This window comes from Pseudomonas sp. WS 5071 (assembly GCF_012985765.1).
Classification (GTDB): domain Bacteria; phylum Pseudomonadota; class Gammaproteobacteria; order Pseudomonadales; family Pseudomonadaceae; genus Aquipseudomonas; species Aquipseudomonas lundensis_A.
The window spans coordinates 57,672-114,860 of sequence record NZ_JAAQWY010000015.1; the positions used below are offsets into that span (position 1 = coordinate 57,672).

At 60.5% G+C, this 57,189-nt stretch carries 53 protein-coding genes (2 of these 53 running past the window's edge); 20 read left to right on the plus strand and 33 right to left on the minus strand.

Annotated features, from left to right (window positions below; all coding sequences use genetic code 11):
* The 12 genes from HBN61_RS11300 to HBN61_RS11355 all read left to right on the plus strand — a co-directional run.
* A protein-coding gene (locus HBN61_RS11300) for a cytochrome b/b6 domain-containing protein (RefSeq protein WP_346266456.1) crosses the window boundary here: on the plus strand, positions 1–120 show its final stretch. 393 nt of this gene lie to the left of the window's left edge; 120 of the gene's 513 nt are visible here — the last part of the coding sequence; its start codon lies beyond the left edge, outside the window; it ends in the stop codon at positions 118–120.
* 174 nt (positions 121–294) lie between these two features.
* Entirely contained in the window at positions 295–711 is a 417-nt protein-coding gene (locus HBN61_RS11305) for a type II secretion system protein N (protein WP_094993685.1), read from the plus strand.
* 9 nt (positions 712–720) lie between these two features.
* Positions 721–2,607, plus strand: a complete 1,887-nt coding sequence (gene gspD / locus HBN61_RS11310) for a type II secretion system secretin GspD (RefSeq protein ID WP_170046794.1) — start codon at positions 721–723, stop codon at positions 2,605–2,607.
* Positions 2,604–4,076 (plus strand): type II secretion system ATPase GspE, encoded by a 1,473-nt coding sequence (gene gspE / locus HBN61_RS11315; protein WP_169965869.1) that lies wholly within the window; start codon positions 2,604–2,606, stop codon positions 4,074–4,076. The genes gspD and gspE overlap by 4 nt, the downstream gene beginning before the upstream one ends.
* A gap of 2 nt (positions 4,077–4,078) precedes the next feature.
* Positions 4,079–5,290, plus strand: coding sequence for a type II secretion system inner membrane protein GspF (gene gspF / locus HBN61_RS11320; RefSeq protein WP_170046795.1), 1,212 nt, complete (start codon positions 4,079–4,081; stop codon positions 5,288–5,290).
* A 3-nt stretch (positions 5,291–5,293) separates the two neighbouring features.
* Positions 5,294–5,734 carry a type II secretion system major pseudopilin GspG gene (gspG, locus tag HBN61_RS11325; protein WP_094993681.1) on the plus strand — a complete coding sequence of 147 codons (441 nt, stop codon included), beginning with the start codon at positions 5,294–5,296 and terminating at the stop codon, positions 5,732–5,734.
* A 3-nt stretch (positions 5,735–5,737) separates the two neighbouring features.
* Positions 5,738–6,220, plus strand: coding sequence for a type II secretion system minor pseudopilin GspH (gene gspH / locus HBN61_RS11330; RefSeq protein ID WP_170046796.1), 483 nt, complete (start codon positions 5,738–5,740; stop codon positions 6,218–6,220).
* Positions 6,217–6,588 carry a type II secretion system minor pseudopilin GspI gene (gene gspI, locus HBN61_RS11335; protein ID WP_169965875.1) on the plus strand — a complete coding sequence of 124 codons (372 nt, stop codon included), beginning with the start codon at positions 6,217–6,219 and terminating at the stop codon, positions 6,586–6,588. The genes gspH and gspI overlap by 4 nt, the downstream gene beginning before the upstream one ends.
* Complete coding sequence (locus HBN61_RS11340) at positions 6,578–7,141, plus strand: type II secretion system protein GspJ (protein ID WP_170046797.1); 564 nt, start codon at positions 6,578–6,580, stop codon at positions 7,139–7,141. Before gspI ends, HBN61_RS11340 begins: the two co-directional genes overlap by 11 nt.
* Positions 7,138–7,998 (plus strand): type II secretion system protein GspK, encoded by an 861-nt coding sequence (locus HBN61_RS11345; RefSeq protein ID WP_094993677.1) that lies wholly within the window; start codon positions 7,138–7,140, stop codon positions 7,996–7,998. The genes HBN61_RS11340 and HBN61_RS11345 overlap by 4 nt, the downstream gene beginning before the upstream one ends.
* Positions 7,995–9,101, plus strand: coding sequence for a type II secretion system protein GspL (gene gspL / locus HBN61_RS11350; RefSeq protein ID WP_170046798.1), 1,107 nt, complete (start codon positions 7,995–7,997; stop codon positions 9,099–9,101). The genes HBN61_RS11345 and gspL overlap by 4 nt, the downstream gene beginning before the upstream one ends.
* Positions 9,098–9,553 carry a type II secretion system protein M gene (locus HBN61_RS11355; protein ID WP_094993675.1) on the plus strand — a complete coding sequence of 152 codons (456 nt, stop codon included), beginning with the start codon at positions 9,098–9,100 and terminating at the stop codon, positions 9,551–9,553. Before gspL ends, HBN61_RS11355 begins: the two co-directional genes overlap by 4 nt.
* On the opposite strand, the gene HBN61_RS11360 is transcribed toward HBN61_RS11355, so the two are convergent.
* Positions 9,540–10,772 (minus strand): MFS transporter, encoded by a 1,233-nt coding sequence (locus tag HBN61_RS11360; protein WP_524539077.1) that lies wholly within the window; start codon positions 10,770–10,772, stop codon positions 9,540–9,542. The genes HBN61_RS11355 and HBN61_RS11360 overlap by 14 nt on opposite strands.
* Before the next feature lie 169 nt (positions 10,773–10,941).
* Between HBN61_RS11360 and HBN61_RS11365 the strand changes: the two genes are divergently transcribed.
* Positions 10,942–11,841: a LysR family transcriptional regulator gene (locus HBN61_RS11365; protein ID WP_094993673.1), complete on the plus strand. Its 900-nt coding sequence runs from the start codon at positions 10,942–10,944 to the stop codon at positions 11,839–11,841.
* A gap of 1 nt (position 11,842) precedes the next feature.
* Here HBN61_RS11365 and HBN61_RS11370 read toward each other — a convergent pair whose 3' ends face one another.
* From HBN61_RS11370 to HBN61_RS11480, 23 genes are all read right to left on the minus strand, one after another.
* Positions 11,843–12,022, minus strand: a complete 180-nt coding sequence (locus HBN61_RS11370) for a DUF6124 family protein (RefSeq protein WP_170046799.1) — start codon at positions 12,020–12,022, stop codon at positions 11,843–11,845.
* A 384-nt stretch (positions 12,023–12,406) separates the two neighbouring features.
* Positions 12,407–12,853, minus strand: coding sequence for an excinuclease (locus HBN61_RS11375; RefSeq protein ID WP_169965888.1), 447 nt, complete (start codon positions 12,851–12,853; stop codon positions 12,407–12,409).
* Positions 12,854–12,883: 30 nt separating this feature from the next.
* Positions 12,884–13,324, minus strand: coding sequence for an ApeA family protein (apeA, locus tag HBN61_RS11380; RefSeq protein ID WP_169965890.1), 441 nt, complete (start codon positions 13,322–13,324; stop codon positions 12,884–12,886).
* A gap of 19 nt (positions 13,325–13,343) precedes the next feature.
* Positions 13,344–14,570: a beta-ketoacyl-ACP synthase gene (locus tag HBN61_RS11385; RefSeq protein ID WP_169965891.1), complete on the minus strand. Its 1,227-nt coding sequence runs from the start codon at positions 14,568–14,570 to the stop codon at positions 13,344–13,346.
* A complete protein-coding gene (gene fabG / locus HBN61_RS11390) occupies positions 14,570–15,298 on the minus strand; it encodes a 3-oxoacyl-ACP reductase FabG (RefSeq protein ID WP_170046800.1) in 729 nt (242 codons plus the stop codon). Before fabG ends, HBN61_RS11385 begins: the two co-directional genes overlap by 1 nt.
* Entirely contained in the window at positions 15,291–15,758 is a 468-nt protein-coding gene (locus HBN61_RS11395; protein WP_170046801.1) for a hotdog family protein, read from the minus strand. The genes fabG and HBN61_RS11395 overlap by 8 nt, the downstream gene beginning before the upstream one ends.
* Entirely contained in the window at positions 15,755–16,942 is a 1,188-nt protein-coding gene (locus tag HBN61_RS11400) for a beta-ketoacyl-[acyl-carrier-protein] synthase family protein (RefSeq protein ID WP_169965894.1), read from the minus strand. Before HBN61_RS11400 ends, HBN61_RS11395 begins: the two co-directional genes overlap by 4 nt.
* Positions 16,939–17,403 (minus strand): DUF3261 domain-containing protein, encoded by a 465-nt coding sequence (locus tag HBN61_RS11405; RefSeq protein WP_094993726.1) that lies wholly within the window; start codon positions 17,401–17,403, stop codon positions 16,939–16,941. Before HBN61_RS11405 ends, HBN61_RS11400 begins: the two co-directional genes overlap by 4 nt.
* Before the next feature lie 59 nt (positions 17,404–17,462).
* Positions 17,463–18,191 (minus strand): class I SAM-dependent methyltransferase, encoded by a 729-nt coding sequence (locus HBN61_RS11410; RefSeq protein WP_094993666.1) that lies wholly within the window; start codon positions 18,189–18,191, stop codon positions 17,463–17,465.
* A complete protein-coding gene (locus tag HBN61_RS11415) occupies positions 18,188–19,435 on the minus strand; it encodes an NAD(P)/FAD-dependent oxidoreductase (RefSeq protein ID WP_094993665.1) in 1,248 nt (415 codons plus the stop codon). Before HBN61_RS11415 ends, HBN61_RS11410 begins: the two co-directional genes overlap by 4 nt.
* Positions 19,426–20,586 (minus strand): sodium:proton antiporter, encoded by a 1,161-nt coding sequence (locus HBN61_RS11420; protein ID WP_170046802.1) that lies wholly within the window; start codon positions 20,584–20,586, stop codon positions 19,426–19,428. The genes HBN61_RS11415 and HBN61_RS11420 overlap by 10 nt, the downstream gene beginning before the upstream one ends.
* Positions 20,583–22,895 carry an MMPL family transporter gene (locus HBN61_RS11425; RefSeq protein WP_170046803.1) on the minus strand — a complete coding sequence of 771 codons (2,313 nt, stop codon included), beginning with the start codon at positions 22,893–22,895 and terminating at the stop codon, positions 20,583–20,585. The genes HBN61_RS11420 and HBN61_RS11425 overlap by 4 nt, the downstream gene beginning before the upstream one ends.
* Positions 22,885–23,466 carry an ApeL family LolA-like protein gene (gene apeL, locus HBN61_RS11430; RefSeq protein ID WP_249275358.1) on the minus strand — a complete coding sequence of 194 codons (582 nt, stop codon included), beginning with the start codon at positions 23,464–23,466 and terminating at the stop codon, positions 22,885–22,887. Before apeL ends, HBN61_RS11425 begins: the two co-directional genes overlap by 11 nt.
* Positions 23,467–23,525: 59 nt before the next feature.
* A complete protein-coding gene (locus tag HBN61_RS11435) occupies positions 23,526–23,951 on the minus strand; it encodes an acyl-CoA thioesterase (protein WP_094993662.1) in 426 nt (141 codons plus the stop codon).
* A complete protein-coding gene (locus HBN61_RS11440) occupies positions 23,944–25,488 on the minus strand; it encodes an HAL/PAL/TAL family ammonia-lyase (RefSeq protein ID WP_170046805.1) in 1,545 nt (514 codons plus the stop codon). The genes HBN61_RS11435 and HBN61_RS11440 overlap by 8 nt, the downstream gene beginning before the upstream one ends.
* Entirely contained in the window at positions 25,469–26,407 is a 939-nt protein-coding gene (locus HBN61_RS11445; protein WP_094993660.1) for a lysophospholipid acyltransferase family protein, read from the minus strand. The genes HBN61_RS11440 and HBN61_RS11445 overlap by 20 nt, the downstream gene beginning before the upstream one ends.
* Entirely contained in the window at positions 26,404–27,138 is a 735-nt protein-coding gene (locus HBN61_RS11450; protein WP_094993659.1) for a glycosyltransferase family 2 protein, read from the minus strand. The genes HBN61_RS11445 and HBN61_RS11450 overlap by 4 nt, the downstream gene beginning before the upstream one ends.
* A 49-nt stretch (positions 27,139–27,187) precedes the next feature.
* On the minus strand, positions 27,188–28,858 hold the full coding sequence (locus HBN61_RS11455) for an acyl-CoA synthetase family protein (RefSeq protein ID WP_170046806.1): 1,671 nt from the start codon (positions 28,856–28,858) through the stop codon (positions 27,188–27,190).
* Entirely contained in the window at positions 28,855–29,400 is a 546-nt protein-coding gene (locus HBN61_RS11460) for a COG4648 family protein (protein ID WP_170046807.1), read from the minus strand. The genes HBN61_RS11455 and HBN61_RS11460 overlap by 4 nt, the downstream gene beginning before the upstream one ends.
* A complete protein-coding gene (locus HBN61_RS11465) occupies positions 29,397–29,651 on the minus strand; it encodes an acyl carrier protein (protein WP_094993656.1) in 255 nt (84 codons plus the stop codon). The genes HBN61_RS11460 and HBN61_RS11465 overlap by 4 nt, the downstream gene beginning before the upstream one ends.
* A 9-nt stretch (positions 29,652–29,660) precedes the next feature.
* Positions 29,661–29,921, minus strand: a complete 261-nt coding sequence (gene apeE, locus HBN61_RS11470) for an ApeE family acyl carrier protein (protein ID WP_047273033.1) — start codon at positions 29,919–29,921, stop codon at positions 29,661–29,663.
* Positions 29,896–30,708, minus strand: coding sequence for a lysophospholipid acyltransferase family protein (locus HBN61_RS11475; RefSeq protein ID WP_169965909.1), 813 nt, complete (start codon positions 30,706–30,708; stop codon positions 29,896–29,898). The genes apeE and HBN61_RS11475 overlap by 26 nt, the downstream gene beginning before the upstream one ends.
* Positions 30,684–31,403, minus strand: a complete 720-nt coding sequence (locus HBN61_RS11480; protein WP_094993654.1) for a beta-ketoacyl synthase chain length factor — start codon at positions 31,401–31,403, stop codon at positions 30,684–30,686. Before HBN61_RS11480 ends, HBN61_RS11475 begins: the two co-directional genes overlap by 25 nt.
* 337 nt (positions 31,404–31,740) lie before the next feature.
* Between HBN61_RS11480 and HBN61_RS11485 the strand changes: the two genes are divergently transcribed.
* Complete coding sequence (locus tag HBN61_RS11485; protein WP_094993653.1) at positions 31,741–32,514, plus strand: ParA family protein; 774 nt, start codon at positions 31,741–31,743, stop codon at positions 32,512–32,514.
* Here HBN61_RS11485 and trxC read toward each other — a convergent pair.
* From trxC to HBN61_RS11505, 4 genes are all read right to left on the minus strand, one after another.
* Complete coding sequence (gene trxC, locus HBN61_RS11490; RefSeq protein WP_094993652.1) at positions 32,511–32,951, minus strand: thioredoxin TrxC; 441 nt, start codon at positions 32,949–32,951, stop codon at positions 32,511–32,513. The two genes, HBN61_RS11485 and trxC, sit on opposite strands and share 4 nt — an antisense overlap.
* 157 nt (positions 32,952–33,108) lie before the next feature.
* Complete coding sequence (gene selO / locus HBN61_RS11495) at positions 33,109–34,572, minus strand: protein adenylyltransferase SelO (protein ID WP_094993651.1); 1,464 nt, start codon at positions 34,570–34,572, stop codon at positions 33,109–33,111.
* Positions 34,573–34,679: 107 nt separating this feature from the next.
* On the minus strand, positions 34,680–38,027 hold the full coding sequence (gene mscK, locus HBN61_RS11500) for a mechanosensitive channel MscK (protein WP_094993650.1): 3,348 nt from the start codon (positions 38,025–38,027) through the stop codon (positions 34,680–34,682).
* Positions 38,028–38,062: 35 nt separating this feature from the next.
* The gene (locus tag HBN61_RS11505) at positions 38,063–39,805 is read right to left on the minus strand and encodes a potassium/proton antiporter (RefSeq protein WP_170046808.1); all 1,743 of its coding nucleotides are present in this window, start codon (positions 39,803–39,805) and stop codon (positions 38,063–38,065) included.
* A 266-nt stretch (positions 39,806–40,071) separates the two neighbouring features.
* On the opposite strand from HBN61_RS11505, the gene HBN61_RS11510 reads away from it, so the two are divergent.
* From HBN61_RS11510 to HBN61_RS11520, 3 genes are all read left to right on the plus strand, one after another.
* Complete coding sequence (locus HBN61_RS11510; RefSeq protein WP_170046809.1) at positions 40,072–42,102, plus strand: type VI secretion system Vgr family protein; 2,031 nt, start codon at positions 40,072–40,074, stop codon at positions 42,100–42,102.
* Positions 42,089–42,973, plus strand: coding sequence for a DUF4123 domain-containing protein (locus tag HBN61_RS11515; protein WP_170046810.1), 885 nt, complete (start codon positions 42,089–42,091; stop codon positions 42,971–42,973). The genes HBN61_RS11510 and HBN61_RS11515 overlap by 14 nt, the downstream gene beginning before the upstream one ends.
* Positions 42,974–43,158: 185 nt before the next feature.
* On the plus strand, positions 43,159–43,710 hold the full coding sequence (locus HBN61_RS11520) for a hypothetical protein (RefSeq protein ID WP_170046811.1): 552 nt from the start codon (positions 43,159–43,161) through the stop codon (positions 43,708–43,710).
* A gap of 91 nt (positions 43,711–43,801) precedes the next feature.
* Here HBN61_RS11520 and putA read toward each other — a convergent pair whose 3' ends face one another.
* Positions 43,802–47,755 carry a trifunctional transcriptional regulator/proline dehydrogenase/L-glutamate gamma-semialdehyde dehydrogenase gene (gene putA, locus HBN61_RS11525; RefSeq protein WP_170046812.1) on the minus strand — a complete coding sequence of 1,318 codons (3,954 nt, stop codon included), beginning with the start codon at positions 47,753–47,755 and terminating at the stop codon, positions 43,802–43,804.
* A gap of 458 nt (positions 47,756–48,213) precedes the next feature.
* On the opposite strand from putA, the gene putP reads away from it, so the two are divergent.
* The 3 genes from putP to HBN61_RS11540 all read left to right on the plus strand — a co-directional run bounded on the left by putP (position 48,214) and on the right by HBN61_RS11540 (position 51,196).
* Positions 48,214–49,701, plus strand: coding sequence for a sodium/proline symporter PutP (gene putP / locus HBN61_RS11530; protein ID WP_094991892.1), 1,488 nt, complete (start codon positions 48,214–48,216; stop codon positions 49,699–49,701).
* A gap of 227 nt (positions 49,702–49,928) precedes the next feature.
* On the plus strand, positions 49,929–50,270 hold the full coding sequence (locus HBN61_RS11535; RefSeq protein ID WP_094991893.1) for a hypothetical protein: 342 nt from the start codon (positions 49,929–49,931) through the stop codon (positions 50,268–50,270).
* A gap of 89 nt (positions 50,271–50,359) precedes the next feature.
* A complete protein-coding gene (locus tag HBN61_RS11540) occupies positions 50,360–51,196 on the plus strand; it encodes a 23S rRNA (adenine(2030)-N(6))-methyltransferase RlmJ (RefSeq protein WP_170046813.1) in 837 nt (278 codons plus the stop codon).
* 161 nt (positions 51,197–51,357) lie between these two features.
* On the opposite strand, the gene msrA is transcribed toward HBN61_RS11540, so the two are convergent.
* From msrA to HBN61_RS11560, 4 genes are all read right to left on the minus strand, one after another.
* Positions 51,358–52,008 carry a peptide-methionine (S)-S-oxide reductase MsrA gene (msrA, locus tag HBN61_RS11545; RefSeq protein ID WP_169963649.1) on the minus strand — a complete coding sequence of 217 codons (651 nt, stop codon included), beginning with the start codon at positions 52,006–52,008 and terminating at the stop codon, positions 51,358–51,360.
* A gap of 67 nt (positions 52,009–52,075) precedes the next feature.
* On the minus strand, positions 52,076–54,769 hold the full coding sequence (locus HBN61_RS11550; protein WP_169963651.1) for a putative bifunctional diguanylate cyclase/phosphodiesterase: 2,694 nt from the start codon (positions 54,767–54,769) through the stop codon (positions 52,076–52,078).
* 183 nt (positions 54,770–54,952) lie between these two features.
* Complete coding sequence (locus HBN61_RS11555; RefSeq protein WP_170046814.1) at positions 54,953–56,341, minus strand: alkaline phosphatase D family protein; 1,389 nt, start codon at positions 56,339–56,341, stop codon at positions 54,953–54,955.
* Positions 56,342–56,533: 192 nt separating this feature from the next.
* Positions 56,534–57,189, minus strand: partial view of a lipase family protein gene (locus HBN61_RS11560; protein WP_262498754.1) — the 3' portion only. It continues 1,264 nt past the right edge of the window; only the last 656 of its 1,920 coding nucleotides appear in the window; the start codon falls outside the window, past its right edge — the gene reads right to left on this strand; its stop codon occupies positions 56,534–56,536.

Consider the following 57,189-nt stretch of genomic DNA (forward strand, 5'->3'; position numbering starts at 1 on the left):
TTTTCCTTTTCTCATACCTGGGGCTGTTACGTATTGGCGCTGCTGCTGGTCGTGCATGTCGCGGCGGTCATCAAGCATCAACTTGCTGGCAAATTGATTCTCAAGGGCATGTTTTCCTAAGCCTTTCCACGTGTCGACACATCAATGACAGCTCATACAGCATGCGGACGGTCAACGTTGGGTAGTTCAGCATTCGTTTTTACCCGTTCCTTTCGGCTGGTCCTGAGGGCTTGTCTGGTAGCGTTGCCTTTGAGTGCAGGAGGCTGGCATCTCTGGCAAGAGTGGTCGTATCGCATGTCATTACCCGACCTGATCGTTTTGAAACCTCTTGAAGCCGCCGCCCCTTTGACACCGGTTGCGTTCAGCCCGGATGCCATCGCGACGGTACTGGGCTTTGCACCACAAGGCGCAGCTGTGCGTAGCGCCGAGGCCCTGACGCTGCGCGCGAGCCTGGTTTCCAGCGAGGGACAGTCCCGTGCGCTATTGGCGGGTGCCAACGAGGCTCGTTTCTACGGGGTGGGCGAACGCTTGCCGGGCGGCAGTGTTTTACGCCGTATTGAAGTGTCCCGCGTGGTGCTTTGGCGCAATGGCCGGGAAGAAAGCCTGGTTCTCGAATCCGCCGGGCAGTACCTGCTGCCGGTCACACGTGCTGATGCCCCCAAGGCGCAGCCCGCTTCCACTTATTTGCGGCCCGTTGCCGAACAACCTTAGAGACTCACCATGAACAGGCCAGACAGGTTCGGCATCGGCCGCTTCTTACTGCGTAGCACGCTTTGCACCGCGCTTTTTTTCGCAAGCACGACGCTCGCTCAAGAGCAATCGTGGCAACTGGCGATGAAAGACGCCGAGTTACGCGATGTGGTACAGCAAATGTCCAGTGTGCTGGGCGCTACGGTTGTGCTCGACCCGCGTGTCCAGGGGCGCATTACTGTGATCTCTGATCAGCCACTCAATCGTGAAGGCGTGCGCAACTTGTTCTACGCGGTGCTGGAGGCCCAAGGCTTTGCCGTGGTCGATCAGGGTGAGCGTTTATTGATAATTCCGGCAGCTGACGCCAAAACCCGGGCCAGCACTGCCGACACCCGGCAAGCGCTGAATGAGGAATTTGTTACCCAAGTTATTGAATTGAACACCAGCGTCGCCGCCGATTTGTCCGGGTTGCTGCGGCCACTTGTGTCTAACAATGGCTATGTCGGGCCTTCGACATCAGCCAATGCGCTGATCGTCACTGACACGGCGAGCAATATCGAGCGTATTGCCCAGTTGGCCAGACAACTGGACGCCGGCGGGCAGTTCGGGCATTCGGTTATTGAGCTGCGCCATGGCCTGGCCAGCGACATTGCGGGCGTGATCGAGAAAACCCTCGACAAAAAGAACACCGGTGGCGGTCAAGTGATTGCTGACAGCAGTTCCAATCGTCTGGTGATTATCGGCACGGAGCCGGTGCGCATGCGCTTGAATACCCTGGCCCACTCGCTGGATAAGCCCGCCACAATCAAGCAAGAAAATGCACGCGTGATTCGTCTGCGTCACAGCGATGCGAAACAGCTGGCCGAGGTGTTGGCGGCTGTCGGGCAGGGCGTACAGCAAAATGCTCCGCTGGGGGGCGCGACACCCGCTGTGACTCAACGCGAAGCAATGGTGGCGGCTGATATCAGCCAGAACGCACTGGTCATCATGGCCGACCCGGCACAGGTGCGTTCGCTGGAGGCCATCGTCAAACAACTCGATCAGCCTCGCTCACAGGTCTTGATCCATGCCGCCATTGTTGAAATCTCTGGCGACATTACCAAAACCCTTGGCGTGCAATGGGGCGTGAACACCGGCGCTGGTCAAGGCGCGATCACCTTCCCGGGGACCAATATTCAAATCGGCCAACTCTCCGATAGCAACGCGCAGTTGCCTGAAGGGGCGGTCTTGCAGATCGGCAGCGATCGGTTTAATGCCTTGATTTCTGCACTGGCCAGCGATGCCAACAACAATGTGTTGTCCACCCCGAGCCTGCTTACCCTGGACAATCAGGAAGCCGAAATTCTGGTCGGGCAAAACGTACCCTTCAAGACCAGCAGCTACGTTCCGCCCAGCGAGGGTTCGCAAACCCCGGTCACCAACTTCACCCGTCAAGACATCGGCATCAGCCTCAAGATCAAGCCGCACATCAATGACGGTTCTTCATTGCGCCTGGAAGTCGAGCAAGAGAGTTCCGAGCTTGCCCCTTCGCTCGAAGGTTCCAGCGACCTGATCACCAACAAGCGGAAACTCAAGAGCACCATCCTGGCCGAGGACGGTGAAATCATCGTGATCGGCGGTCTGATTAAAGACAGCGTGCGCACCCAAGTCAGCGGCGTACCGCTCTTGCGCAGCATCCCGTATCTGGGGGCGCTGTTTCGCTGGAACAAAGACACCCAGACTAAAACCAATTTGATGGTCTTCCTGCGCCCGACCATCGTGCGCAGCAAGGAAGACATTCACGGCCTGAGCCAAAAGAGCTACGACGCGTTGCGCTCACTCAGCCAGCCTGAAGCCAAAGCCAACAACACGTTGCTGCTGCCCCGCGATCCGCAACAGCTGTTTGACGGCAACCTGTCGACGCCTGCCCAGCCATGAGCGAATCCACTCCACGTTTGCCGTTCAGTTTTGCGCGGCGTTTTGGCGTCGTACTGGAGGCGGCTAGCACCCCGGCCACACTGTTGATGCGCAGTGACACCCCGTTGAGCGTAGTGGCCGAAGTGCGGCGCAAGGTCGCCACAGCGCTGGTGCTCAAGCGGGTGTCGGACGCCGAGTTCAATACCGCGCTGGCCAGTACCTACAGCGCAGGTCAGAGCGCCGCCGAGCAAGTCGCGCTTGGCCTGGACAGTGAGCTGGACCTGATGAGCGTGGCCGAACAGGTGCCGCAAACTGCCGACTTGCTGGAGCAGGAAGGGGACGCCCCGATCATCCGTCTGATCAACGCGTTGCTGCGCGAAGCCATGCGTGAGAAAGCTTCCGACGTGCACCTCGAAACGTTTGAACATTACCTGTCGGTGCGCATGCGCATTGATGGTCAACTGCGCGAAGTGCTCAGGCCAAAGCGTGAACTGGCCAATTTACTGGTGTCGCGCATCAAAGTTATGGCCCGGCTGGACATCGCTGAAAAGCGCGTCCCGCAAGATGGCCGTATCAGTTTGCGCCTGGCCGGTCATGAAGTGGATGTACGCGTCTCGACCTTGCCTTCGTCCCACGGCGAACGGGTCGTGATGCGATTGCTCGACAAACAGGCGGGCCGACTGGACCTCCAATGCCTGGGCATGCCCGCCGATACGCTTGCCTGCTTTGAGCAGGTGCTGGCCCGTCCCCACGGGATTTTCCTGGTGACGGGGCCGACCGGCTCGGGCAAAACCACCAGCCTGTATGCCGCCCTGAGCCATCTCAATCACGCTTCGCGCAACATCCTGACCGTTGAAGACCCTGTGGAGTATCACGTGCCGGGCATTGGCCAGACGCCGGTCAACACCAAGGTCGACATGACCTTTGCTCGCGGCTTGCGGGCGATTTTGCGTCAGGACCCGGATGTGGTCATGGTCGGCGAAATCCGTGACCGGGAAACCGCCGACATTGCCGTACAGGCCTCACTGACCGGGCACCTCGTGTTATCGACCCTGCACACCAACAGCGCCATCGGGGCCGTTACCCGACTGGTCGACATGGGCGTCGATGCGTTTTTGCTGGCCTCATCGCTGGTCGGGGTGTTGGCCCAGCGTCTGCTGCGCACTTTGTGCCCCGCATGCAAGGTGCCGTACACCGCCGACCCGGCTGTGTGTACACGGCTGGGGCTTGATCCGCAGGCGGCCGTGACCCTGTATCGGGCTCATGGCTGTGACCATTGCCAACAAGGGTATCGGGGGCGTATCGGGATTTACGAGTTAGTGCGGGTGACCCCGGCGTTGGCGGGCCTGATTCATCAGGGCGCCAGCGAGGCGCAGTTAACGCGCGAAGCGCGCGGGGGCTCGCTGAGCTTGTTTCAGGATGGTCAACGGCGGGTACTCGAAGGCCTCACCAGCCTTGATGAACTGCTACGCGTCACCCAGGAAGACTGAGCATGCCTGCTTTCGACTATCACGCGCAGGATGCCAATGGCCGCACGTGCCGGGGCCAGCAGCACGCGGACAGTGCACGGCATGCGCGGCAGTGCTTGCGCGAACGTGGCTTGCGTCCGCTGCAGGTGAGCGAGGCCCGCGGCGGCCGGACGGCGGGGCGTTTCGGGCAGGCCGGTACGCGGCTGGGCGTGCCCGGTCTGGCCCTGTTGACCCGTCAATTGTCGACGCTGGTTCATGCCGGCCTGCCCCTTGAAGAGGCCTTGCTGGCCGTCGCTGCGCAAACCGACAAGCGCAAGGTCGGCAGCTTGCTGGCAGCGGTGCGCAGCCGTGTCCTGGAAGGCCATTCGCTGGCCACCGCGCTGTCGGGGTTCCCCCGTGCATTCCCCGAGCTGTTCTGCACCACCGTCGCGGCGGGTGAACGCAGCGGTCATTTGGGGCACGTGCTTGAACAATTGGCCGACTACACCGAAGCACGTCATGCCGCGCGCCAGAAGATCCAGCTGGCGCTGGTGTACCCGATGATCTTGTTGTTCGCGTCCCTGGCCATCGTCGGATTTTTGCTGGGCTATGTCGTGCCGGATGTCGTGAAAATTTTCGTCAACAGCGGCCAGGCCCTGCCCGTGCTCACCCAGGCCATGATTGCCCTGAGCACAGGCTTGCGCAGCTACGGCTGGCTATTACTGATCCTCGTGATCGTGGGGGCGGGTGCCGCACGCTGGGCCTTGCGCCAGCCCCGGCTGACCGTGCGCTGGCATGGGCTGCTGCTCAATGCGCCTGTGGTGGGCGGCGTACTGCGGGCAATGGAAGCGGCGCGCTTTGCCAGTACCTTGTCGATCTTGGGCAAAAGTGCCGTGCCGTTGGTGGATGCGCTTGAAATCTCGGCCACGGTTATCGCCAACCTGGCGATCCGCCAACGCCTGCACGAGGTCGCCCGTTCGGTGCGTGAAGGCGGGACCCTGGCCCGGGGTCTGGAACGCAGCGGGGATATCCCGCCCATGATGCTGCACCTGATCGCCAGCGGTGAACGTGCCGGTGAGCTGGACAACATGCTGGCCCGGGCCGCCGAACAACAGGAGAAAACCCTCGCCGCCCGCATCGCCCTGGTGGTGAGCCTGTTCGAGCCCATCATGCTGGTGCTCATGGGCGGCGTCGTTTTATTGATCGTCATGGCCATCTTGCTGCCCATTCTTAGCCTCAATCAACTGGTGAACTGACTGATGAAAGCCTCCTCCAAATCCACTCAACGCGGCTTCACCCTGATCGAAATCATGGTGGTCGTGGTCATCATCGGCGTGCTCGGCGCCATTGTGGTACCGCAATTCATGAGCCGCCCGGATCAAGCCAAAGTCACGGCGGCACGCACAGACATTCAGGCCATCTCCACGGCGCTGGAAATGTACCGCCTGGACACCTTCAACTACCCCTCCACCCAGCAAGGCCTCGAAGCGTTGAGCGCCCGCCCGTCCGGAACACCGCTGGCCAAAAACTGGAACCCTCAGGGTTATCTGAAAAGTCTGCCACTCGACCCTTGGGGCACGCCCTATCAATATGCCAACCCCGGCACCCATTCGGCCGGTTACGACCTCTTCTCCTTGGGCGCTGATGGCGTCGCCGGCGGCGAAGGGTTTGCAGCCGACATTGGTAACTGGAGCGAGTGAGCCATGCGGCGCGCGGCGGCAGGCTTTACCTTGATCGAAATGATGGTGGTCATTGTGTTGATCGGCGTGATGGCATCGATGGTGCACATCAGTCAGGGCGACAACACCGCACGCCTGGCGCGCCAAGAGGCTGACGTGCTGTTGAATTTGATGCACGGCCTGCGTGAAAAAGCCGTCCTTGAAGGGCTTGAGTTCGGGCTGCGGCTGGAGCCGGAGGCTTACCAGTTGATGGCGTTCACGCAGGAACAATGGCAGCCATTGCAACCCGCCGTGCAACTGCCCCAAGGGGTGCAACTGGCCTTGACCCTCGAAGGCCAGCATCACCCCCTCAACGACAGCGCCCAGTTGCCCCACGTGGTATGGCTGAGCAGCGATGAAAATACCGCCTTTGATTTGCACTTCGACAGCCCGCCGGTCCGCTGGCGCAGCATCGTCAGCGACGGTCTGAATGACGCGCGCATTGACGACAACGGCTCGCTGCCATGAAGGCGGAAAAAGGCTTCACCTTGCTGGAGATCATGGTTGCGCTTGCCATCTTTGCCACCCTGTCGGCCGCGATTATGTCGGCCAGCAGCTATGTGCTGGGGCAAAGCGCTCGGGTCGAGTCGCGCTTGTTCGCCGCCTGGTTGGCCGACAACCACCTGAGCGACTTGCAACTGCACCCGCAGCCGCTGACAGAAGGTCAAACGGTCCTCACCCTGAATTTTGCACAACGTGACTGGCGCGTGCAGCAGCGCATCGCCCGCGAGCCCGGCACAGGGCTGTGGCGGGTTGAGCTGGAGGTCAGCCCGGTTGGCAGCTCACAGGTGATGCAGTCCGTCGTGCAGTGGTTGGCGGTGAAAGATGCGCCCTAAAACGCAGGCAGGTTTCACCTTGCTCGAACTGGTCATAGCCATGGCCATTTTTACCCTGCTGGGGATTGGCTGTTGGCGCCTGTTTGATGGTGTGGTGCGTGCCGAACGCGCCAGCAATGCCCATGAACAGGCGTTGCGCAGCCTGCAACGGGCGGTGGCGTTGATCGAACGGGATGCGTTGCACGTGCACACGTCGGCCAGGCAGCCCGGCCTGACGCTGTACCCCGACCGGCTCAACCTGCGCCGTGGTAATTGGCGCAATCCGCTGGGCCAGCCGCGCAGCGAATTGCAAGACGTCAGCTACCGGCTTGAACAGGGTGTGCTGTGGCGTTACAGCCAGGGCGTGGACGTGCCCGGTGTGCAAAAACAGCAACTGTTGAGCGATGTGCGCGCTGTGCGCTGGCGCCTGTTTGATACCCAAACCGGCTGGCGCAACGCGTGGCCTACCAGCAAGACCTTTGCAAAAAAGACCCCGCAAGCCCTTGAACTTCAGTTGTCCGTGGGCCGCTTTGGGCAGGTACGCCGCGTGATGTTGCTGCCGGAGGGTGAATGAAACGCCACGCCCAGCAAGGCGTGGCCTTGATAACGGTGCTTCTGGTCATGAGCCTGGCCTTGCTGATTACGGCCGGGATGCTGCGCAGCCAGCGGTTGTCGTTGCACAGCAATGCCCAACAGATCCATCAATTGCAGTTGCGCCAGCTGGGTTTCTCCGGCGAAGCCTGGGGCCGCGAGCGCTTGCGTACGTTGTTGCCCGATCCCGCGTCGCCGGTGGCGGTCGGGCAAGCCTGGGCTCAGGGCAAGCCGGGCTTGAACGTTGAGGGGGGCCGGATCGAGGTTGAAATCGAAGACCTCAGCGGGCGCTTCAACGTCACCTCTTTGCTGACCAAGGGCCCGCCCGACGAGGCGAGCGCCCAACGCTGGCTGCGTCTGCAAAAACGGCTCAAGGTCCCGGTGATAGAGGCCACCGCTTTTCAGGGCCTGAGCCTGAATGACATCAGCCAGTTGCGTCAGGTGCCGGGTGTCGATGCCCAGTGGTTATTGCGCATGCAACCCTGGATCGCCCTGCTGGACAAAGGTGCACGGCTCAACGTCAACACCGCTTCAGCCACGCAGCTGTCCTCCCTGACGGGGATCACCCCCGGTCTGGCCCGCCGTCTGGTGGCTGAGCGGCCTGCACACGGCTATGCCAGTGTTGAAGACTTCACCTTTACCCCGGCGCTCAGAGGGCTCGGCATTCAGGCCACAGGTCTGGGCATCGACAGTCACCGGTTTCGGATCACCACCCACGTGCGTCTGGGACAAAGCCGTTTACGTCTGGAAAGTGACGTAGCGCGCAACCTCACCACCGGCCAATGGCGTCTTTTGCAGCGACGCTTTCTCGCGCCCCTACACAGCGAACCCCACGAATGAACAGCTGGCTCTACCTCTCCGCCGAGGACTTTGCACGCAGCGACGCCACCGACTTGGCTCGCGCTTGTGTTCACTTCTGGCAGGACGACACAGCCGTGTGCCGTGGCCTGCTGGAAGAAGCCGCCGCCGCTTTCCAGCACAGCGCAGTGCAACTGATCGTACCGATGGAAATGTGCAGCTGGTTGCTGACCGAGCCCTGGCCGAATAAGCGGCGGCCCGGCCTTCAGGCGCTGGCGTTTGCCGTCGAGGAACAGTTGGCTGACGACCTGGATGTGCTGCACATCGTCGTTGGCCCGATGGATGCGCAGCGCCGCTACCCCTTGTGGGTGACGCATAAACAGCGCTTCACCACGTTGCTCAATCAGTTGCAGGCGCTGGGTTTGCACATCGCCTGCGTGCGCGTGGATGCCGACATGCTGCCCCGTGAGCAGGCGTGTGCTGCGCGTTGTAATGGCCGCTGGCTCGTCGGCGGTGCGCTTGATCTCAGGCTGGCGCTCTCTGATCACGACTTCAAAGCTGTGAAAGCCGAGTTACCGGTGGACCTTATCGAACTGCCGGGCGACCCACTCAACACGCTGCTGAGTGCGTCCGGCCGCGAGGCGATCAACCTGTTGCAAGGGCCATTTCGTCCTGCCGCCCACGCGCTGCCGTGGCGCGACATCTGTGTGTCGTTGGGGCTGACGTTCGCCCTTGCGCTGGGGTTTATTCATGGCCGCAGCAGCTACCTCGAAAGCCAGGCCGCCCGCCTGTACGCGCTGAGCGAAGAGCGCTTCAAAATGTTGTACCCGGGCGAAACCGGCACCCAGGAGTTGTCCACGCAGCTCAGAGGGTTACAGCAACGGGGCGCCGCGCCAGCCGACGGCCACATGGCGCGTCTGGCCCATTTGACCGAACAGGTGATCGGCGCCAGCAGCGTCGACGTTCAGCGTCTTGAGTGGCGTGAGCATGGCGGCTGGGCCCTGACCATCACCGCCTCCAGCTTTGCCGAGCTTGAGCAGTTGCGTGAGCGGGGCGAGCAAAGCGCGCTGCCGATCACCGTGGGCAATGCCCGTCAGCAAGGCAACCGGGTGCAAGCCTTACTCACACTGGAGGACGTTTTATGAAGGCTCGTCTGCGTGATTGGGCGCGACAGTGGCAGCAACTCCCGCGCCGTGACCGGCAACTGTGTGTGGCACTGGCGGTATTCCTGTCGGGCGTGTTGGCTGTGTACGGGCTGTGGCAACCGTCGCAACAGCGCCTGCAAACGGCGCAGGCGCTCTATTACAAAAACCTCGCACTGGCCGGTGAAATACAGCGCGCACGGCCAGTCAAGCCGATGAAGGTACCCGATCAACCCCTGCCCACCCGCCTCAGTGAAAGCGCCGTGGCTGCCGGGTTGAACGTGCAACAATTTGAGATGGATACCGCGGTGCTGCGCATCACTGTCAGCGCAGAGGCGGATGTATTACTCACCTGGCTGGCGCGTATTGAGCATGAAGGCGCTGAATTCCAGAGCCTGCACCTGGAGAAACGCGACCGCCTCCTGGAAGCCCGGCTAGTGATCAAGCGGGTTTGATATTGCCCGGCAGGGCGGGCAAACGCGCCAGGTGCAGCGCCACCAGCAGTGCAACCACCAGCAGCCCGCCAATGAACAGGCCGATTCCGTTCCATCCCGCCATGTGCCAGAACACCCCGCCCAGCGTCCCGGCCACGCTCGATCCGGCGTAATAGCTGAACAGGTACAGCGACGACGCTTGCCCTTTGGCCTTGGTGGCGCGGCGGCCGATCCAGCTGCTGGCCACCGAATGCGCGCCGAAGAAGCCAAACGTGAACAGCAACATGCCGATCACGACAAACGCGATGGGCTCCAGCAAGGTCAGGGCGATCCCGGCCAGCATCAGCACAATCACGGCCCACAGCACTTTGCGACGTCCCAATTTGTCGGCCAGCGCGCCAATCTGGGCGGAGCTGTAAATACCTGACAAATACACGATGGACAGCAAGCCCACCACGGCCTGATTCATGTTGTAGGGCTCGGCCAATAAGCGATAACCGATGTAGTTGAACAGCGTCACAAAGCTGCCCATCAGCAGAAAGGCTTCGAGAAACAGCCACGGCAAACCGGCATCGCGAAAGTGCATGGTGAAACCGTCCAGCAGGCTGCGCGGGTTCATGGCCCGTGGCCGGAAATTGCGCGATTCGGGAAGGATTTTTACGAACACCAGCGCCGCTGCCATCGCCAGCCCGCCGATCACCAGCATTGCCGTGTGCCAGCTGACAAAATCGATCAGCACGCCGCTGATCAAACGCCCGCTCATGCCGCCGATGGCATTACCGCCAATGTACAAGCCCATGGCCAGCCCGATGTGCTGCGGGTGGATTTCTTCGCTCAGGTACGTCATCGCCACGGCCGCCAGCCCGCTCAGCGACAACCCCACCAATGCCCGCGTGATGAGCACGCCTTCCCACGTCGGCATCAGCGCACTCAATACGGTAAAGATCGACGCGGAAAACAGCGCAAACACCATCACCGGTTTGCGCCCGAAGGCGTCAGAAATTGGCCCGGTAATCAGCAGGCCGATCGCCAGCATCGCAGTCGCCACCGACAGGATCAGGCTGCTTTGCGCGGCGTTGATGCCGTATTCATGGGACAGCACCGGCATCATCGGTTGCACGCAATACAACAGCGCAAACGTCGCGAACCCACCCGAAAACAGCGCCAGTACCGTGCGCATAAACATCGGGGTGCCTTTTTCGATAAACACGTCATTGAGTTCAGCGACAACATCATCCAGCGCAGAAGGCCGGACTTCGTGGGCGAGAGGGGCGACAGCAGTTTTCACGGGGGACCTCAAAAAACGGGTAAAGCCGAGCGGCAATGGCAAAAGAATATAGGTGGCTAACGATTCTTTCCAATATATTATTCGACCTGTTTAATAGGTTTTACGACTTAATGGAGGGTGTATGGAACTGCGTCACTTGCGCTATTTCATCGCGGTTGCCGAAGAGCTGCACTTCGGTCGCGCTGCTCAGGTGCTGGGCATCTCGCAACCGCCGCTGAGCCAGCAAATTCAGGCGCTGGAGCAGGAACTGGGGGCCCGCCTGTTTGAGCGCACCAACCGCCGCGTTGAACTCAGTGAAGCGGGGCGGCTGTTTCTGGAGGAGGCACGTTTGGTGCTGGCACAGGTCGACAAAGCGGCCGACGTTGCGCGGCGTGCGCAACTGGGAGAACTGGGCGAACTGAAGATCGGCTTCACCTCATCGGCGCCGTTCAGTTCCAGCATTCCGCAGGCGATTTTTGCCTTCCGGCAAGCGTTCCCGGCCGTGCACCTGAACCTTAAGGAAATGAGCAGCCGCGAAGTGGCCGAAGGGTTGGTGGACGAATCCATCGAAGTGGGCATGATGCGGCCGTTGGTCTTGCCCGATTCACTGCACGCCGTGGAGTTGTTTCGCGAACCGCTGGTGGCCGTGATCCGTGCCGATCACCCGTTGGCCGATGGCAGTGAAGAGGGGTTGCACCTGGCGGCGCTGGCCGAAGAGCCGTTTGTGTTCTTCCCGCGCAGCTATGGCAGCGGGTTGTATGCGCAACTCCTGAGCCTGGCGCGGCAGGCCGGGTTCAGCCCGCATTTTTCCCAGGAAGCCGGCGAGGCCATGACCATCATCGGGCTGGTGTCGGCAGGGTTGGGTGTTTCGGTGTTACCTGCGTCGTTCCAGCACATGCGCATCAAAGGGGTAGTCTACCGGCCACTGCTGGACCCGGACGCCAACACCGCCGTGTGGCTGGTGCAGCGCAAGGGCAACCCGTCACCGATGGCCAAGGCGTTCGCAGACCTGCTGACCCGCAAAACCGTGGCCCCGGTATAAGTCACGCCAATAATTTATCCACAGCCGTTCGGGCTTGTTGAATCAGGTGCACCACCGCCAGCGCCACATCGCGGTTCAAGCCTTGCAGGTTGTCCGCCGAGGCGTACGCCGTCGCAAGCGCGCAGCGCACTAATTCGTGGGTGTGTTCGAGGTGTTGTTCGTATTCGGGGGTGTGGTTCATGCGCAGTTCCTTAAGTGATAAGAGCTGACGCCATTTGCTTGCACACAAAGAGGGTGGCAGCTGTATGCGGGTGTGCAAGACCGGAGGAACGCAAACCGGCAGGCCAAAGACCTCCCACATACAGCCGCCATAAATCGGGCTTCTGAAAGTGACATTTGCGTATTTCGAACTTGCACGTCCGGTCACCCATGGGGGATGACGAACCGGAGGCTATCGATCGAAAGAGACAGACGCAAGGCCCGTGGATTCTCTAGGAAACGTCCTGCAAAGGAAAGCGACAACCCCTCCGACCCCCCCCGCAGCCGAGGCACGAAGCGGCGATCGATTGCGCATCGATCGCACACCTGCGTACCACTTCGACGGCTACGCGCTAAAAAGCCAGGCTCAGTTCACCTTCGCCAGATCACCTTTCAACGCAACACCTGCAATCACGGCGCCCGCATGGCACTCGTAGGTTTTCGGGTCTTTGCGCTCATTACGTTTGTAGAAGCTGGCGATGTTGGTTACAGCGTTGGCGCCGACTTTTTTCGCGGCCTCATGCAGCGTGATCAGCGCTGATTGCAGGGCCCACGAACAGGCCTGTTCGTCGCTCTTGTTGAAGGCGTTGGTCTTTTTGTTGGTCACCGCGCCGGGGCTGACCACGGTCACGTTGCCGCGCGGGGTATTGCCGGCCAGGTAGAACTTGACGCTGCCGTCGATCTTGCCAGTGCTGATGGCTTCGGTCACGACCTGGTCGAAGGGCAGGTACAGCGCGGTGTCGCGGGCCTGGCTGACGGCAGGCAGGGTGCACAGCAGCAGGGTGGTGGCGGCTGCCAGAGTTTTGAATTGCATTGAAGTCTCCATGACGTCGTGATGAGTGCGTTACTGCGGTGTGGCCAAAGCCGATTCCGACAGCTTTCGGGCTGTCTGCTCGTTTTGGTGGTCTTTGAGTTCACGCAGGATGCCCTTGTCCAGCAGGCGCACCCAGCGGATGTAGTTCTTGTGAATTTTGCCGTCCTTGTAGTCCAGGCCGCTGCTGTCACGGTACTGGATGCGGTAATGGTTGGCGCTGTAGGGAATGTCGATTTCAGCGTGGTACTGGCCGCGCACCGTGATTTGCGCCTGCACCCCTTGCGGGGTGATTTTTTGCACCGTCCATTGGCGCGCCACCAACGTTTTGACGATGGCCTGTTGCACCTGTGCCCGGTCGGCCTGGATGGACACGGGCAGGGTGCGGTCCGGGGTGAGCAGGCGTTTGCTGCTGCAGGCCACGGTGCTCAAGAGGGCGAGGGCGATCAGTGTTGCGCGTAACAGATAAGTCATTCCATTGGCTCCAGCGGGTTCACGCCCAGCGACGGAAAATCAACGACGTGTTGACCCCGCCGAACGCAAAGTTGTTGTTCATCACGTAATCGTTGCGCATCGAACGGAACTCGCCGCGCAGGTAATCCAGCTCGCCACAACGCGGGTCGATGTGGTCCAGATTGAGGGTCGGGACGTAGCGGTCGCGGTTCATCATTTCGATGCTGAACCACGATTCCAGCGCGCCACAGGCGCCCAGGGTGTGGCCCAGAAAACTCTTCTGCGAACTGATGGGCATGCGCGCCCCGAACAGTTCATGGGTGGCCAGGGTTTCGGCAATGTCGCCCTGTTCGGTGGCGGTGCCATGGCCGTTGACGTAGCCGATAGCTGCGGCGTCCAGGCCTGCGTCTTCGAGCGCCAGTTCCATCGCCCGGCGCATGGTGCTGACTTCCGGGCGCGTGGTGTGCTGGCCGTCGGCGTTGCTGCCAAAGCCGACGATTTCAGCGTGGATGTGCGCACCACGCGCCAGCGCGTGTTCCAGTTCTTCGAGCACCAGCATGCCGCCGCCTTCCCCGATCACCAGCCCGTCGCGGCCATTGTCGTAGGGCCGCGGGCTGGTCTGCGGGGCGTCGTTTTTCAGGCTCGTGGCGTACAGCGCGTCGAACACCATGGCTTCGGTCGGGCACAGCTCTTCGGCGCCGCCGGCGAGCATCAGCGGCAAACGTGCGAACTTGATCGCCTCGTAGGCGTAGCCGATGCCCTGACTGCCGCTGGTGCAGGCGCTGGAGGTCGGGATCAGGCGCCCGGTGAGGCCAAAAAAGATGCTGATATTGGCCGCCGTGGTGTGCGGCATCATGCGCACGTAGCTGTTGGCGTTCAGGCCCTCGGCCACGGAGTTGAGCAGCATGTTGCCGAACGCCTTGATCTCGTCAGTGCTGCCGGTGGACGACCCGCATGCCACGCCCATGCGCCCGTCGCGAATGATGGGGTTGCCCAGTAACCCTGCGTCCTGCAACGCCTGTTCGGCCGCGCCCACGGCCAGCCGCGACACCCGGCCCATGCTGCGCAGCTGTTTGCGGGTCCAGTGTTTAGGCACCGCAAAGTCATCAATGGGGCCGGCCAGGCGGGTGTTAAGTTCGGTGAACCGGTCCCACTCGTCCATGCGCCGGATGCCGCTGCGCCCGGCCACGAAGTTGGCCTCGATGCTGGCCCAGTCGCTGCCCAGCGAGGTGATACCGGACATGCCAGTGACTACAACGCGCTTCATCAGCACAAGCCTCCGTTGACGGCCAGCACTTGGCGGGTGATGTAGCCCGCTTCGGCGGACATCAGAAAATTGACCGCCCCCGCGACTTCTTCCGGGGTGCCCATGCGTTGTGCGGGGATCATTTTCATCAATTCTTCTACGGGGACGTTTTCGTCGAGCATGGCGGTGTCGATCAACCCCGGCGCGACGCAGTTGACGGTGATCTTGCGTTTGCCCAGTTCAATGGCGAGGGCCTTGGCGGCACCGATCAGCCCGGCCTTGGAGGCGCTGTAATTGACCTGCCCGCGGTTGCCGATCAGGCCCGACACGGAGGTGATGCACACAATGCGTCCTGCTTTGCGGCGGCGGATCATGGGCATCATCACCGGGTGCAACACGTTGTAAAAACCGTCGAGGTTGGTGCGCATCACCACGTCCCAGTCGTCCTCGCTGAGGGCAGGAAACGCGCCGTCACGGGTCAACCCGGCGTTGAGCACCACGCCGTAATAGGCGCCGTGGATCTCGACGTCGGTTTCGAGCGCGGCCTTGCAGGCCGCACGGTCCGCTACATCAAATTGCAACACGCGGGCAGTGCGGCCCAAGGCTTGAACCTCTGCCATCACGGCATCAGCTTGCTGGCGGCCACTGCGGCAATGCAGCACCAGGTCGAAACCGGCGTGTGCCAGACGCAAGGCGATGGCGCGGCCGATGCCACGGCTGGAGCCAGTGACCAGAATGGACTCAGACATGACGGGTCTCCGAGGTGGATTGAGCAAGGTAATGGTCAGCCTGAGGCGGCCGGAACACGTTCAGGCGGGCGGTGGCATGGATGCCGGGGCCGGTGAGGTGACACTCGAACACGCCCATGCCGTTGTCGTCTTCCAGCGAGCGCAGCGCGTGGATATGCAGCTCGGCGCCCAGCGGGAAGTGCTCAACATTGCATTCAAATTTGCGTGTACCGAGCAAAAAGCCCAGCACGACCGGGTCGCCCAGCAGGCGTGCACGGCAACCGGCGTAGGCAGCCACGCTTTGCGCCATCAGTTCGACGCCGACCCAGGCGGGCAGGCTGCCGTCTTCACGGTTGAACAAGCCGCCCGCGCGCACGGTGAGGCGGGTGCGGATCTGTTCTTGATCAAATGCCAGCACCTGATCAATGAGGATCATGTCACCGGCGTGGGGCAGTAAGTCGGCGAGCGGCCAATCGATCATGGGGCGTCTCCGATAATCAGGCTGACGTTGTTGCCGCCGAAGGCAAACGAATTGCTCATCAGGCAGCGCTTAGTGGCACACGTCAGGGTCTGGCCGGGCGTCACCCAGCTCAGGGCTGGCAGTGCCGGGTCGGGTTGGGCGTCCCACACGTGCGGCGCCAACGCATTGTGGCGGCTCAGGCTCAGCCAGCAGAACGCGGCTTCCAGGGCACCGGCGGCACCGAGGGTATGGCCGGTCATGGGTTTGGTCGATGAGCAGGGCACGCCGTCAGGGAACACCTGCGTTACGGCATGGCTTTCCATCGCGTCATTGTGTTGGGTTGCGGTGCCGTGCAGGTTGAGGTAACCGATGTGTTGCGGCTGCAACTGCGCCCGGTTCAAGGCTGTGCGCATGGCCTGCACGGCGCCGCGCCCGGTGGGTTCGGGCGCGGAAATATGGTGCGCGTCAGAACTGGCGCCCGCGCCCAGCAGGGCGATGGCGTGGGTCTTCGCGGGTTGCTTGCTCATCACAAACAGCACAGCAGCTTCACCGATATTGATGCCGCGCCGGTTGATCGAAAACGGGTTGCAACGTTCTTGCGCCACCGCTTCCAGCGCACTGAAGCCATTGAGGGTTAGCGCGCACAAGCTGTCGACGCCGCCGCACAGCACCACGTCACACAGGTTCATGTCCAGCAGCCGCTGCGCGCTCATCAGGGCGCGGGCGCTGGAGGTGCAGGCGGTGGAAATCACGTAGGCGGGGCCGCTGACGTTCAGCCACTCGGCCAAAAAGGTCGCCGGGGCGCTGAGCTCTTGCTGCTGATAATCGTAATCGCCGGGGAAGTGCTGCGTTTGCAGGTAGTGGGCGATGCCGCGGCTGGCTTCATCGATGCCCGACGTGCTGGTGCCCAGCACAATGGCCACGCGGTCAGGGCCATAGGTGCGGATCGCTTGCCGGATGTCATCTTCAATCTGCAACGCGGCTTCGAGCAACAACTGGTTGTTGCGGCTGCTTTGCGGGTTAAGACCGCTCGGGATCGGCGCCAGCGCGCCGTGCACCGCGCCCACGGTCAGCGAGCGCCCCGGCACCCAGCCGCTTTCGCGTTGCATGCCACTGCACTCCCCGGCAAACAGGTTGCGTGCCACCTCGTCCTGACCACGACCCAGCGCGCAAATAACGCCCAATGCATTCAGGTAGGCGGTCATCGGGCGGCCTCGTCATCCAGTGGACTGATGTCGTAATACACACCGTCCCGGGTATCGATACGCAACACCTGCGGCTGCTCGTATTGAATCTGCCAGCGGTGGGTCAGCACGCGCACATTGGACATGGCGTTGGCCTGTGGATAATTACGTTTCAATTCGTGGGCGGGGGTCAGCGCAAACAACAGCGCGGCGAACAGCTCCCTGGCTTCAGGGTTGGGCGCCAGCAAGCCGTCGGCGTGCCAGCGGTTGTCCTTGAGCAACTGACGTGCCAGCGGAATCCCCAGCGGGTCCATCAATGACCAGCGCAGCCCGGCGTCTTCCTGCTGGATCACCAGCAGCCAGTCTTGACGCTGATCGGCCTGCTGGCGCTGCACATGCAACTGCATCGGCAGCGTCAGGGTCGGGGTTTGACGGGGAAGCGGCAGGGTGCTGCACCCGCTGAGCAACAGCAGCAGGCACATCCAGAGTGACAGCAACAGCCTGTTGCGACCTGAGGCCGCCACGGCAACGCAGGCATCCATCATGCCGGTGCGCCTTGCAAGGGCTTGCGCGCCACGACGTTGACAAGGGTTTCTTCGCGCTGGCCCACCGGTTTTGGGCGCCGCAGGCCCAAGCGCTCCAGCAGCCCGAAATCTTTTGAACGGCTCCACCACAGGTACGGGTACGACACGTTGCGCGCGTCAAATTCAAACCCTTGGTCGCGGATCATTTCGAGGTATTGCGCGGCACTTTTTTGCACGTGCATCGGGTGGCGGAACAGCCAGCGGATCACCCAGGTGTCGATGTAGGCTTCGGTGGACTCGGCAAACAGCAAATAACCGCCCGGCTTGAGCACCCGGTAAAACTCGGCCAGTGCGCGGTCCTGCTGCACCAAGTGGTGAAACGTCTGGTGACAGAACAGCAGGTCGACGCTGGCATCGGGCATGTCGAGTTCGGCGCAGTCACTGCCGATCAGTTCGATGTCTAGCCCCTGTCTTTTGGCTTCTTCGCGGCTCATTTCAAGGCTCAGCGGGTCGGCATCCAGACCGATCAAACGCTGGGGTGCGAAGGTTTTTTGCAGGTACTGGAACGACTTGCCCTGACCACAACCGGCGTCAAGCAACACCGGCGCAGATGGCAGCTCGTTACTGAAGAGGCTGCACAAGTCGTTGATGGCCACGCGCAACACGTGGTGCTGCCACGTGTGACTGCGCAAAAACCAAAAGCCGAAACGGGTTTCTTCAACGTAGGTGTCGCTCAGAGGTTTCATGCGGGCTCCGTGGCGCAGATATCTGACAGCATGCGCAACCGGCGCTTGGGTTCGCTGACAAAGGGGTTGCGTTCATCCCAGGCGTAGCCGGCCAGTATCGCGCTGATCATGCGGCGAATCTGGGGCGAGCTGCCGGGGTGGAAAATCACGTCCTGAAAGGTGCCGGCGTACCAGCCTTCGACATAGCAGCGGAAGGTGTCGACGCCGCGCTTGAGCGGGTCGGCAAACTCGGTTTGCCAGTCCACGGCTTCGCCTTGCAACTGGCGGTGCAACACGGCTGCGGCCATGCTCGCCGAGCGCATGGCGATGGTCACGCCCGAGGAGAACACCGGGTCGAGGAACTCGGCGGCGTTGCCCAGCAGCGCAAAACCCGGGCCGTGCAGGGTTTTGACGTTGGCCGAGTACCCGCCGATGGTGCGCGCCGGGGTGTCCCACACGGCGTTGGCCAGCACCCGTTGCAGGCTCGGGGTTTCGTCAATGAAGCTGCGCAGGCGCTCGTCGAGCTGCTCGCTGCGGCCTTCGAAAAGCTCCGCCGCCGCGACCACGCCCACCGAGCAGCGGCCATTGCTGAACGGGATGCTCCAGAACCAGATGTCGCGTCGGGTGGGGTGGGTGGTGACGAGAATTTTGTTGCGATCAAAACCTTCGCAATCGATACGGTCTTCGACGTGGGTGAACACCGCCTGACGCACCGGGAAATTGGACGGTGCTTCAAGGTCGAGCAGGCGCGGCAGCACCCGGCCATAGCCGCTGGCGTCGAGGATGAAATCGGTTTCGACCTGATAGCGGCTGCCATCCTCGCGCTCGATCTCCAGCACGGGTTTGACCGGTTCAATGTCGGTGGCAATCACGGTGTGGCCGTAGCGGATCTCAACCCCTTGCAACGCGGCCTGATCGGCCAGCAGTTTGTCGAAATCGGCACGCTGCACCTGAAACGTCGTGGGTTTGCCGTTGCTGAACGTGTCGCCAAAATCGAAGGCGCTGTACTGATCGCCCCAAGCGAACGCCGCGCCGTTTTTCACCTGGAAACCAGCGGCTTGCACGGCGTCCAGCATGCCCGCTTCTTCGATGAAATCGATGCAATGCGACAACAGGCTTTCGCCGATGGAGAAGCGCGGAAAGTGCTGGCGCTCGACGATCAACACGTCGTGGCCTTTGCGCGTGAGCAAAGCCGAGGCGATCGCGCCGGACGGCCCGGCACCAATGACCACAACCTGACGACGTTCCATTTCTACTACTGACACAAGGGCTCCTTGCCGGGGGTTACGGCAGACTTCAACGGGGTTTTATTCATACCCGCCAACGCCGGTAACAGCGTGGCGATCAGGCCCATCAGCATCAGCGCGAAATACAGCGCGGGGCTAATGAGCTGTTGTTGCAACAGCAGGTTGAGAAACACGATTTCGCTCAACCCGCGAATGTTCAGTAACAGGCTTTCACGCCAGCGGCTGGCACCGGCAAACGAGGGCGTGGCCCAACTCAGGCCCAGCCAGTTGCCCAGTACTTTGCTCACCACGGGCAACAGCAACAGGGCGCTCATTTGCAGCGGGCTGATGTTGCTCAGGGCACTGTGGACGTTGATCTGCACAATGCCGAACGTAAGAATCAGCGGGATCGCCAGCCAGGTTTGTAAACGTTCACGCCAGACAGCGTTTAACGGCATCACCAGCGGCACCTTGAGCGCAGCCATGCACAATAGATAGCCAACCCCGAAAATCAGCGCATTGAGGCGGTAATGCTCGGCCACCACCAACCCGGCAAAAAAAACCAGGCTGTAATACAACGGCTGACGAATCCGCAGGGCGCGCCCTAGCAGCGGCAGCAAGGCCCCGGCGAGCGGCAGCAGCAAACTGCCGAGGTCCAGACTGCCTTGCGCCAGCCCGAACAGGGTCCAGCACGTGAGGTCGATCAAGATTGCGCTTTGCACCAATCGCCGGGTGGCGGCGGGCGGATAACCGATGTGGCGCAGGTACAGGTACAGCACCGGGATGGCAGTAATGGCAAACACCAGACCCACGGCCAGCGAACTCAACCAGGGTTGTTCAGGCAACAGCCACACGGCGCAGGCCAGCCCGCAGGCGAAGGGCACGAGAAAGCTGGGCAGGGCGATCTTCACGCTTTGGCGGTCGAGGCGCAGGTCGATCACGTCGCTCAAAATGTGCCCCAGCAATAAGGCGAAACTCAGGCTGTACAGGCCCTTGAGCCAGGTCGGGGCGACCAGTTGCGCCCCGCTGAGGTGCCAGTGCGGTCCGATCCACAGCAGCATCAATAACGGCAAGCCGATGGATGCCAGCAGCAACTGGCTGACAATCGGGATCACACCAAACTGGCGACCCACGCGGGTTGCCAGCGCAAACAACGCCAACGCCAGCAGCCAAAACACCAGCGTCATCACGCGTTGTGCTCCTGACGTCCGGCCCACGGCGCGAGGATGAAACTGAACGCCAGCCCCAGGCTCACTGACAGGCCAAAGTTACTCACGGCAGGCGTGCTGGACACGGCCAGCAAGCCAAACGAGAGCCACGTTGTCAGCGCCGCCAGTAACGTGCCGAGCAGGCTGACGGCCGCGCCGCCGATTTGCTCGCGCATCAGAATCGCGTAATCGACGCTGATTGCTGTCACCAGCAACAGGCCGAAAAGGCTGAACAGGGTTAGGGGTTGGCCCAGCCAACCGAGGCTGGCGAGGCTGCACAGCGCGGCCAATAGGGGCAAGGCGACAATGCGCACAGCGCCGCCAAACCCGAACGGTGCGATCAGTAACAACACGATCAAGGCGCAAGACAACAGCTTGAGTTCGGCGGCGCTGAGTTGCGTGGCGGCGAACACCTTGTTCAAGTCCCCGAGGCGGTCCACCAGTTCGACGCCGGGCAAATCCTGGGCTTGTACCCGCAGCAGGATGGCATTGTTCAACCCTTGTAGGCTGACCATCGCGGCCACGCCATCAGCGTGATGCCCCAGCCACAACAAGCGCCACGGCTCGGCCAGCGGGCCGCTCAGTGCATCGTCGATACGTTGCTCGGGCAAGGCTTGCAGCTGGGCCAGTTCGTTTTGCAGTGCAGCCAGCGGCACGCCCAGTTCCAGCAACGGCTGCCAGTGTTGGGGCAACGCACTGAGCGCAGCCTTTACCTGCTGTTGCTCGCGGGGCTGGCTGACCAGTTGGTTTAATGCCAGATACCCCTGCAACTTGCCCATGCTGATCAATTGGTCGAGCCGTTCGCTGAGCGCGGTCTGGCGCTCAAGCAGTTGTTGCTCCGTGTCGGCGCGCACCAGAAAGAACTGGCTGGTGGGCTGATACCCGGTGATGCGAGCGATGGCTTGGGCTTGGGCCATTAACGACGGCGGCGCGCCGACCCATTGGCGGATGTCGTTTTTGCTGTTCAGTTGCCACAGACCGGCCGCGCAAAACATCAGCAACACGGCCAGCAGGGCCGGGGTCGGGATCTTTTTCAGCAAGGCTTCACGGGCGTTGAGCAGGGTCTGGGCGACGTTGAGGGGCCACTGCGCAGGTCGCAGTTCCACGCCTTTGAGCAAAGCAGGCAACAAGCAAACAGCGCTCAGGTAAGCACCGATCAGCCCGGCGGCAGAAAAAATGGCGATCTGGGTCAGTGCCGGAAACGGGGTAAAGGCCAGCGCCAGATAACCGATGCAACTGGTGGCCAGGCTCAGGCTCAGGCCGGGTAACGTCAGGCGCAGGGCAGGCCAGCTGCGCCAGGGTTTCAGGCTCCAGCTTTTGGACAGGTAATGCAGCGGGTAATCCACCGCCACGCCGATCAGGCTTGAGCCCAACACCAGCGTCATCACGTGCATGCTGCCGAAAAAGGCCACGCAGGCCACGGCACCGAACAGCATGCCCACCATCACCGGCACGAACGCCAGCAACACGCGCCAGCGGCGGAAGGCCAGCAGTAACAGCAGCAGGATGCCGGCGGTGGCGCCGCCGCCGACCCAGGTGATCTCACGGGTGGCTTGTTGCTGACCGCTGGCGGCGTACAGCAAACCGCTGGCCGCCAGCAGCTCGACCTGTTGTGTGGCGGCCTGCTCGCGGCTGTGCTCCAGCAAGGCGGCGACTTGCAAGGGCAGCGTCATGTCAAACGCGTTGCCTTGGGTTCGGGCGCGCACCAGCACCCAGCTTTTGTCGTCCGCATCAGCAATCAGCGCGCCGCTGCCGATGTCCAGCTGCACCGCGCCGCGCTGCGGCTGGCTGTTTTGAATACGCCCGGTCAGGCCCAGCCAATCGTCCTGGCTGGGCACCAGGCTGAACCCGGTGAAGGGGTCGAACAAGGCTTGAACCCGTTGCTGAATAAACGCGTCCGGGTGCTCGATCAACTGTTCGCGGTCGGCGGCCGAGAGCATCGCCAGCCGCCCGCGCAGCAGTTGTTCGCGCAGCGCCGGGAGATCGGCTTGCAGGTTCCATTGCACCGTTTCAAACAGCCCGCTGGCCTGCCATTGCTCACCCAACTGCTGGGCCATGCTAATGGCCTGCTGACGGTCCGCGCTGCCCACCAGCACCAGCATTTCGCTGTTCAGCGGCTCTTGCATGCGCTGTTCGGCGCGCAATTGCAGCGCGTCCGGGGCGTCACCGGGCACCAGTGCCATGAGGTTGGTCGACAAAGGCGCGCCATGGCGCCACTGCCAGCCCGCCACAGCAAGCACGGCCAGCAACAGAATCAAAAAGCCCCGTGGCAACCAGCGTTCACTGCGCAAAGTCGTGCTGCTCCGCTTCACTCAACGGTTGATCGCTGACACTGTTGAGCATTTTCAACAGCGTGCTGTCGCCTTGGGTTTCATGCAGCTCGATGCGCTGGACCAGTTTGCCGCCTTGGATGTCGATGTGGTTGAACACCTGTTTGAGCAGCAGTGAACGCGGGGTCAGGGTCAGGCTCCAGTGATCGGCTTGGCCGTGCAGTTGCAGGTCGAAATCCCGTTGCAGGCCGCTGCTGTCGCCTTGCAACACAGCGAGGAACAATCGGTTCTGTTCCGCCCCCGCGCTTTTGCCGGGGAGCATTTGCCACTGCGTGCCCTCACGCCGCGCGATGCCGAGGGCTGTGATGCGGTAATCCTGTTGCAAAGGCGATTTGAGTTGCCACAGCAGGCCGTGGTCCTTGGCCAGCACAAAGGTGCCGGTGCTGGTGAGGGGCTTGGGCAGGGCGCGCAGGTGCTTTTCCTGAATGAAGTCGCCGTGGATCACGGGGTGCCTGGCCAGTTGCTCGCTCAGCTGTTGCAGGTCGAAGGCGTGGGCCAGAGGGGTGAAGGCCAGCAATGCAGTGAACAGCATGCAGAGACGGGAGCGGCCCTTGCCCTGCGTGTGAGGGGTGATGGTGTTTAACTGCATCCTCATGGCAACACGCTCTCTACCGCATCGATAAAGCATTTTGGCGACACCAGTTGCATCTCGCGGCTGGCAATCTCGACGGCCACTTGCACAGTGCAGGCACGGGTCAAACGCTCCCCCGTGGCCAGGTCCGTGATCAGGTAGCTGATCTTCAAGCGGTTCTCCCACTCCACCAGGTTGGCACGCACGTTGATGCGCTGGCCAAACGTGGCGCCGCGCACGTAACGCAGTTGCAGGTCGATGACCGGCCACGCATAGCCCGCCTCCTGCATCCGGGTGTAGTTGTGGCCGATGTGGTCCAGCAGTGCACAGCGCGCCACTTCGAGGTATTTGACGTAATGCCCGTGCCACACCACGTGCATGGTGTCGATGTCGAAAAACGGCACCAACACTTCGGTATCAACGTGCAACACGCCTTTGCTACGCATGCAGCCTCCAGTGTTGTGCAGCGATGCGGCTTAGGCACAGGCGCAGTTCGCGTTCAAGGGCGCGGTCTTCGACCACGGGCGGGAAATCTTTGGCCAGTTCGGCGTGCATCGCTGCCAGGGCGGGTGGCAGCGGGCGAGCGTCTTCGGCGCGGCTGCGCAGCCAGACGCCCTGATTGGCCGCCAGCAAGGTGGCGGCGGCGACCTGTTCGGTCAGCTCCAGCACGCGGATCGCGTCACGGGCGGCGATGGTGCCCATGCTCACTTTGTCCTGGTTATGGCATTCGGTAGAGCGCGAGAACACGCTGGCGGGCATGGTGTTTTTCAACGCTTCGGCGGTCCAGGCGCTGGTGCCGATTTGCACGGCTTTGAACCCGTGGTTGAGCATGGCGCGTTCGGTGCTGGCCCCCGACAGGTTGCTCGGCAAGCCATGGTTGTAACGCACGTCCACCAGCAGCGCGAGCTGGCGGTCCAGTAAATCGGCAACGTTGGCGACCAGGGTCTTGAGGCTGTCCATGGCGAAGGCAATGTGCCCGCCGTAGAAATGCCCGCCGTGCAGCACGCGCTCTTCTTCAGCGTCGATGATCGGGTTGTCGTTGGCGCTGTTGAGTTCGATCTCGATAAACCCGCGCAGCCAGTTCAGGCTGTCGGCCAGCACGCCAAGTACATGGGGGGCGCAACGCAGCGAGTAACGGTCTTGCAGGCGATGCAGCGGCGCGGTCGGGGCGTCGATGGCCAAATCCTGACGAATCCACGCCGCCACTTGCATCTGCCCGGGGTGCGGCTTGGCGGCAAACAGGCGCTCGTCGAAGTGTTCCGGGTTGCCTTGCAGCGCTACCACGTTAAGCGCAGTGATGCGCGTGGCGAGTTTGAGCAGGTAATCGGCGCGGGCGTAGGCCAGGCACGCCAGCCCGGTCATGACGGCGGTGCCGTTCATCAGCGCCAGCGCTTCTTTGGGCCGCAGCACCAGCGGCGTCCAGCCCAGCTCGCGGTGCACGTCGGCCGAAAAGCGCTGCTCACCTTTGAACAGCACTTCGCGCTCGCCGGATAAGGTCGCCGCCACGTAGGACAACGGCGTCAGGTCGCCACTGGCGCCTACCGAGCCTTCTTCGGGGATCAGCGGCAGGATGTCGTGGGCGATAAAGGCCTGCAGCCGTTCCAGCAGCTCGATGCGTACCCCGGACACCCCGTGGCACAGCGACTGCAAACGCGCCGCCAGCACGGCACGGGTCGCCTGGGCATCGAGCAGTTTGCCCAATCCGCAGCCATGGAAGGTGTACAGGTGGCGCGGCAACGCTTCGACGTGCTCCAGTGGCACCGCCACCACGCACGAATCGCCGTAGCCGGTGGTCACGCCATAAATCACGCCTTCCTTGTCCAGCAGCGAGTCGAGAAAACGTGCGCCCTTGGCGATGCGCTCGCGGTATGGGGCGTCATCTTGCAGTCGGGTCGGCGCCTGACGATTGGCCAGCGCCAGCACGTCTTCAATGCGCAAAGGGGTTTGGCCGAAGGTTACTGGCTCATGCGGATGCGTCGTCATCGGTCTTCCAGAATGGGTAAAAGTTAAACCATTGGTGCGGCGCTTCGAGGCAGTAATGCCCCAGGCGCTCGGCGTAGCGGGCGGTCCAGTCTGCAATCACCTGCTCGCGGTCGCTGCGCCGCCAGTGCACGGCGTCGGCGAACGGTTCGAGGATCACGCGATAGCGGCCGGCCTGTTTCAGGCAGAACATCAGGTTGACCGGGCATTTCAACAGCCCCGCCAACAGCCACGGGCCTTGCGGAAAGGCGGCCGGATGGCCGAGGAAATTGACCTGCACGTTGCGCCCGCCATGCAGGGGCACGCGGTCGCCGGCAATGGCCAACCACTCGCCGTTTTCCAGGCGCTGGTTGAGTTGCAGCATCACCGCAGGGTTGAGTTCGCTGACCTGAATCAGCCGCAGGTGGCTGGCGCCGGCTTCGCCCAGCAGGCGGTTGAACTGCTCGGCATGCTTGGTGTGAACCAGCACATTCATGGTCACTTGCTCGCCCAGCTCTGCGAGGGCACGGCACACCTCAAGGTTGCCCAGGTGCGCGCCCACCAGCATTTGCCCGCGTTCGCCGCGGAGTTGGTCGCGCAGCCGCGCAGGGTCGACGATTTCGATGTCGTGGATGCTCAGCTTGCCGTTCCAGACATCGAGCTTGTCGAGCAAGGCGTCGGCAAAGCTCATGAATTGACCGAACACGCGGCGGCGTGTGGGGCGCAGCGATGCTTGCCCGCTCCAGTCGGCCAGACGCTGCTGGTATTGCCAGATGCTGCGCCGCGCGCGGCCGCCAAACAAAAAGAAGTACAGCACGATGGCGTACAACACCGGCGCGAGGACGCGACGGCCCAGCAGTTTGACGCCGAACGCGGTGAGCTTCATCAGCCGGAAACTGCCGCGCTCCTTGTGGTCAGCCCAATGCTGTTGTGGGTCGCTCATGCTGTGCAGCGTCTCCACAGAATGCTTGGTAACCGCAGCAACATGCCGAAAAACAGCCGGGTGTGCATGCTGGAAATCAGTGCGTTGTCGTGGAACAGACGAAAGTGCGAAAGCCCGTCCTGGGGGTAGTGCACACGGGTCGGCAGCCAGCGCATCGGCTGGTTACGCCAGGCCAGACGCACGAGAATTTCGGGGTCGAAGTCCATGCGTTTGCCCAGCTTGACCGCATTGATCAGCGCCAGGGTCGGGGTCAGCGGGTACACCCTGAAGCCGCACATCGAATCGGGGATCTGCAACGACAGGCTGTTGATCCATACCCAGACGTGGGTCAGGTAGCGCGCATACAAACGGCCTTTGGGCACGCTGGCGTCGTACTGTGGATAACCGCAAATCAGCGCGTCAGGGTTGTGCTGCGAGACGTGCAGAAACGTGGCCACATCCCGCAGGTCATGCTGGCCGTCGGCGTCCACTTGCAAGGCGTGGGTGAACCCCAGCCGCGCCGCTTCGCGCAGCCCGGCCATTACCGCACCGCCCTTGCCCTGATTGACCGCCAGGCGGATCAGGAAGACCTGTTCGCGCACCGCCAGTTGTTCAAGCACGGCGCAACAGGCCGGGCTGCTGGCGTCGTCTACCAATACGCACGGCAGACCGGCTGCGAGCAGCGCGTCGACCACCGCAGGTACGGCGGTTTCGTGGTTGTAGACCGGGATCACGGCACAGGGGTTATGCATGGGCGATGCCTTGTTAGCGGGCACGGTGTACCCAGTGAAGCCTGAAGACTTATCCACAGGCTGGTGCCAGGAGGATGCGGCCGCTGGAACACGCTGCCGTTTCGTTGCGGTAAGCGAAGTGCAGTTTCTGGCGTTCGTGGTCGAAGCGCAGGGTCAGTTCAATGGCATCGCCGGGGCGTACCAGTTGCTGGAATTTGAGCACTTCCATCCCGGCAAAGCGTGGCGGCAGGTCGAGCAGTTGCTGACCCAGCGCCAGCGCCCAATCGATTTGCACCACCCCCGGCAGCACGGGGGTTTTGGGGAAGTGACCACTGAAAAAAGCCAGGTCCGGCGGGATCGACAGGCTCAGCGTCCATTGGCCGTCGGCCTCGGTCTGGCTCAGGACGTCGGGCATTTTCGGGCGCGGTGCCAGCAACCAGGCATCGACCTGAGCCTGAGGCAGCTTGCCCTGGCTGGTGAGCGGCAAGTGGCTCAGCAAGCGCCAGCGGCGTGGCAAGGCCAGCGCTTCGCAGTGCTGGCTCAGGTGCTGGCGCAGGGTGTGGGTCAGCGTCCGGCGTCCGTGTTCGCGCAGGGCAAACAGACCGCTGGCACTGAGCACCAGCAGCGCGCCCAGCGACGCCCGGTTGTCGTTAACCACGCCCAGACGCGCTTCCGCCACCCAGTCGTGGTTGACCAGCGCCTGTTCCAGCATGGGCAAGGAAATGCGTTTTTCTTCGAGTTTGACGATGCGGTCCAGTCGGCCCAGCAGCTCAAAGCGCCCGTCAGCCTCAATGCGCGCCGCGTCGGCCGTGTGTTCGACATGGCCCGCGGGCAGGTACGCCGATGCAATGCGCAAGGCGCCGTCCTCGCCCTGACTCAGTTGCACATCGGCAAACGGCTGCCACAGGGTTTGGCCCTGGCGCCAGGCGATGCCGCCGGTTTCCGAGCTGCCGAGGATTTCGGTAGGCCACTGGCCCAGGCGTTCAAAGAGGGTGGCGGCTGCATCGGCTGGCAATGCGCCGCCTGATGAAAATACCCGGCGCACCTGGCTCAGGGCGGCCCAGTCGAGGTTGTCAGCGGTGCGTTTGAGCAAAGCCGGGCTGGCAATCCAGACGAAAGAAGGGTGCTCGCGGCTGGCGCGTTGCATGTCTTCGGGGAAGGCCAATTGACGGCGCACAAAGGGACGGCCCGCGCACAGAGGCCACAGCACGCGGAACAGCAACCCATAAATGTGTTGCGCCGCGACACTGGCGATGATGCACGCGTCGCCCAGTTCAGCCCCCCACAGCGCCTCCAGTGCCTGCACTTCATTGGCCATCTGGCGCAAACTTTTGTCGATACGCTTGGGCGCGCCGCTGGAGCCCGAGGTACATAGGCTGAGCTGGCAGGCGTCGAGGTCCAGTTGCGCCGCAGGCAGCGGGTCGGCGGACAGCCCGTGCAGATCACTGCTTTGCGTTATCCACAGGTCAACTTGAGCGTCCCAGCGTTGACGGGTTTGTGCTTGCAGGTCGGCGGGCAGTAATACGCTGACCCCGGCCCGCCATGCGCCCAGCAGCGTGACGGCCAGCTCGGCGGCGTCCTCTAGGTGCACAGCCAGGCGCTGCACACCGCGTTGTTGCAGGCCGCCGGCCAGGCGCAACGCCTGATCGCACAGCGCGGCGTGGTCCAGAGCGGGTTCAGCGGTGACGGTGCGTCTTGCCTGCCCCTTGAGCAACAAATGCTCAAGTTTTATCCAATTCATGCCCGGCCTCTTACCTGTTGTCGTATCAGCCATTCAATGGCAAACAGCAGCCCCATCAACCCGTAGGCGATCAGGCCGTTGTACAACGTCCACCAACTCAAAGGCGCCCACAGCGTCAAACTGGCGGCGACAAACCCGTTGAGCAGAAAAAACAGGCACCAGACCTTGGTCACCTGTCGCGTGTAGTAAATCGCGATGTCGGGCAGCACGGGTTCGCGCAGACGCGCCAGACGCTCGATCATCGGTGGGCCGAATTTCAGGCTCAAACCGAACAGGCTGAGCATGAACCCGCTGATCAACACCGGGTACCAGCGCAGCAGCGCCGGGCTGTTGAACAGCGCCAGCAGCGTGCAAAACACCAAGGCGACGACCGCCATCCACATGCTGGCGGGGCGACGCTCGCCGGTCAGTGCGCGGGCCAGCCACAGGCCACCGAGCAACAGCGCAAACTGCCACGGGGCGAAATGGGCCATGCCGAAATACACCGCGAAGGGGTACAGCAGTCCGGCCAACAACAGGCCAAGGCCAATCAGTCGACTCATGCGTCAGCGTGAACCAGACGGTAAACCGCCTCGACCACGTCATTGACGGTGCGCACCGACTTGAATTCGTCGGCGGCGATTTTTTTGCCGGTTTTGCGCTTGATGTGATCGATCAGGTCGACGGCGTCGATGCTGTCGATTTCCAGGTCCTGATACAGGTTGGCGTCCAGGGTGACGCGTTCGGGTTCAAGCTCAAAGAGTTCGACCAGAGCGTCGCGCAGGGTGTTGAAGATGTCGTCACGGGTTTGCATGGGTCGGTCTCAGGCTGCCTGTTTGGCCGTGACAAAAGCCGCAAGGCTGGCCACGTTGGAAAAATGATCGCGGGTGTCTTTGGCGTCGGCGTCTATTTTGATGCCGTAGGTTTTTTGAATCGCTAGGCCCAGTTCCAGCGCGTCGACCGAATCCAGTCCAAGGCCTTCGCCAAACAGGGTTTGCTCGTCGTCGATGTCGTGGGTGCTGATGTCTTCGAGGCCCAGGGCATCGATGATCAGCTGTTTAATTTGCGTGTTTAGATCGCTCATCTGTGGCGAGCTCCTTAATAAAGTAGTCATGCACGAAGTCATTGAGCAGGCGCGAGGCCTTGGGTGGCGGGCCTAGCGCAGCAAAGGTGTGTGGGTCTATATCGGCCCCCACGCGAAAACTGAAGTGCACGCGGCGATCCGGGATGCGATACCAGGGTTCGGCCTTGGTCAGCGTGGTCGGGCTGACTTTGATGATCACCGGTGTCAGAACCTTCGCACCCCGCAACGCAATCGACGCGGCACCGCGATGAAAGCCGGGTGTTTGCCCCGGCGGCGTGCGCGTGCCTTCAGGAAAAATAATCAGGGTCTGGCCTTCTTGCAGGGCGCTGGCGGCGGTATCCAGCATGTCGACACTGCCGTCATTGCTGATGTACTGCGTGGCGCGCACCGGGCTTCGGGTAAACGGGTTTTGCCAAAGGCTCTGTTTGACCACGCAATTGGCGTTTCTCACCAGCCCGATCAAGAAAACCACGTCGATCAGCGACGGATGGTTGGCGATGATCATTTGCCCCGGCCGCCCGAGCCGGTCGGCGCCTTGCACGTCATACGTCAGCACGCCCATGCGCGCCATCGAGCGGATAAACAGCCAGAACAGCCGACTGACGGTGGCGCGTGCGCGCTCGCGGCGACGAACGGCATTGCCCGGCAGGCAGCTCAAGAGGGGAAAGATGATTAAACGCAGGCCCAGGCAGCCCAGCCCGAACAGTCCGAAACTGAGTGCGGTGGCCATCAGGCGCCAATACCAGGCGTCGCGTCGCGCGCTCACAGGCTGCGTTGCCAGGTCCATACGCGGGTTTTCCAGGCGTGTTGGAATGAAGCCTGCTCGTCGAACAGGTGGCGCACCAGGTTCAGGGCGTGAGGCCACGGCGCTTTATCGGCGTCTGCCGGGCCCGTCTTGAGGGTCACTTGCCATTGCTGGCCAGGGGTCAGGAGCAGCCCCACGGCATAAGGGAAGGGCACATCATCGATCCAGGACGCGTAGGCGTCGGGCGGTTGTTCTTCGGTAATCACCAGCAAGACGGCTGGCGCGCCCTCATTGAGCAGCGCGCAGGCTTCAATCAGGCCGTGTTCCAGACCATCCCCAGCGGCAGCCAGCGCCGTCATCTCACTGGTTTCGCCGCGCAGGATCGACCACAGGCCAATCACCGCGTTATGCACCGACAGGCTGAACTGCGTGGGGGACAACGGCTGTTCGGCGGCCAGGTCGCTGAGGATGTCGAACGTGCGCGGGGTTTCACCGTGGCGGGAGACGAACACCAGGGGCAGCGCTGGATGGCCTTCAGCCAGTGGCCAGCCGACACTGAACGCCATGCGCGCCAAACGGCTCAGGCGGCGGCGCTGCATGGCGGGTAAAAACGAGACATCGGGGGCGGCACCGCTGGTGGCCAACAGGCCGGGTTGCTGGCTCCAGGCCTGCCAATCGGCCACGCTGTCGAGGCCCGGGGCCCAGGCGCGCCACGCGGCGATATTGAAATTGATCACTGGAGTTTCATCCCGCCTTTGCAGGCTTCCTTGATGCGAAAGTGGGCATCGATCGACGCCTCACCTGTAACAGAGTGGCGGCATTATCCCGGTGCAGTTGGCTGGTAGCAAATATTGCTTACAGTTTTAGTATGGTTTTTCCGCGATCTACAAAAAAGACACTGTCTTTTTGCCAGTATTGGTCTATGGGTAAGGCAAAGCTGTCACAGGAATGGGAGATATTCGTGAATATTCGAAGATAAGCGACCTGGAGCTGTAGTTCATTTCGCGACGAGGTAGCGAATACGCGCGAAGGGCATCTACACTCGGGCACTCATTGATACACGGAGGTTTTCAAATGCGTCGGGTGGTGTTCAATCAAAAAGGTGGTGTGGGCAAGTCCAGCATCGCGTGCAACCTGGCGGCCGTCAGCGCCAGCGAGGGTTACCGCACCCTGTTGGTCGATCTCGACGCCCAGGCCAACTCCACTCAATACCTCACCGGATTGACCGGCGACGACATCCCGATGGGGATCGCAGAGTTTTTCAAACAAACCCTGTCGGCCGGGGTCGGTAGTAAGAAGAATCGGGTCGACATTTACGAAACGCCTTTCGAAAACTTGCACGTCATTACGGCCACCGCAGAACTGGCGGACTTGCAGCCCAAGCTGGAAGCCAAGCACAAAATCAACAAGCTGCGAAAACTGCTGGATGAGCTGGCTGAAGATTACGACCGCATTTACATCGACACCCCGCCGGCGTTGAACTTTTATGCGGTATCAGCGCTGATCGCCAGTGATCGTGTGTTGATTCCTTTTGATTGCGACAGTTTTTCCCGCCAAGCGCTGTACGGGCTGCTGTCCGAAATCGAAGAGCTGAAAGACGACCACAATGAAGACCTGCTGGTCGAAGGCATCGTGGTCAATCAGTTTCAGGCTCGCGCCAGCCTGCCGCAGCAAATGCTGGAGGAGCTGATAGCCGAAGGCCTGCCGGTGTTGCCGGTCTACCTCAGCAGCTCAGTGCGCATGCGCGAATCGCATCAGGCCAGCCAGCCGCTGGTGCACTACGATCCCCGGCACAAGCTGACCCTGCAATTTATTGAGTTGCACGACTATCTGGATCAGAACGCTTAAGCGCTGATGCCCTGGCTTTGTAGCCAGGCCTTGAGTTGAGGTAACGGGAAGGCACCGCTCTGGCGGGCGATTTCCCGGCCGTTTTTGAACAGAATCAGGCTGGGAATCGAGCGGATGCCCAGTTGTCCGGCCAGTTGCTGATTGGCCTCGCTGTCGAGTTTGGCCAATCGGCATTTGCCCAGCAGTTGGCTCGCTGCCTGCTCAAACACGGGCGCAAACGACTTGCACGGCCCGCACCATTCGGCCCACACATCCAGCAACAACGGCAGATCGCCCTTGATCTGGCTGGCGTAGTCGGCCTGGTTTAAATCGAACGGTTTGCCCTGCAACACCGCATTTTTGCAGCGTCCGCATTTGGGATGTTCCCCCACGCGTGCGGCGGGAATGCGGTTCAAGCCGTTGCAGTGAGGGCAGGGGATCAGCAGCGGGTCGGTCATGGCAGAGCTCCATAAAAAAATTGATCACGACGAACGCAGGCTCGCGCTGCTCGGCAGCGGCCACAGGTCAGTGGCGTGCAAGTTCAGCAGATGAATGCTCAACCTGCCACTGTGAGGCAACGCGTGCCAAGGAAGTCCTGTCACGCATTGATCGCGTTTATGACGAACAACTGATCTCCAGGTGCTTGCCCCATTCCGGCGGGCGCTCGGCGTAGGCTTGCATACCCGGTTGTTCGGTAAAGGGCTGCGTCAACACCGCGTGCAGTCGGCGGACTTCGCTGTAGTCCCCGGCTTCGGCGGCGTCGATGGCTTTTTGTGCCAGGTAGTTGCGCAGGATGTACAGCGGGTTGACGGCGTGCATGCGTTCGCGCCGCGCCTGTTCGTCGGTATCGCCTTCTCGTGCAACCCGTGCCACGTAGTGCGCCGCCCATTCGTCGAAGCCTTTGAGGTCTACAAAGTCTTCGCGCAGGCGAGCCACGGCCTGTTCTGCCGGACGTTCACCTAACTGGCGGAAAAACAAGGTGTAGTCGATGGCACTGCCTTGCATCCGTTGCAGCAGCGTCTCGATCAATGCCTGATCCGCGTCTTCAGCGGTGGTCAGGCCCAGGCGGCGGCGCATCAGGTCCAGATAATGGGCTTGGTACAGCGGCAGGAACAGGCCGAGGGTTTCGCGCAGGGCGTCGACGCTGATGAACGGCGTCAGCGCTTGAGCCAGCGCGCTGAGGTTCCATTGGCCGATGGGCACTTGGTTGCTGAAGGCGTAACGCCCTTCGTGGTCGGAATGGTTGCAGATGAACTTCGCGTCGAAGTCGTCCAGGAAAGCGAATGGCCCGAAGTCGAAGGTAATGCCCAGTATCGACATGTTGTCGGTGTTCATGACGCCATGACAAAACCCGTAGGCCTGCCACTTGGCGATCAGTTCGGCATTACGCTCCACGATCTCGCGGAACATCGCCAGGTAGGGCTCGGGCTGTTCCAGGCATTCGGGGAAGTGCAGGGCCAGCACGTGTTCGCCCAGCTGTTTTTGCTGTTCCGGTTGCTGGGTGTAATAGAAGTATTCGAAATGCCCGAAACGGATATGGCTGGGTGCCAGCCGCGGCACCATCGCCGCGCGTTCCTGCTTTTCGCGCCACACCGGGGTGTCGGAGCCGATGACGCACAACGCCCGGCTGCTGGGGATGCCCAGTGCGTGCAACGCTTCACTGGCGAGGAACTCGCGGATCGAGGAGCGCAAGACAGCGCGGCCATCGCCCATGCGCGAGTAGGGGGTCATGCCCGCACCTTTGAGGTGCACGTCCCAATGCTCGCCCGCGTCGTTGTACACCTCGCCCAGCAGCAAGCCGCGGCCGTCGCCCAGTCGCGGGTTGTAGGAGCCGAATTGATGACCGGAATACACCATGGCACGCGGCTCGGCGTCGGCCCACAGCGTGTGCCCGCCAAACAGTTGCGCGAACACCGGATCGTCAGCCACGGCCGGGTCAAGATCAAGCAACGCCATGGCCGATTCGCTGGCCACCACCACGCGTGGCGCGTCGATGGGTTCAGGCAGAACGTGGGTCGAAAACCCGTCGCCCAAGCGAGCAAAACGGTTGTCGAAGGTCAGTTCGTCGAGGGCTTTCAATGGCCTTCTCCCACATGAATTAAAGATAAGTCGCGTTGCAGTCGCAGCCGCAGGTTACAAAGGGTTGCCGGGCAACCCCTGGTCCTGAAGCCCCCGTCGCCCGCTGCCTATAGGGTTTTGGGTGCGCTGTCGGGCTTGTCCAGTTGCGGCGGCGGGTTCGGCACTTCTGGTCCGACCGGCACCAGCTTGTATTCCTGGCCCTGCAAGTTCTTGAGGTACACCTCCATCTGTTGGAACGAGATGTTGATGTTGTGGTTCTTGAACTCGCGGTTGATGAAGCGGTTGACCTCATCAATCACCGGGTTACGGTCGCCCAGGTCGCGAACGTGCATGCGCAGCTCATGATCGAGGGTGCTTTGCCCGAAGTTGAGGAAGTAGACGTGCGGCTCCGGGTCTTTAAGCACCCGCGGGTTTTCTTGTGCGGCTTTGAGCAGCAGATGCTTCACCAGGTCCAGGTCAGAGCCGTAATCGACCCCCAGCTTGAGGGTCACGCGGGTGATGGTGTCGGTCAGCGACCAGTTAATCAATTGACCGGTGATGAACGTTTTGTTCGGGACGATGATGTCTTTGCGGTCGAAATCCGTAATGGTGGTGGCGCGGATGCGGATTTTGCTCACGGTGCCGGAGAGGTTGCCGATGGTGATGGTGTCCCCGATACGCACCGGGCGTTCGAACAGAATCATGATGCCGGAGATGAAGTTGGCGAAAATCTCTTGCATCCCGAAGCCCAGGCCTACCGACAGCGCGGCCACCAGCCACTGCAACTTGTCCCAGCTCACGCCCAGGGTCGACAGGGTGGCGACAAAACCGATGCCGACGATCACGTAAGTCAGCAGGGTTGTGGTGGCGTAAGCGCTGCCTTGCCCGAGATCGAGCCGCGACAGCACCAGCACTTCCAGCAGCCCCGGCAAGTTGCGCGCCAGGGCGATGCTGATGCCGATGATCACCAGTGCACCAATCACGTCACCGATGCTGATGGGTACCATGCTGACGTTGGCGCCGGTGCCGCTGGTGTATTCGTACAGGGTGATGTTGTCGAGGTAGGAAAACACTGAAATCAAGTCTGCCCATACCCAGTACAAGCCACCGACAAACGCTGCGAGCAGCGCCAGGCGAATCAGCCTCAGCGATTGCTGGTTGACCTGCTCAATATCCAGCGTGGGTTCTTCGATGATGATGTCGTTGCCTTCGCCTGCTTCCTTGGCGGCCTGGCGTTTTGCCAGTGCGCGCTGATAAGCCAGACGGCGGGCAGCAACGGCAAGCCCGCGTACAAAGGCGGCTTCTGCCACCAGCCAGAACATCAGCAGGTAAAGCGTGTTGATCAGGCGGTCGCTGAGTTTGAGGGCGGTGTAGTAGTAGCCGAAGCACACGGCCACAAACAGTGCGAGTGGCAGCAGGGCGAAGGCGAAGCCCAGCAGTTTGCGCAGGCGGTAGGCTTTTTTATCGGTCTCGAAGTTGTTGAGCAGCAGGCGGCACAGCAGCCACGCCATGGCGGCGTAACAGCTCAGCACGATTACGATGCCCAGCACGTCGTCGGCCAGCGCGGCCGGTTGTTGTTCGGCAAATGCCACCACGGCCACCAGCGCTAGGACCACAAAACCCAGTTTGCGCACCCAGCGTTGCAGGAACTCGACCAGCGGTTTGGCCCAGCGGAAATGCAATTCGGCCACGCCACCCGGCGCCAGAATGCGGTACGCGGTGTAGAACACCAGCCAGGCCTGAGCCATCTGGATCAGTGCTGCGCCCAAGTTGGCATTCATGCCACGGGCATCGGTTTGCAGGGCATAGCCGCACAGGGCCAGCGCCAGTGAAATCGGCATGGCCAGCAGGACATTGATCAGGATTGCCATCGGGGTGTGCCATTGGCTGTCACGTTTGAAGTGGCCAATGTCCTGATGGATTTTGTTCAACTTGCCGTAGAGGTAACGGCGTTTCCACAGCAACGCCACGATCAACAATGCCAGTGGCGAAAACAGCCACGGTCGCTGGGCGAGACCATCGCGAAGCTCGCTCAGGCCGGAGGTCCAGGGCAAGGTCAGCAGTTGCTGTTTGAGGTAGTGCGGGGCCGTCTCGAGCCACTCCAGATCCAGCGGCTTGTTGCTGGGTATCCAGAACATTTGCTCATCGAGCGTGGCGCGCAGGCTTTGGGCAGTGCTGAGCAGCTGCTTCTGGTTCAGTTGCAGGGTGATGGTTTCGTTGAGCAGCGCGCTCAATTCGCGGTTCAGGCGTTCCAGCAATTCGCCCCGGGTGCCCACCAGTTCCAGCAGGGTTTTGCGCAGTTGCGGGGTGACTTGATCGGCCGGTTGGGTGCTGAGCAGGTTGTCCACATAGGCAACCGGGTTGCTGATCAGTTCGCGCTGCTGGTTGATCTCAAATTGATACAGACGGATGTCAGCGATTTCGTCTGCCAGGTTTTTGTCCATCTTTTGCAGACGCGGCAGCGCTTGTTTCTGTTTGTAGAGGATCTTGGACAACAGAAGGCTGCCCTTCAGCACGCTGATTTGCTCATCCAGCGCCTGATCGCTTTGGGTGACGTTATCCAGTTGTTGTTTGGTTTCGAGGTTCTGCTGCGTGACCTCGTTCAAGCGGTCGGTGCTGCGCAACAGGTAGTCGGAGAGCTTGAGGTTCAGCGCGCTCTCGGTGGCCAGCAGGCTGCTGCTCCCAGACTTTTGCGCTTCCAGGGATTGCTGGGTCACGGTTTGTTGCGATTGCGCTAGGCGTTTCTGGTTGATCAGGGTTTGCAGCTCCTGAATCTCCTGGTCCTGACGCGCAGTTTTTTCCACAAGGAGGTCATGCTGGCTGCCGCTCAGGTCTTGCAGCAGGCTGTTGCCCGCCAGTTCCTGACGGCGCAAGGCAATCAGAGACGTCAGTGCCGAGGATTCGGCGTTGAGCAGGTTTCGCTGGTCTTGCGTCAGCACTTTGCCGTTATCGCGACCCAGCTTGAGGATGTTGTTGATTTGCTGGATACGTGTCTGGCTGGTGCTGATCTCGGCCTGCGCCCGTTCAGGTCGGGTTTGGGCGGCGATGGTCATGCTGTTGGCACTGGCCAGGGATTTTTGCAATTCGCCCTGCTGCGTGGTGCGATCCGCCACCAGTTGCTCTAGCTCGGGCACGCTCAGGCTTTTGTAACGCTGAGCGACCGGAACAACAGTGCTGGCCTTGAGTCGCGCCAGTTCACGCTGATTTTCGAGGGTTTGCTGCTGCGCAGTGCCGAGCAGTTGTTTGACCTCGCTCAGGCTCTGGTCGTAATCCGCCTTGTTGGCCAACTGGGCCAAGGTCTTTTCGAGGATCGCTTGCAGGGCCTTTTGGTCGGCGTCAGGCAGCTTTCGATCGGCAATTTTGTCCAGGCTTTGCTGAACCGACTCGGTGGTCAGGGGTTCAGCCGCCTGCAGCGAACCCACACAAAGGCTCAGGCCGAGCAGGACGGTGGCGAAAAACGTGCGCAGAGTAGGCATAGATACCGGTCATACAAGGGGCGGAAGGGGGCAGTTTAGAGGAACAACCCCGGACCCGGGGCACTTCCTTCGGGGAATCTGACGCCCACTTTGGCGATCTTGTTCCCGTCCATCACCGCCACGGTCCAAATGGTGTTGTTCCATTCCACCTGGTCGCCCACGACGGGCGCGCCGCCGACCTTCTGCGCAATGAAACTGCTCAGCGGCAAGTTGGGGTCGATACCGTCGAGCTTGAGGCCATATAGCGCTGACACCGCGCCCAGATGGGCGTCGCCCTCAAGCACGAAGTCACCGAAAAAGCGCAGGTCCAGGCCACGGGTCGGTGGTTGGCTGAACAATTTGCCGAGGGCGGGCAGGTTGTGTTCATGGCCGATCACGCAGAGCAAATCGCCAATTTCGAGGGTCGTACTGCCCGACGGATGGAGCAGTTGCTGGCCGCGAAACAGGGCAGCGATGCGAGTCCCCTCGGGCATTTTCAATTCACGCAAAGCGGCGCCGATGCACCAGTTTTGTGCGTCAAGACGGTACACAAACAGCTCCCACTCGCTGGTCACGTGAACCTCAAGGGCTGCGCGGGAGATGGGGGCCAGGTCGGGCGGTACTGTCACTTTCAGCAGTTTGGCGACCCACGGCAGGCTGGTGCCCTGCACCAACAGGGAAACCAGCACGATAAAGAAGGCGAGGTTGAAATACAGCTGCGCATTCGGCAGCCCGGCCATCAGCGGGAACACGGCAAGAATGATCGGCACCGCACCGCGCAGCCCGACCCACGAAATAAAGACTTTTTCACGGGAGTGGAAGGCTTTGAAGGGCAGCAGGCCCACCACCACGGACAGCGGGCGGGCGAATAGAATCATCCACAACGCCAAGGCCAGTGCCGGGACCGCGATGGGCAGCAAGTCGTGAGGCGTGACCAGCAACCCCAGCACCAGGAACATGCCGATCTGTGCCAGCCAGGCCATGCCGTCGAGCATGTGCAAAATGCCGTGGCGGCTGCGGATCGGGCTGTTGCCGATCACCAGGCCACACAAGTACACCGCGAGGAAGCCGCTGCCGTGCAGGGCGTTGGTGAGTGCAAACACCACCAGACCGCCCGCCACCACCAGAATCGGGTACAGGCCGTTGGCCAGATTAATACGGTTGACCAGTTGCAGCATCATCCAGCCACCCGCCAGACCGATGGCGCCGCCAATGCCGAACTCACGCAGCAAATTAAGCAGCAAACTCCAGTGCAGGCTGGTTTCGCCACTGGCCAGCATGTCGATCAGGGTCACAGTGAGGAACACGGCCATCGGGTCGTTGCTACCGGACTCGATCTCGAGGCTGGCCGACACCCGTTCGTTCAGCCCTTTGCCGCCGAGCAGTGAGAATACCGCCGCGGCATCGGTAGACCCGACGATGGCACCGATCAGCAGGCCTTGAATCAGGTTCAGGTTGAACAGCCAGGCGGCCATCAGGCCGGTCAGTCCGGTGGTAATCATTACCCCGACCGTGGCCAGCGATAACGCAGGCCAGAGCGCGACGCGGAAACTGGAAACCCGGGTTCGCAAGCCGCCGTCGAGCAGAATCACGGCCAGTGCCAGGTTGCCCACCAAATACGCCGTCGGGTAGTTGTCAAAAATAATGCCGCCGCCGTCGACGCCAGCGGACATGCCCACGGCCAGAATGATCACCAGAATCGGGATCCCCAGGCGCGAAGAGAGTGAACTCACCAGAATGCTTGCACCCACCAGCAACGCGCCGATCAAGAACAGGCTGTTGATGGTCGTCGCATTCAAAGGCAGTACTCCAGAAAACTCAAAGGCAGGGCGCATACCGATCTAGCAGTTTGCGTGCCAGCGATTCTAACCTGCGCGATTGCCGGGCTGTCAAAAAGGTTTTGCGAGAGGACTGTCGAAGGCCCTCAAGGCAGATCGGCTCGATTCTTTTGAAAGTTTGGGAGTCTTCCTACAACGACTCTTAGGGTCTATCCGTTAGCGTTCACCTTCTTTGCCGAGGGGTGGCTTCATGATCGGGCGCACCCTCAGTTTCTAAGGAACCAAGGATGTCCACCTTTACCCGCCAAACCCGCTTCGAGCTCACCCTCATGGGCAACGACCAGCCCTTCTCGGTGCTGGCCTTCAAAGGTGAAGAGGCCATCAGCGAGCCGTTTTCATTCGACATTGAACTGGTCAGTGAGCGGGCCAGTCTTGACCTCGACGCCCTCCTGCACCAGCCAGCCTGGCTCTCGTTTTCATCCCGCCACGGCATTCACGGGCAGATTGAGCGCATTACCCGCGCCAGCACCGGAAAACGCCTCACGCATTACAGCCTGACGCTGGTCCCCAGGCTGGCTTACCTCGCACATCGCACCAACCACCGGATTTTCCAGCGCCTGACCGTGCAGCAGATCATCGGGCAAGTGCTCAAGGAGCACGGCATTTTCAACGATGCCTACGTGTTTGCCGGGTTCTCGGATTACCCGGCTCGCGACTATTGCGTGCAATACGGCGAGTCGGACCTGCACTTCATCCAGCGCCTGTGTTTTGAAGAAGGTTTTCACTATTACTTCAAACATGCGTCTGACAGCCATGTGCTGGTATTCGGTGACAAGCAGCAGGCGTTTACCCCACTCAAAGCGCCGACGCCCTACGTGCCGGGGAGCGGCATGGTTGCGCAAGGCCCTGCGGTCAATGACTTTCAGATGAGCCTGCACGCGTGTACCAACAGCACGTTTACCCGCGATTACGATTTCGAAAAAGCCGGACGCACCCTCGAGGCAGCTAGCCATTCGCCCTCCAGGATGCGCCCGCTTGAACGCTACTCCTACCCCGGCCACTTCACCCGTGAGCAAGAAGGCAAGCGCCACAGCCTGCGCGCACTGGAACGCCATCAATCCCGACACTGCGTGGTCAGCGGCAAGAGCGATCAGCCCGCGTTACTCAGTGGCCATTTTCTGACCCTCAGTGAGCACCCGACCGCCGCCCACAATGGGCAGTGGCTGCTGACCCGCGTGCGGCACGAAGGGCACCAGCCTCAAGTGCTGGAAGAAGTCGCGTCAGCCGCCGGTGAAGGGTTTCAGGGTTATCGCAACACCTTTGAGGGAACGCCGGAGATCGCCAGCTTTCGTGCCCCGAGGGTGTACGAAAAGCCGCGCATTTACGGCAGCCAGACCGCCCGCGTCACGGGCCCGGCGGGTGAAGAGATCCATTGCGACGCGTATGGCCGGGTGCGGGTCAAGTTTCATTGGGACCGCAGCCCTGACACCGATGCGCGCAGCAGTTGCTGGCTGCGGGTTTCGTCGAGCTGGGCGGGGGAGCGCTATGGCAGCGTTACCGTCCCGCGCGTCGGCATGGAAGTGCTGGTGGACTTCGTCAATGGCGACCCGGACTGCCCGATCATTTCCGGGTGCCTGGCCAACAGCCTTAACCCGTTGCCGCTGGATTTACCGGCCAACAAGACCCAAAGCGTGTTTCGCAGCCGCAGTACCCCCGGCGGCAACGGTTACAACGAGTTGCGCATCGAAGACCGCAAAGACCAAGAGCTGATTTACCTGCATGCGCAGCGTGACCTCGAACAACACATCAAGCATGACTGCCGCTTGCAGGTAGACGGCCAGCGCGAAGAAATCGTGAGCGGCAACAGCATCAGCGTGCTGGAGGCTGACGAACATCGCACCATCAGCGCGGACCGCAACGTGCAGATCAAGGGCAGCGACCACCTGCAGGTCGCGAGCAGCGTTCATACCTTTGCCGGGCACCGCGTCCTGACGCAGGCCGGGCAGGAAGTCCACCTCAAGGCCGGGGCCCTGGTGACGTTGGATGCAGGCGCGAACCTGACGTTGATGGCAGGCGGTCATCATCTCGTGATCAATGCGGCGGGCATTTTTTGCAGCACACCGATCCAGTTGGGGGGCGTGCCGATACCGGGCACGCCCGCCTTGCCGCTAGCGCCGGGCGAGGTAAAGGGCTTGCAAAGTGTTGAGCTGGACCCGGCGACTCAGTTGCAAGCGTTGTACCTCAAGGCACCTGCGTGCCCGCAATGCGAAATTTTGAAAAAACCCCTTTCAGTGGGAGGTGCGCATGCTGACGCCTGACACATTGCCTCGCGACCTGCCCTGGCAAGGCAATGCCTACTTGTTGCTGGATGGCATCAGTGTGCAAAACCTGCGAGTCCGCTTGCACGAGTGGTTTGGTGCCCCGGATTTCCAACTGCTGTATGCCAGCACACCGCTGGCGTCCTGCAACCTTGTGTCTCCTTGCCTGATCACGCTGGATGGGCCGCAAATGCCCGGTTTGCGTCCTTATTTTTCGCACATTGCTGAAGAGTGGGGCTATCTGATTTTCAGCCGTGCCAGCGCACTCGAGGTCATCTGTCATTTGCGTGCGCTGCTGAATGCGCAATACCCGCACGGGCCGAACGTCTGGTTGCGGGTGGCCGATCCCGCCGTCATGCATGCCTTGCTCACCCATGCTGCCGCTACGCAGCGCACGCACGTGTTCGGGCCTATGGAGCAGGTGGTGCTGCCGGATGCGATCAGTAATAAGTGGCACCAACACGTGCGCAGCGGTGACATACCGCAGCCCTTGACGGCGCAACCTTATGCCTTGTGTGAGCGCCAGGTGGCTTTGCTCGATGAGGTGCGTCTGCGGGCTACATGGAGAAGCCTGCATGAACATGTGCAGGAAAAATTCCCGAACCTGCCAATCGGCCAAGACGCGCAAACACGCTGGGAGTGGATTCGCCAGGTGACCGAGGACGCTTATGCTTTGGGGTTCAACAGCGAACATGACATCTGCCTGTACGCCAATGTGCAGGTGTTATTGGGTGATGACGCGCTGGAGTCCCATCCCGACATCGCCGGGTTGCTGACCCGACCGTCCTCACTCACGCCGACCCAACGTATTACCCAGGCCGCCGAACAGGCGCTAGCCCGCAGCGGCTACGTTGAGGAGCCCAAGGCATGAGCGCACCGCGTCCAAATTCCACTCATAGGGATATGAGGCCTGAGTTCCCGTCACCGGGTTCGGGCTCAACAGCCGAGTCCTCCTAATGAGTGGGATTTGTCCTGCATAAAGTTCGGAGCGGGACGATTCTTCGGGGTTGCTGAACGGCGCAATGTCGCCGCTTTCCATTTGTCAGGATCCCCCTCATGACTCACGACACAGCACTCGCTGGCACCAAACCCGCTGAGTTTTATGTGGTTTCGATCAAAAAGTTCCTCTTTATGTGCGTCATCACCATGGGGTGGTATTTGGTGGCGTGGTCCTATCTGCAGTGGACGCACTACAAGCGTTCGACCGGGGCAAATATTTGGCCTGCCTTTAGAAGCATTGTGGGTCTGTTGTATGTTTTTTCACTCTTCAGCAACGTTCAACGCGCACTCGTTGAGTCCGGTCGCGATTATGAGTGGCATCCGATAAGCCGCTGCATCGTGCTCTATACCGCTTGGATCGTTTCGAGCTTCACCCTGCTGGTAGAGCCTGAACTTATCCTCGTTGCGCTCAACGCTGTGTTATTGGTGGCCAGTTGCTGGGCGCTGGTAGGGGCTCAAAAGGCCATCAACTTTCTCCACAACGACCCTCAGGGCAAAAAGAACCATGCACTGAGCTTTGTCGAGGGCCTCTGTGCAGTGGGCGGAGGCGTAGTCTGGGTGCTGTTGATCTTGATAGCGTCACTTGTGGTTTACATGCCCGTTGAATAGAAGCGTTCGTTGGCCTGACTGATTGTTCACGGGCAATAAAAAACCGGGCACCTTCACAGGTGCCCGGTTTTTCCAAGTTTCGGTTAATGCATCAACCGATGGTCATCAAGCTTGCGTTACCCCCCGCCGCAGCGGTGTTGACGCTCAATGCACGCTCAATCACCAAGCGTTCCAGTGCGATGTTGGTTTCGCCCTGGGACAGACCTTGCACGCCGACGATAGCGCCCGCACGTTTGGCCACTTGCTGGCACACATCGCGCAGTTGGTCACAGTCGCCATGGTGCAGCACAGCGTCGAAGATCACATCGTCCTTGGTCCAGTCAGCGACCAGTTTGACGCGTGCCTGTACTTCTTTTGGCAAACGGGCCAACAAGGTTTTGGCCAATTCGCTTTGCGGGATAACCGCCGAACTACCCACCGCCAGAACGGCTGCCAGTTGAGTCAGCAGGTCGCTTTCAGTGTCGGCCAGGCACAGCACGTGTTCACGCGGCAGGATGGCGTAGCTGTTGCGTTCGCCCGTCGGGCCATTCAACAGGCGGGTAATACCGCTTTGCGAATGGGTGTCGAATTCGCTGCACAGTTCGGCCAGTGTTGCCTGCTGATTGCTTTCTGCCCAGGCTTGCAGGGCTTTGAGCGGTTTGCTCAAGGCGTCGCGGGCCTGGGTGTCTGGCGCGCTGATGGCGTCGACTTTTGCGAACGATTGCTCAATGGCATTGCCCGGACGTGTCGACAGCAGGCGGAACAGGTACAACGGACCACCGGCTTTCGGGCCAGTGCCTGACAAACCTTCACCGCCAAACGGTTGCACACCGACCACCGCGCCGACGATGTTGCGGTTCACGTAGACGTTCCCCGCATGGACGCTGTTGACCACTTTGGCGATGGTCTCGTCGATACGTGTGTGCACGCCCAGCGTGAGGCCGTAGCCCGACGCGTTGATTTGCGCGATCAACTGGTCAAGGTCTTTGCGCTTGTAACGAACCACGTGCAGCACCGGGCCGAAAATTTCGCGTTCCAGCTCGTCAAAGCTTTCCAGCTCAATCAGGGTCGGCATGACGAAGGTGCCGCGCTTGCATTCTTCGATGTCGGCAATTGCCATCTGGTACACGTTGCGACCTTTGTCGCGCATGCCCTGAATGTGTTTTTCGATACCGGCTTTGGCTTCGGCGTCGATCACCGGGCCAATGTCCACGCACAGGCGCTCAGGGTTGCCCATGCGCGATTCGGCCATGGCACCTTTGAGCATTTCGATGACACGGTCAGCCGAATCTTCCTGCAAGCACAGGACACGCAGAGCCGAACAACGCTGACCGGCGCTGTCAAAGGCCGAGGACACCACGTCGATGACCACTTGTTCGGTCAGCGCTGAAGAGTCGACGATCATGGCATTTTGGCCACCGGTTTCGGCGATCAGCGGGATTGGACGGCCCTGAGCATCCAGGCGGCCCGCGATGTTGCGTTGCAGCAGACGGGCGACTTCGGTGGAACCGGTGAACATCACGCCTTTGACGCGATCGTCACCCACCAGGCGGGCACCGACGGTTTCGCCACGGCCCGGCAGCAGTTGCAATACGCCTTCAGGGATACCGGCTTCCAGCAGGATGCGCACAGCTTGTGCCGCCACCAGCGGAGTTTGCTCGGCAGGTTTGGCGAGTACCGGGTTACCGGCGGCCAGAGCGGCAGCCACCTGACCGCTGAAAATGGCCAGCGGGAAGTTCCACGGGCTGATGCACACCACTGGGCCCAGAGGGCGGTGGGCATCGTTGGTGAGGTCGTTGCGTGCCTGTACCGCGTAGTAGCGCAAGAAGTCGACGGCTTCTCGGACTTCAGCGATGGCGTTGGCGTAGGTCTTGCCCGCCTCACGCGCCAGAAGGCCCATGAGTGGCTGGATTTCGGCTTCCATCAAGTCGGCAGCACGCTCCAGAATGGCAGCGCGTTCGGCGGGCGGGGTAGCCTGCCAGATCGGCGCGACATTCAGGGCGCACTGGATTGCGTTGTCGGCATCTTCAACGGTGGCTTCTTGCACGTGGCCAACCACGTCACGCAGATCGGACGGGTTGAGCACAGGGGCCGGGGTTTCAGTGCTGGACGCGCAGCCGAGCATCGGCGCGGCTTTCCAGTCATTGTGGGCCGTGGCTAGCAAGGCGCAGGACAGCGAGGCCAGGCGGTGTTCGTTGGCCATGTCGATGCCGCTGGAGTTGGCGCGCTCGCTGCCATAGAGATCACGCGGCAACGGGATGCGCGGGTGAGGCAAGCCGAAGCCGCCTTCTTGCGCAGCCATTTGCTCGATCTGCGCGATCGGGTCGGCCACCAGTTCCTGAATCGAAATGCTGTGGTCGGCAATGCGATTAACGAACGACGTGTTGGCGCCGTTTTCCAGCAGACGACGTACCAGATACGCCAGCAATGTTTCGTGCGTGCCGACCGGTGCGTACACGCGGCAAGGACGGTTCAGCTTGCCTTCGGACACTTTTCCGACCACTTGCTCGTACAGTGGCTCGCCCATGCCGTGCAGGCATTGGAATTCGTACTGGCCAGGGTAATAGTTCTGACCGGCGATGTGGTAAATAGCCGAAAGTGTCTGGGCGTTGTGGGTCGCAAATTGGGGGTAGATGGCTTCTGGTACGGCCAGCAGTTTTTTCGCGCAGGCAAGGTAGGACACGTCGGTGTACACCTTGCGGGTGTAGACCGGATAGCCTTCCAGGCCTTCAACTTGGGCGCGTTTGATTTCGCTGTCCCAGTACGCGCCTTTTACCAGGCGGATCATCAAGCGGTGACGGCTGCGGCGTGCCAGATCGATCACATAGTCGATCACGTACGGGCAACGCTTCTGGTAAGCCTGAATCACGAAGCCGATACCGTTCCAGCCAGCCAGCTGTGGCTCGAAGCACAGGCGCTCTAGCAGGTCGAGCGACAGCTCAAGGCGATCAGCCTCTTCGGCGTCGATGTTCAAGCCGATGTCATATTGCTTGGCCAACAAGGTCAGCGACAGCAGGCGCGGGTACAACTCGTCCATCACGCGCTCGTACTGGGCACGGCTGTAACGCGGGTGCAGGGCCGACAGCTTGATCGAGATGCCAGGGCCTTCATAAATGCCGCGACCATTCGAAGCCTTGCCGATCGAATGGATCGCCTGCTCGTAGGACGCGAGGTATTTTTGCGCGTCAAGCTCGGTGAGTGCAGCTTCACCCAGCATGTCGTAGGAGTAACGGAAGCCTTTAGCTTCGAAACGCGTGGCGTTGGCCAGCGCTTCAGCGATGGTTTCGCCGGTTACAAACTGTTCGCCCATCAGGCGCATGGCCATGTCGACGCCCTTGCGGATCATCGGCTCGCCGCTTTTACCGATGATGCGGCTCAGGGAGGAGGTCAGGCCTGCTTCGTTGTGAGTCGATACCAGCTTGCCGGTCAGCAACAGGCCCCAGGTCGCGGCGTTGACGAACAGCGACGGGCTGTTGCCCAGGTGCGGGTGCCAGTTGCCCGTGCTGATCTTGTCGCGAATCAAGGCGTCACGGGTGCCTTTGTCCGGGATGCGCAGCAGTGCTTCGGCCAGGCACATCAGGGCCACGCCTTCCTGGGACGACAGGGAGAATTCTTGCAGCAGGCCCTGAACGATACCTGCACGGCCACCGGCGCTCTTCTGGTTGCGCAGTTTTTCGGCAATCGACGCAGCCAGGGTTTGCGTAGCCTCGGACATCGGCGCAGGCAGACGGGCCTGCTCGATCAGCATCGGAACCACTTCGGGTTCCGGGCGACGGTAGGCAGAAGTAATGGCGGCGCGCAGTACGGACTGCGGCAGGATGCTTTCTGCGAACTCCAGGAAGCACTGGTGCGCGTGATCGGCTTGCACGTCGTCGGCGTCATCGCTGGCCGCGCCAGGGATACCGCTCAACTCGGTCAGGGTTGCACCACCCTCGAGTTTTTCCAGGTAATTGAAGATTGCCTGCTTGATCAGCCAGTGTGGCGTGCGATCAATCGAAGTCGCGGCGGCCTTCAGGCGCTCGCGGGTCGGGTCATCAAGTTTGACCCCAAGGGTGGTGGTAGCCATATTTTTATCCTCATGGGTGCCGCATTTGCGCGGCAGCAGCTGGCGGCAAGATTAGCTCTGCGCACATCGAGGTGCAACCTAGTGCAACCCGTTTTTTTGAGGATTGTTCGACAGTTCGTCAGATATTTTCATGCCCCGTATTTTTTTGCACAGGGTTGGTGCTTTTTCTTTGCTTAAGTGCGGTTCTTGCTCCGAAAAGGAGCAAAAAAACCGAATTGAGACGAAAAGGCGACAAGGTACAACTTGTCAGACAAAAACTGGTTGCACCTGATTTGCTTTGTTGCATAGCATTCGCCGCTAAGGTGCAACCTCTTCACTGTTGGGTTCATCGGCTGATGATTTTCCTGGGGAAACGTCAGTTATAAATGCGCGGCTATGTTCTTCGTCTCAAACAGGACGTTTGTGAGCGTCCCACCAGACCGCTGCTAAACATAAAAACAATGCCAGGGCTTAATTCAATGAGTGTTAGTAACCCAACCCTGATCACGTTCGTGATCTATATCGTGGCAATGGTGCTGATTGGCTTCATGGCCTATCGCTCCACCAACAACCTGTCTGATTACATTCTCGGCGGCCGTAGCTTGGGCAGCGTTGTGACGGCTTTGTCCGCTGGCGCCTCGGACATGAGCGGCTGGTTGTTGATGGGTTTGCCGGGTGCGATTTATGTTTCCGGCCTGTCGGAAAGCTGGATTGCCATCGGTCTGGTGACCGGTGCCTACCTGAACTGGCTGTTTGTGGCGGGTCGCCTGCGGGTTCAGACCGAGCACAACGGAGATGCACTGACCCTTCCGGATTACTTCGCCAGCCGTTTTGAAGACAAAAGCGGCCTGCTGCGGATTATTTCTGCCATCGTGATTCTGGTGTTCTTCACCATCTACTGCGCTTCCGGCATTGTGGCCGGTGCCCGTCTGTTTGAAAGCACCTTCGGCATGCCGTACGAAACCGCACTGTGGGCAGGCGCAGCAGCGACTATCGCCTACACCTTCGTCGGCGGTTTCCTGGCTGTAAGCTGGACGGATACCGTTCAGGCCACCCTGATGATCTTCGCGTTGATCCTGACGCCAATCATCGTGCTGTTGGCGACCGGCGGCGTGGACACCACCTTTTTGGCAATCGAAGCCCAAGACCCAAGCAACTTCGACATGCTTAAAGGCACGACCTTCATCGGCATCATCTCGCTGATGGGCTGGGGGTTGGGTTACTTCGGCCAGCCGCACATTCTGGCGCGCTTCATGGCCGCAGACTCCGTGAAGTCGATCGCCAAAGCGCGTCGTATCTCCATGGCGTGGATGATCCTGTGCCTGGCCGGTACGGTTGCCGTGGGCTTCTTCGGTATCGCTTACTTTTCGGCGCACCCGGAAGTGGCCGGTCCCGTGACTGAAAACCCTGAGCGTGTGTTCATTGAACTGGCCAAGTTGCTGTTCAATCCGTGGATTGCCGGTGTATTGCTGTCGGCTATTCTGGCTGCCGTGATGAGCACCTTGAGCTGCCAGTTGCTGGTGTGTTCCAGCGCCCTGACCGAAGACTTCTACAAAGCCTTCCTGCGCAAAAATGCGTCGCAGAAAGAACTGGTATGGGTCGGTCGCGCCATGGTCCTGGTGGTGGCATTGATCGCCATCGCGCTGGCTGCCAACCCTGATAACCGCGTTCTTGGCTTGGTGAGCTACGCATGGGCAGGCTTCGGCGCAGCGTTCGGTCCTGTGGTTCTGATCTCCGTGCTGTGGAAAGGCATGACCCGTAACGGTGCGCTGGCCGGTATCGTGGTGGGCGCCATTACGGTCATCGTGTGGAAGCACTTCGAGCTGCTGGGTCTGTACGAAATCATCCCGGGTTTCATCTTCGCCAGCATCGCTATTCTGGCGGTCAGCGTCATGGGCAAAGGCCCTAGCACGAAGATGGTCGAGCGCTTCGACGCTGCCGAGAAAGACTTCAAGCTAAACCGTTAAGTGCATTGAGCTTCGGCTCACGGCACTGTTCCTGAAAACGGCCCGTCTCTTTTGGAGGCGGGCCGTTTTTTTATGCGAGTGATTCTTTGGCAGGAAATTGAAGAAGGCATTCTGTAAGAGGATTCCTGGTGGTGACGAGGAAACGTCTGAGCCTGTTTTAACGCTTCATTCCACGTCTAGCCTTGTCTCAACGCTCGCTTATGAGCGTCAACTCAAGGAGTGTGTTGATGGGCCGGAAAGTCATTCGCGGTGATATCTCGCTGCATAAAATACCGTTTCAGTTCCAGAGCCAGTATGTATGGACGATTCAGCTGTTTATCGTTTTACCCAACGGTATTCGCAAGCAACTCGGCATGATCAGTGAACCCACATCAATCAGAGAGCCCTGGAATTTTGCATTCAATTTCGATGATGAACATACCCCTGACGGTGTAGGGCACTATGGGATTCGGGTTGAGGTACTGGACGGAACCGTCGTGGTTGCGGATGCCGATCAAAGCTTTTCAATTGCCTGGCATAACGATGCACCAAGCTTTCAGCAACTGGTGCTTGAACCCCAGGCCATTTGACCGGTAACACCGTCGGGCGCGGGGGGTGGCATAACGCCTGACGACATGGGCTGCACAGGGTAAACTTCGCCCCCTGCGCAGGAGCAACCATGAACTATCGTCACGCCTTCCACGCCGGCAACCATGCCGACGTCCTTAAACATATTGTTTTGACCCGTCTCATCGCCTTGATGTCGCGTAAAGAGCAGCCCTTTGCCTATCTGGACACCCATGCGGGCATTGGCTTGTACGATCTTCAAGGGGATCAGGCCAATCGCACCGGTGAGTATCTGGAGGGCATTGCACGTTTGTGGGGGCAAAAAGACTTGCCCGCCGTGACGGCGGACTACATGCAAGTGCTGCACGCGATGAACCCGGACGGTGAGTTGCGTTACTACCCTGGTTCACCTGAGTTGGCACGACGTTTGACCCGCTCCCAGGACCGCGTGTTGTTGAACGAGAAGCACCCGGAAGATGGCGTGTTGCTCAAAGACAACATGAAGGGCGATCGTCGGGTCGCGGTGCATCTGGGGGAAGGATGGCACGTCCCGCGTGCACTGCTGCCAGTGGCCGAAAAACGCGGGTTGATGCTGATTGACCCGCCGTTTGAAAAGCTTGATGAAATGAAACGCTGCGCCGAGTCGTTGAAAGATGCGATCAGCCGGATGCGTCAGACAGTTGTGGCCATCTGGTACCCGATCAAGGACAAACGCCAGCTGCGTCGTTTTTATCAGGATCTGGCAGGTTCAGGCGCGCCGAAACTTTTGCAGGTGGAGTTGTTTGTACATCCCCTCGACACGCCAAACAGCCTGAATGGTTCGGGTTTGGCGATTGCCAACCCGCCTTGGGGCCTGGAAGAGGAACTGCGTGAACTGTTGCCATGGTTGGCCAGAAAGCTGGGGCAAACCCAGGGTGGCTGGCAGATGGAATGGTTGATCGCAGAATAAGTCATCGCCCGCCCGCACTGACGGGGAGGGCGGTGCGTTGTGGCTGGAGCAGCCAGCGGCGGTGGAGCGAATCGCCGCTTCACGCAGCTCGGCAACGGCTACAGATCATGCGTATCTGTAGCCGCTGACGAGCTGAGCCATGCGGCGTCGGGAGCGGGGCTTCAAATTGGGCAAGTCACGCCTGTGCCGCCAATCCCGCAATAGCCATCAGGGTTTTTGGCCAAGTATTGCTGGTGATAAGCCTCGGCAAAGTACACCGTCGGAGCCTCATCAATTTCAGTGGTGATGGTGCCTTTACCTGCTTTGGTCAGTTCAGCCTGGTAGGCCTCTTTGCTGGCCTTGGCGGCTGCGAGTTGTTCAGGCGTGGTGCAATAGATCACCGAACGGTATTGGGTGCCGATGTCGTTGCCCTGGCGCATGCCCTGAGTCGGGTCGTGCAGTTCCCAGAACATTTTCAGCAGTGCGTCGTACTTGACCTTGTCCTGGTCGTAGACCACCAGCACGACTTCTGTGTGGCCAGTCAGGCCCGAGCACACTTCTTCGTATGTCGGGTTAGGGGTGGAGCCGCCCGCATAGCCCACGACGGTGCTGACCACGCCATCTTTCTGCCAGAACTTGCGTTCCGCGCCCCAGAAACAACCCAGGCCGAAAATGGCAAAGCCGACATTGTCAATAAAAGGGCCCAGCAGCGGGGTGTCTTCGAACACGAAATGCTTTTCGGGCAGCACCATAGGCGTTTCACGGCCCGGCAGGGCTTGTTCAGGGGTAGGTAGCACGTTTTTATTCACCAGGATTTCCGAGCGCAAGACCATGTTTCAAGCCCTCTCAGTCAGTTTGTAAAAATGTAGACCGCCAGTGTGCCCGAGTGTTGCGGCGCTGTCAGTCCAGAGGGCCACGCGGGTAGCGTTTGAGTTTTTCCACCAGTTCGCTGCCAGGAATCGGCCGGTCAAACAGGTAGCCCTGGCCCACATCGCAGCGATGGCGGCGCAAGAAGGCCAGTTGCTCGGCGGTTTCAATGCCCTCGGCCACGACTTTGAGCTTGAGGTTGTGCGCCATGGCGATCACGGCGGAGGTGATTTCCATGTCGTCCTGGTTGTCGGGGATCTCATTGATGAAACTGCGATCGATTTTGATGATGTCGATCGGGAACTTCTTCAGGTAGCTGAGCGATGAGTAGCCCGTACCGAAATCGTCCATGGCCAGGGTCAGGCCCAGTTTTTTCAGTTGGTCGAGCTGCAGGTGAGTGTCTTCGGTGGCTTCGAGCAGCAGGCCTTCGGTCAGTTCCAGCTCCAGCAAGCGCGCGGGCAGTTGTTCTTCCTTGAGGATGCTGGCAATCGAGGCAACCAGGTCGGGGTCGGAAAACTGCTTGGGCGACAGGTTAATGGCGACTTGCAGGTTGCCCAGGCCTTCGGCGCTCAACTGCTTGCTCATGCGGCAGGCCTGACGTGCAATCCACTTGCCGATAGGGATGATCAGGCCGGTTTCTTCGGCCACGCTGATGAACTGGTCCGGGCGGATCATGCCGCGCTCCGGGTGGTTCCAGCGAAGCAACGCTTCCATCCCCAGTAACCGGCCTGTGCGCAGGCACAGTTTAGGCTGGTAAAAGACGTCAAGCTCGTTTTGGGTCAGGGCGCGGCGCAGGTTGTTTTCGACGAACAGCTTGTAGCTGGCTTCGGCGTTCAGCGCTTCGGTAAACACCTGAACCTGATGTTTGCCATTGGCTTTGGCTTTGTGCAGGGCAAGGCCTGCGTTACGCATCAAGGTTTGCGGGTCGCGGCCGTGCAGCGGTGCGCTGGCCACGCCTACCGAGCCGGTCACGCTGATTAACTGGTTGTCGACGAACATGGGTTTGTCGAGTGTCATCAACAACTGGCTGGCAATCTGCTGGCCGGTTTCAAGGTCGGTGTCGTCGAGCAGCACCGCGAACTCATTACTGGCAAACCGCGCCAGGCTTCCGCTGGGGCTCAGGCTGTTACGCAGGCGGCGTGCGAGGCTGATTAGCAATTTATCGCCGGTCTGGTGACCGAGGCTGTCATTGATGCGTTTGAAATTGTCGATGTCCACCAACAGCAGGCAAAGGGGGGCATCGTGGTTGCGATTGAAGCGTTCATCCAGATTGCGAATGAAAGCGGGGCGATTGCCCAAATTCGTCAGGTTGTCGGTATAGGCCAGTCGCTCGATGCGCTGTTGAGCGAGCTTGGACTCCGTAATGTCTTCGTAAATGCCGATGTAATGCGTCAACTCGCGGTTGTCGCCATAAACCTTGGAAATCGACAGTTGTCCCCAGTAGGGCTCCAGGTTTTTACGGCGGCTCTTGAATTCGCCTTGCCAGCTGTTGCTTTTGCTCAGGCTTGACCGCGCGTCGAACAACAGTTCGCTGAGGTTTTCCAGGGCGGGCAATTCGGAGAGTTTGTGCCCTTGAACTTCTTCAGTGCTGTACTGGGTGATGGCCGTAAAACTGGGGTTCACGTACTCCACTACGCCATCACAATTGACCAGTAAAAAAGCGTTGGCGCTTTGCTCCACGGCGCGCTGAAACAGATGCAGCGCATTGGTGGCTGCTCGCCGGTTATGGTTGTTGATCACTTGCGCAAACTGGTCGGCCAGCTCACCGGCAAAGGCAATTTCATCGGATTGCCACAGGCGGGTGTTGCCGTTTTGTTCAAGGCACAGCACGCCAACCACCTGACCATCAATCCGGATGCTGGCGTCGAGCATGGCGCTAGCTTCGCCCCTGCTGAGGCTGGCAACCAATTCTCGCGTGCGCGGGTCGCGGTTAGCGTTTTGCGCATCAATCGAACGGCTGGTGTGCAGCGCCTCAAGGTAATCCGGGAAGTCGCTGGCGTCGAAAATCTCGTGAGCGACGTAGGCATTGCTGTTGCGCTCGTAAGCGGAGATAGGCAGCAGACGGTTGCCTTCGAGGTTCCACAGGCTGGCGCCGTCGATCTGATAGATGTCGCAGGCGCTGCGGGTGATCAGCTCTGCGGCTTCTTGCAGGGAATTGTTCTGGCTATAACGATGGCGGGCCAGGCGCAGGATCAAATCTTGCTGAGCGCGCACACGCTCCAGATGTTGAAGCTGTTCTTGCTGGGCGCGCTGGTTGAGCTCAAGGGCAATCTGCAAGCGGGAATTCTGGGTTTCGAGATCATCCAGCGGCACCGGCGGTGCGCTATTGATGGCCGACTCAACCACCAGCAGGTAACCCCGCAGCAAGTGGCGATTATGTTGTTTATAGGCCTCGCCCAGTTCCATCAGGCTCAGCGCGCCCAGAGAGGTGTGCAAGGTGTAATGCACCACGTAATACGGATTGACCCCAAGCTGGAGCTGGATTGCATCGTGCAGCCGATAGCGCGCTTGCGGTGCCATCAGGCTCGCATATGGCGACCCCAGCAGCGAACAAAGCTCGACGGCTGGCAAGCCGAATTGGCGCTCGCAATTAGGGTCCAGGTAAAGCAGCGCCCAACTGGCGTCATTAAGCCGCTCGAAACGCAGCATCCCGAGCCTGGAAGGCACAGGTAACTGGGTGACGACCTCGGCTGCCGCTCGCGGGACAGCATCGGGTTGGCTTTTCATTGGGAAACTCGCTTCACAAATGCTGTTTATGCACGGGCTGGCGCCTGTTACTGCGGTTCGGGCAAGGTTGCATCATGCTCACTGTGCTGACAAGTGAGCATGCAGGCTAAGTGCTATATAGGGTTATCGGCAGGCAGGCACATTTCTGCATGCCGACTGTCGTACGTTTCAGGCGTAGACGTGTCAGCGCAGGGCGATGGTCACGGACTCGATCTTTCTGCCTTTCTTATCGTGAAAGTCCACGTTTAACTGATCCGCTTGCAGTGTCAGGCAAGCAAAATTGTCTTCGCTGATCATGCGGCTAGTCATCGAGGCTTTGTAGGTGCCCGCTGTGTTGGTGGCCAAAGGCTCGTCGAGAATGAGGTTGTCTGCCTTGGCGTAGGGCAGCATTTTCGAATTGCACAATGGCGATGACACGATGCTGTGCACGACGAAGTCAGGGTCTTGGCTATGCCGCAACTGGCTGGTCAACGAGCCATGAATATCCCCGGATACAAACATGACGTTCTTGATCTTGTTCGAGCGAATGGTCTCAAGGATGCGTGTGCGCTGCGTCGAATAGGCCTTCCAGCCATCTTCGCCATGGTTCTTCAGGTCCGGGAACGCCAGCACACTGCTGACAATAAATTTCACTTTGGCCGGGCTCTGGATTAGCCATTTCAGCAGGGCGTTTTCTTGTTCAACACCCAGCATGCGTTTGTCGCTGCCCGACAAAATGCGTTGCGTGCGGCAGTCCGTGACAAACCAGTCGCTATCACCGTCGGCAAACGAGTACCAGTAGCGCGAGACCTTGCGGTTGATTTTTCCGTCGGGGAGCCGTTCAAGCGCCGGGCCATGGCTGCATTGATAGATTTCATAAGCGCGTAGAGCGTTTTGATAGAGCGCTTTGTCAGCGCTGCTTTGATTGGCGGGCCAGTTATCTTCGATTTCGTGGTCGTCGAGAATCATATAAGTCGGTGTGCCCGACATTAAGTTGCGAATGTGCGGCTGCGAAAATGCGCTGCGGTATTTATGGGCGATGGCCGGGTAATCCCGGTCGGGCGCCACGATGTTCAAATCGTCGACGTAGACCTGATCGCCAACCATCAGCAACCCGTCCAAGGGCTGGCGGGCGGCCAGGGACTGAATGGCGCTGAAAATGGCATCTCCGAGTTCTGGCGCAGAGGGCACACCCAAGGTGAGCCTCAGGTAGCGACAAGACCCCACGACATAGCGGCGTACCCGGTTGCGTTCAGTGCTCGCGGTCTTGAAGGTGTAAACGGTTTCTGGCCATTCCAGCGCGATCTTGGCGACGGTTTCGGGAGTGTGGTCGGGGTGCGTGGTGTTGAACCAGCCCGCTTGGTATTCGTAAGGGCTGTCGGCATCAAGGTTGTCCAGCACCAGGGTGTCGGACATGTCGTATTCGCCATTGAGCTTTGAGTAAACACCCGCAGACCACAGCTGCTCGCCGCGTTTGCGGTGCCGAATCCCTGCAAAAACCGGGTAATCCGTGCTGGTGGCGCCGCGCAGGAAAATACGTGCATGGTGGGGCGTGGTGTAGCCCAGAATCGGGCCGACGGTAGGTCGATTCACATCGAAATCCTTTCTGATGTTTAAAAAAATCCTTTTTTAAACATAGAAGTGGGCCCCATGGATGACCTGTCCGTGAGTTCGACATGGGCCGTAGGGCGAAGCGATTAGCGCCTGTGTGATCCGGCCGATGTGAATACCGCGAAACACAGCCTCCAGCCCGGTGACTGGCGCAACCGGGCTGCTGCCGAGGGGTTACACAATGGAGTCGATGTCCAGGTAATACGGTTTCCCGGCTGAGGCGACCTCCATGTCATACGCCGTGGGCTGAGGGATCATCGCGATTTGCACCTGCACCTGGTTCTCGCGCTGGGCCATCCAGCGATCCAGCGTGGGTTGCAACTGCTCAGACTGCGCAGCGGTGCCGTAGACATCCTTGAGGGTCAGGTAACGGTTGTTCTGGGTCTTCAGGCGTTGCAGGGCCGTGCCGAGCTTGCCGTACTCGCCTGAATAATCATTGACGGTCTGGATGTAGTCGGGTTCGTTATTGGCATAACCCTTGGTGTCGGTGGCTTCTCTGCCCTTTTTCCAGACCTGTTCGCGCATGGTTTGCAGTGCTTTACCTACCAGCCTGTATTCACGATTGGTCACCACCGTCTGACTGTCTTGCTGGGTTTGCTGCCAGCGCCGCAAGGTGGCCCATGAGAACGGGATATAAGCGCCCGACAAACTGTGATCACCGAAGCTCATGAATTGTTTGATCACCCCACCGCGCAAAGGAAGGTCTCCATCCTTGGCCAGGGCGCGGGTGCAAGCGGCCTCTTCGATGGAGGCGCAACCGGGGTTCCAGAGAATTGAGGATTTTTCCTCGGTGCCGAAACGCACGGGCATGAAGTGGTGCAACGTGCCGT

Bases quoted from the DNA above. Each gene is read 5' to 3' on its own strand.
- putA (WP_170046812.1), bottom strand. From the start codon at position 47,755: ATGGCTACCACCACCCTTGGGGTCAAACTTGATGACCCGACCCGCGAG.
- HBN61_RS11460 (WP_170046807.1), bottom strand. From the start codon at position 29,400: ATGAGTCGACTGATTGGCCTTGGCCTGTTGTTGGCCGGACTGCTGTAC.
- HBN61_RS11440 (WP_170046805.1), bottom strand. From the start codon at position 25,488: ATGACGACGCATCCGCATGAGCCAGTAACCTTCGGCCAAACCCCTTTG.
- apeA (WP_169965890.1), bottom strand. From the start codon at position 13,324: ATGACTTATCTGTTACGCGCAACACTGATCGCCCTCGCCCTCTTGAGC.
- gspH (WP_170046796.1), top strand. From the start codon at position 5,738: ATGCGGCGCGCGGCGGCAGGCTTTACCTTGATCGAAATGATGGTGGTC.
- trxC (WP_094993652.1), bottom strand. From the start codon at position 32,951: ATGACCGACCCGCTGCTGATCCCCTGCCCTCACTGCAACGGCTTGAAC.
- HBN61_RS11510 (WP_170046809.1), top strand. From the start codon at position 40,072: ATGTCCACCTTTACCCGCCAAACCCGCTTCGAGCTCACCCTCATGGGC.
- HBN61_RS11475 (WP_169965909.1), bottom strand. From the start codon at position 30,708: ATGGACCTGGCAACGCAGCCTGTGAGCGCGCGACGCGACGCCTGGTAT.
- fabG (WP_170046800.1), bottom strand. From the start codon at position 15,298: ATGTCTGAGTCCATTCTGGTCACTGGCTCCAGCCGTGGCATCGGCCGC.
- HBN61_RS11455 (WP_170046806.1), bottom strand. From the start codon at position 28,858: ATGAATTGGATAAAACTTGAGCATTTGTTGCTCAAGGGGCAGGCAAGA.
- mscK (WP_094993650.1), bottom strand. From the start codon at position 38,027: ATGCCTACTCTGCGCACGTTTTTCGCCACCGTCCTGCTCGGCCTGAGC.
- apeE (WP_047273033.1), bottom strand. From the start codon at position 29,921: ATGAGCGATCTAAACACGCAAATTAAACAGCTGATCATCGATGCCCTG.
- HBN61_RS11410 (WP_094993666.1), bottom strand. From the start codon at position 18,191: ATGAAACCTCTGAGCGACACCTACGTTGAAGAAACCCGTTTCGGCTTT.
- msrA (WP_169963649.1), bottom strand. From the start codon at position 52,008: ATGGTCTTGCGCTCGGAAATCCTGGTGAATAAAAACGTGCTACCTACC.
- HBN61_RS11550 (WP_169963651.1), bottom strand. From the start codon at position 54,769: ATGAAAAGCCAACCCGATGCTGTCCCGCGAGCGGCAGCCGAGGTCGTC.
- HBN61_RS11515 (WP_170046810.1), top strand. From the start codon at position 42,089: ATGCTGACGCCTGACACATTGCCTCGCGACCTGCCCTGGCAAGGCAAT.
- gspL (WP_170046798.1), top strand. From the start codon at position 7,995: ATGAACAGCTGGCTCTACCTCTCCGCCGAGGACTTTGCACGCAGCGAC.
- HBN61_RS11400 (WP_169965894.1), bottom strand. From the start codon at position 16,942: ATGACCGCCTACCTGAATGCATTGGGCGTTATTTGCGCGCTGGGTCGT.
- HBN61_RS11365 (WP_094993673.1), top strand. From the start codon at position 10,942: ATGGAACTGCGTCACTTGCGCTATTTCATCGCGGTTGCCGAAGAGCTG.
- putP (WP_094991892.1), top strand. From the start codon at position 48,214: ATGAGTGTTAGTAACCCAACCCTGATCACGTTCGTGATCTATATCGTG.
- HBN61_RS11465 (WP_094993656.1), bottom strand. From the start codon at position 29,651: ATGCAAACCCGTGACGACATCTTCAACACCCTGCGCGACGCTCTGGTC.
- HBN61_RS11395 (WP_170046801.1), bottom strand. From the start codon at position 15,758: ATGATCGATTGGCCGCTCGCCGACTTACTGCCCCACGCCGGTGACATG.
- HBN61_RS11375 (WP_169965888.1), bottom strand. From the start codon at position 12,853: ATGCAATTCAAAACTCTGGCAGCCGCCACCACCCTGCTGCTGTGCACC.
- HBN61_RS11385 (WP_169965891.1), bottom strand. From the start codon at position 14,570: ATGAAGCGCGTTGTAGTCACTGGCATGTCCGGTATCACCTCGCTGGGC.
- HBN61_RS11485 (WP_094993653.1), top strand. From the start codon at position 31,741: ATGCGTCGGGTGGTGTTCAATCAAAAAGGTGGTGTGGGCAAGTCCAGC.
- HBN61_RS11345 (WP_094993677.1), top strand. From the start codon at position 7,138: ATGAAACGCCACGCCCAGCAAGGCGTGGCCTTGATAACGGTGCTTCTG.
- HBN61_RS11405 (WP_094993726.1), bottom strand. From the start codon at position 17,403: ATGTGCCTGCTGCTGTTGCTCAGCGGGTGCAGCACCCTGCCGCTTCCC.
- gspF (WP_170046795.1), top strand. From the start codon at position 4,079: ATGCCTGCTTTCGACTATCACGCGCAGGATGCCAATGGCCGCACGTGC.
- gspG (WP_094993681.1), top strand. From the start codon at position 5,294: ATGAAAGCCTCCTCCAAATCCACTCAACGCGGCTTCACCCTGATCGAA.
- HBN61_RS11450 (WP_094993659.1), bottom strand. From the start codon at position 27,138: ATGCATAACCCCTGTGCCGTGATCCCGGTCTACAACCACGAAACCGCC.
- HBN61_RS11520 (WP_170046811.1), top strand. From the start codon at position 43,159: ATGACTCACGACACAGCACTCGCTGGCACCAAACCCGCTGAGTTTTAT.
- gspE (WP_169965869.1), top strand. From the start codon at position 2,604: ATGAGCGAATCCACTCCACGTTTGCCGTTCAGTTTTGCGCGGCGTTTT.
- HBN61_RS11445 (WP_094993660.1), bottom strand. From the start codon at position 26,407: ATGAGCGACCCACAACAGCATTGGGCTGACCACAAGGAGCGCGGCAGT.
- HBN61_RS11355 (WP_094993675.1), top strand. From the start codon at position 9,098: ATGAAGGCTCGTCTGCGTGATTGGGCGCGACAGTGGCAGCAACTCCCG.
- gspD (WP_170046794.1), top strand. From the start codon at position 721: ATGAACAGGCCAGACAGGTTCGGCATCGGCCGCTTCTTACTGCGTAGC.
- HBN61_RS11340 (WP_170046797.1), top strand. From the start codon at position 6,578: ATGCGCCCTAAAACGCAGGCAGGTTTCACCTTGCTCGAACTGGTCATA.
- HBN61_RS11435 (WP_094993662.1), bottom strand. From the start codon at position 23,951: ATGCGTAGCAAAGGCGTGTTGCACGTTGATACCGAAGTGTTGGTGCCG.
- apeL (WP_249275358.1), bottom strand. From the start codon at position 23,466: ATGCTGTTCACTGCATTGCTGGCCTTCACCCCTCTGGCCCACGCCTTC.
- HBN61_RS11305 (WP_094993685.1), top strand. From the start codon at position 295: ATGTCATTACCCGACCTGATCGTTTTGAAACCTCTTGAAGCCGCCGCC.
- gspI (WP_169965875.1), top strand. From the start codon at position 6,217: ATGAAGGCGGAAAAAGGCTTCACCTTGCTGGAGATCATGGTTGCGCTT.
- HBN61_RS11535 (WP_094991893.1), top strand. From the start codon at position 49,929: ATGGGCCGGAAAGTCATTCGCGGTGATATCTCGCTGCATAAAATACCG.
- HBN61_RS11370 (WP_170046799.1), bottom strand. From the start codon at position 12,022: ATGAACCACACCCCCGAATACGAACAACACCTCGAACACACCCACGAA.
- HBN61_RS11540 (WP_170046813.1), top strand. From the start codon at position 50,360: ATGAACTATCGTCACGCCTTCCACGCCGGCAACCATGCCGACGTCCTT.